General features: G+C 49.6%; 36 protein-coding genes. 17 read left to right on the top strand and 19 right to left on the bottom strand.

The window, feature by feature from the left end; genetic code table 11:
* Nucleotides 1-269: 269 nt before the first annotated feature.
* The 4 genes from F7D20_RS10660 to holA all read right to left on the bottom strand — a co-directional run bounded on the left by F7D20_RS10660 (nucleotide 270) and on the right by holA (nucleotide 5,074).
* Nucleotides 270-1,178: a dihydroorotate dehydrogenase gene (locus tag F7D20_RS10660; RefSeq protein ID WP_022251686.1), complete on the bottom strand. Its 909-nt coding sequence runs from the start codon at nucleotides 1,176-1,178 to the stop codon at nucleotides 270-272.
* Nucleotides 1,179-1,272: 94 nt separating this feature from the next.
* Nucleotides 1,273-2,046 (bottom strand): dihydroorotate dehydrogenase electron transfer subunit, encoded by a 774-nt coding sequence (locus F7D20_RS10655; protein ID WP_158464021.1) that lies wholly within the window; start codon nucleotides 2,044-2,046, stop codon nucleotides 1,273-1,275.
* Between the two features lie 381 nt (nucleotides 2,047-2,427).
* Entirely contained in the window at nucleotides 2,428-2,988 is a 561-nt protein-coding gene (locus F7D20_RS10645) for a helix-turn-helix domain-containing protein (RefSeq protein ID WP_158464019.1), read from the bottom strand.
* A 1,054-nt stretch (nucleotides 2,989-4,042) separates the two neighbouring features.
* Nucleotides 4,043-5,074, bottom strand: a complete 1,032-nt coding sequence (gene holA / locus F7D20_RS10640; protein WP_022251689.1) for a DNA polymerase III subunit delta — start codon at nucleotides 5,072-5,074, stop codon at nucleotides 4,043-4,045.
* Nucleotides 5,075-5,213: 139 nt separating this feature from the next.
* On the opposite strand from holA, the gene F7D20_RS10635 reads away from it, so the two are divergent.
* Both F7D20_RS10635 and F7D20_RS10630 read left to right on the top strand, forming a co-directional pair.
* Nucleotides 5,214-5,672, top strand: coding sequence for a type I restriction enzyme HsdR N-terminal domain-containing protein (locus F7D20_RS10635; RefSeq protein ID WP_158464018.1), 459 nt, complete (start codon nucleotides 5,214-5,216; stop codon nucleotides 5,670-5,672).
* Nucleotides 5,673-6,410: 738 nt separating this feature from the next.
* Nucleotides 6,411-8,657: an inorganic phosphate transporter gene (locus F7D20_RS10630; RefSeq protein WP_158464017.1), complete on the top strand. Its 2,247-nt coding sequence runs from the start codon at nucleotides 6,411-6,413 to the stop codon at nucleotides 8,655-8,657.
* Nucleotides 8,658-8,754: 97 nt separating this feature from the next.
* Here F7D20_RS10630 and F7D20_RS10625 read toward each other — a convergent pair whose 3' ends face one another.
* The 6 genes from F7D20_RS10625 to F7D20_RS10600 all read right to left on the bottom strand — a co-directional run bounded on the left by F7D20_RS10625 (nucleotide 8,755) and on the right by F7D20_RS10600 (nucleotide 18,853).
* Entirely contained in the window at nucleotides 8,755-9,534 is a 780-nt protein-coding gene (locus F7D20_RS10625; protein ID WP_158464016.1) for a TlpA family protein disulfide reductase, read from the bottom strand.
* A 173-nt stretch (nucleotides 9,535-9,707) separates the two neighbouring features.
* Nucleotides 9,708-10,163 carry a preQ(1) synthase gene (gene queF / locus F7D20_RS10620; protein WP_158464015.1) on the bottom strand — a complete coding sequence of 152 codons (456 nt, stop codon included), beginning with the start codon at nucleotides 10,161-10,163 and terminating at the stop codon, nucleotides 9,708-9,710.
* Nucleotides 10,164-10,344: 181 nt separating this feature from the next.
* The gene (locus tag F7D20_RS10615) at nucleotides 10,345-11,037 is read right to left on the bottom strand and encodes a queuosine precursor transporter (protein ID WP_158464014.1); all 693 of its coding nucleotides are present in this window, start codon (nucleotides 11,035-11,037) and stop codon (nucleotides 10,345-10,347) included.
* A 252-nt stretch (nucleotides 11,038-11,289) separates the two neighbouring features.
* Nucleotides 11,290-14,523 carry a pectinesterase family protein gene (locus tag F7D20_RS10610; protein ID WP_158464013.1) on the bottom strand — a complete coding sequence of 1,078 codons (3,234 nt, stop codon included), beginning with the start codon at nucleotides 14,521-14,523 and terminating at the stop codon, nucleotides 11,290-11,292.
* Nucleotides 14,524-14,545: 22 nt separating this feature from the next.
* Entirely contained in the window at nucleotides 14,546-16,429 is a 1,884-nt protein-coding gene (locus F7D20_RS10605) for a GDSL-type esterase/lipase family protein (protein ID WP_158464012.1), read from the bottom strand.
* 132 nt (nucleotides 16,430-16,561) lie between these two features.
* Nucleotides 16,562-18,853, bottom strand: coding sequence for a helix-turn-helix domain-containing protein (locus tag F7D20_RS10600; RefSeq protein ID WP_194253551.1), 2,292 nt, complete (start codon nucleotides 18,851-18,853; stop codon nucleotides 16,562-16,564).
* A 273-nt stretch (nucleotides 18,854-19,126) separates the two neighbouring features.
* On the opposite strand from F7D20_RS10600, the gene F7D20_RS10595 reads away from it, so the two are divergent.
* Nucleotides 19,127-20,212 (top strand): TlpA disulfide reductase family protein, encoded by a 1,086-nt coding sequence (locus tag F7D20_RS10595; RefSeq protein ID WP_158464010.1) that lies wholly within the window; start codon nucleotides 19,127-19,129, stop codon nucleotides 20,210-20,212.
* 104 nt (nucleotides 20,213-20,316) lie between these two features.
* On the opposite strand, the gene F7D20_RS10590 is transcribed toward F7D20_RS10595, so the two are convergent.
* The 5 genes from F7D20_RS10590 to nusB all read right to left on the bottom strand — a co-directional run bounded on the left by F7D20_RS10590 (nucleotide 20,317) and on the right by nusB (nucleotide 24,074).
* Nucleotides 20,317-20,766, bottom strand: a complete 450-nt coding sequence (locus F7D20_RS10590) for a DUF5606 family protein (RefSeq protein ID WP_022252222.1) — start codon at nucleotides 20,764-20,766, stop codon at nucleotides 20,317-20,319.
* A gap of 65 nt (nucleotides 20,767-20,831) precedes the next feature.
* Nucleotides 20,832-21,422, bottom strand: coding sequence for a dephospho-CoA kinase (coaE, locus tag F7D20_RS10585; RefSeq protein ID WP_158464009.1), 591 nt, complete (start codon nucleotides 21,420-21,422; stop codon nucleotides 20,832-20,834).
* Between the two features lie 94 nt (nucleotides 21,423-21,516).
* Nucleotides 21,517-22,506: a CdaR family protein gene (locus F7D20_RS10580; RefSeq protein WP_158464008.1), complete on the bottom strand. Its 990-nt coding sequence runs from the start codon at nucleotides 22,504-22,506 to the stop codon at nucleotides 21,517-21,519.
* Nucleotides 22,499-22,813, bottom strand: coding sequence for a preprotein translocase subunit YajC (gene yajC, locus F7D20_RS10575; protein WP_022252225.1), 315 nt, complete (start codon nucleotides 22,811-22,813; stop codon nucleotides 22,499-22,501). Before yajC ends, F7D20_RS10580 begins: the two co-directional genes overlap by 8 nt.
* 85 nt (nucleotides 22,814-22,898) lie before the next feature.
* Nucleotides 22,899-24,074, bottom strand: a complete 1,176-nt coding sequence (gene nusB, locus F7D20_RS10570) for a transcription antitermination factor NusB (protein WP_158464007.1) — start codon at nucleotides 24,072-24,074, stop codon at nucleotides 22,899-22,901.
* Nucleotides 24,075-24,336: 262 nt separating this feature from the next.
* Between nusB and F7D20_RS10565 the strand changes: the two genes are divergently transcribed.
* From F7D20_RS10565 to rfbB, 7 genes are all read left to right on the top strand, one after another.
* On the top strand, nucleotides 24,337-24,948 hold the full coding sequence (locus F7D20_RS10565) for a 50S ribosomal protein L25/general stress protein Ctc (RefSeq protein WP_158464006.1): 612 nt from the start codon (nucleotides 24,337-24,339) through the stop codon (nucleotides 24,946-24,948).
* Nucleotides 24,949-24,974: 26 nt separating this feature from the next.
* On the top strand, nucleotides 24,975-25,547 hold the full coding sequence (gene pth / locus F7D20_RS10560; protein WP_158464005.1) for an aminoacyl-tRNA hydrolase: 573 nt from the start codon (nucleotides 24,975-24,977) through the stop codon (nucleotides 25,545-25,547).
* 123 nt (nucleotides 25,548-25,670) lie between these two features.
* Complete coding sequence (locus F7D20_RS10555; protein WP_022252230.1) at nucleotides 25,671-26,084, top strand: RNA-binding S4 domain-containing protein; 414 nt, start codon at nucleotides 25,671-25,673, stop codon at nucleotides 26,082-26,084.
* Nucleotides 26,085-26,865: 781 nt separating this feature from the next.
* Nucleotides 26,866-27,414: a porin family protein gene (locus F7D20_RS10550; RefSeq protein WP_158464004.1), complete on the top strand. Its 549-nt coding sequence runs from the start codon at nucleotides 26,866-26,868 to the stop codon at nucleotides 27,412-27,414.
* A gap of 465 nt (nucleotides 27,415-27,879) precedes the next feature.
* The gene (locus tag F7D20_RS10545; RefSeq protein ID WP_158464003.1) at nucleotides 27,880-28,464 is read left to right on the top strand and encodes a porin family protein; all 585 of its coding nucleotides are present in this window, start codon (nucleotides 27,880-27,882) and stop codon (nucleotides 28,462-28,464) included.
* A gap of 223 nt (nucleotides 28,465-28,687) precedes the next feature.
* On the top strand, nucleotides 28,688-29,596 hold the full coding sequence (rfbD, locus tag F7D20_RS10540; protein ID WP_158464002.1) for a dTDP-4-dehydrorhamnose reductase: 909 nt from the start codon (nucleotides 28,688-28,690) through the stop codon (nucleotides 29,594-29,596).
* A 20-nt stretch (nucleotides 29,597-29,616) separates the two neighbouring features.
* Nucleotides 29,617-30,753 carry a dTDP-glucose 4,6-dehydratase gene (gene rfbB, locus F7D20_RS10535; RefSeq protein ID WP_158464001.1) on the top strand — a complete coding sequence of 379 codons (1,137 nt, stop codon included), beginning with the start codon at nucleotides 29,617-29,619 and terminating at the stop codon, nucleotides 30,751-30,753.
* Between the two features lie 174 nt (nucleotides 30,754-30,927).
* On the opposite strand, the gene aroB is transcribed toward rfbB, so the two are convergent.
* The gene (gene aroB / locus F7D20_RS10530) at nucleotides 30,928-31,974 is read right to left on the bottom strand and encodes a 3-dehydroquinate synthase (RefSeq protein ID WP_158464000.1); all 1,047 of its coding nucleotides are present in this window, start codon (nucleotides 31,972-31,974) and stop codon (nucleotides 30,928-30,930) included.
* A gap of 183 nt (nucleotides 31,975-32,157) precedes the next feature.
* Here aroB and F7D20_RS10525 point away from each other — a divergent pair, with 183 nt between their 5' ends.
* The 7 genes from F7D20_RS10525 to F7D20_RS10495 all read left to right on the top strand — a co-directional run bounded on the left by F7D20_RS10525 (nucleotide 32,158) and on the right by F7D20_RS10495 (nucleotide 43,701).
* Nucleotides 32,158-35,157 (top strand): outer membrane beta-barrel protein, encoded by a 3,000-nt coding sequence (locus tag F7D20_RS10525; protein WP_158463999.1) that lies wholly within the window; start codon nucleotides 32,158-32,160, stop codon nucleotides 35,155-35,157.
* A gap of 225 nt (nucleotides 35,158-35,382) precedes the next feature.
* Nucleotides 35,383-36,342 carry a PCMD domain-containing protein gene (locus F7D20_RS10520; RefSeq protein ID WP_158463998.1) on the top strand — a complete coding sequence of 320 codons (960 nt, stop codon included), beginning with the start codon at nucleotides 35,383-35,385 and terminating at the stop codon, nucleotides 36,340-36,342.
* 48 nt (nucleotides 36,343-36,390) lie between these two features.
* Nucleotides 36,391-37,635: a BamA/TamA family outer membrane protein gene (locus F7D20_RS10515; protein ID WP_228114174.1), complete on the top strand. Its 1,245-nt coding sequence runs from the start codon at nucleotides 36,391-36,393 to the stop codon at nucleotides 37,633-37,635.
* 18 nt (nucleotides 37,636-37,653) lie between these two features.
* Nucleotides 37,654-39,360, top strand: a complete 1,707-nt coding sequence (locus tag F7D20_RS10510) for a phosphoethanolamine transferase (RefSeq protein WP_158463997.1) — start codon at nucleotides 37,654-37,656, stop codon at nucleotides 39,358-39,360.
* 248 nt (nucleotides 39,361-39,608) lie between these two features.
* On the top strand, nucleotides 39,609-41,138 hold the full coding sequence (locus F7D20_RS10505; protein ID WP_158463996.1) for a carbon-nitrogen hydrolase family protein: 1,530 nt from the start codon (nucleotides 39,609-39,611) through the stop codon (nucleotides 41,136-41,138).
* Nucleotides 41,139-41,140: 2 nt separating this feature from the next.
* Nucleotides 41,141-42,205, top strand: coding sequence for an o-succinylbenzoate synthase (locus tag F7D20_RS10500; protein WP_022253246.1), 1,065 nt, complete (start codon nucleotides 41,141-41,143; stop codon nucleotides 42,203-42,205).
* A gap of 518 nt (nucleotides 42,206-42,723) precedes the next feature.
* Nucleotides 42,724-43,701 (top strand): AMP-binding protein, encoded by a 978-nt coding sequence (locus F7D20_RS10495; protein WP_158463995.1) that lies wholly within the window; start codon nucleotides 42,724-42,726, stop codon nucleotides 43,699-43,701.
* Here the strand turns inward: F7D20_RS10495 and F7D20_RS10490 are convergent.
* Genes F7D20_RS10490 through F7D20_RS10480 form a run of 3 tightly spaced genes read right to left on the bottom strand, consistent with a single transcriptional unit; the run spans nucleotide 43,688 to nucleotide 47,087 of the window.
* Complete coding sequence (locus tag F7D20_RS10490; protein ID WP_158463994.1) at nucleotides 43,688-44,248, bottom strand: DUF5675 family protein; 561 nt, start codon at nucleotides 44,246-44,248, stop codon at nucleotides 43,688-43,690. The genes F7D20_RS10495 and F7D20_RS10490 overlap by 14 nt on opposite strands.
* A 43-nt stretch (nucleotides 44,249-44,291) precedes the next feature.
* Nucleotides 44,292-46,796 carry a VirE protein gene (locus F7D20_RS12950; protein WP_194253550.1) on the bottom strand — a complete coding sequence of 835 codons (2,505 nt, stop codon included), beginning with the start codon at nucleotides 46,794-46,796 and terminating at the stop codon, nucleotides 44,292-44,294.
* Between the two features lie 6 nt (nucleotides 46,797-46,802).
* Nucleotides 46,803-47,087, bottom strand: coding sequence for a DUF3127 domain-containing protein (locus tag F7D20_RS10480; protein WP_158463993.1), 285 nt, complete (start codon nucleotides 47,085-47,087; stop codon nucleotides 46,803-46,805).
* Between the last annotated feature and the right edge of the window lie 365 nt (nucleotides 47,088-47,452).

Here is a 47,452-nt window from a genome sequence, read left to right as displayed (position 1 = left end):
AAGCTCTTAGCCCAGGGCAGCGCCCTGGGTATAATGGCAATCGGCAAGGCGCCCTGTAAGGGCAAAAGCCTTATAAATTATTAGGAGTTTTAAAGCTTTTGCCCTTACAGGGCGATAGGCTATCATCCGTAATAACCCAGGGCGCTGCCCTGGGCTAAGAGCTTCTGCCCCTTCAGGGCGTGTGGGGCAAAACTTGCGAAACTTCAGTTGCAAAGACAAAAAAATACGATTTTCGACTTTTTCAAGTGGACTCAGATAAACTCCTTCACTTATCTGATGGCTCCGATAATCTCATGCACGGATGAGCAGCCATGAGCGTCGAGCCAGTCGTTGATGCCGTCCTTCACCTTCTTGGTCACGGCTGGATCAAGGAAGTTGGCTGTACCAATCTCTATCGCAGTGGCACCACACATCAAGAACTCAATGGCATCCTTGGCTGTAGTAATTCCGCCTAAGCCTACAACTGGAATCTTGACGGCATGAGCCACATCGTACACCATACGGAGGGCCACAGGCTTGACACATGGACCGCTCAGACCGCCTGTACGGATGCTTAGCAGCGGCTGACGCTTCTCGATGTCCACAGCCATACCCATCAGAGTGTTGATGAGCGATACGGCGTCGGCTCCCTCAGCCTCGCAGGCACGGGCTATGTCGGCGATATTGGTCACATTGGGCGACAACTTAACAATCAACGTCTTGTTATATGCCTGACGCACGGCTCTTACCACCTGGGCTGCACCCTCACAGGTCACACCGAATGCCATTCCGCCGTCCTTCACGTTAGGGCAAGAGATGTTGAGCTCAATGGCAGGTATCTTGTCCAGCTCGCCTATACGGGCCGCACAAGCTGCATAATTCTCTGGCGAATGACCCGATACGTTGACAATCATATTGGTGTCGATATCCTTGATTTGAGGATAGATATGCTCGCAGAAATAATTTACGCCCTTGTTCTGCAAGCCCACACAGTTGAGCATTCCCTGTGGTGTCTCTGCCATTCGGGGATAGTCATTGCCCTCGCGAGGCTCCAGCGTGGTGCCCTTTACAATAATGCCGCCTATCTCGTCAAGAGGTACAAAATCGGCAAACTCCAGTCCGTAACCAAAAGTTCCCGAGGCTGTCATCACGGGATTCTTGAGCTTCAGATGATGTATATTTACGCTTAATGATGCCATAATATTCTGTTGTTTTTAATTCATTTTCCTTTACAAATAAAGGATTAATGCGAAACTATAATGAGTATAAGATATTGACAAATCAAGAGGGATATCAATCCCAGAGCAGATTCTTCACATTGATGACCGGACCATCCTTGCACACACACTGGTTGCCTTTCACAGTCTTCTCCACGCAGCACAGGCAGGCGCCCACACCACAGGCCATCTTGTTCTCCAACGAGACCTCGCACTCCACATCAGCCTTCTTGGCATAACGCGCCACACTCATCATCATGGGCTTAGGACCACAGGTGCTGATCATGTCGAAATGCTCGTGCTGAAGGATGGAATGGTTGGTAACAAAACCTTGCTCGCCAGCACTGCCGTCCTCGGTGGTGATGCACACTCTGCCATACTTGGCAAACTCGTCCAGCTCGAGCAGGTCGGTTGCAGTACGGGCTCCCAAAAGGAACACGGGGTCGGCACCCTGATCCTTCAGCAGCTTGCCGAAGTAGAGCAACGGAGCTACACCTACGCCACCGCCCACCAGCAGATAGCGCTGGCCTGGAGCCGTTGGCATGGTGAAACCATTGCCAAGAGGCAACATACAGTTGAGCACATCGCCCTGCTGGAGCTTGGACAACTGACGGGTTCCGTCACCGACAACAGCCACAAGAAGCCACAGCTGATTCTGCTCACGGTCTACAAAGTTGATGGAGATAGGACGGCGAAGCATCGTGGCAGGCGAATGGTCTACACGTACTTCCACAAACTGTCCTGGCAGGATTTCGGGGAGCGCCTTGTCGTCGGTCAACTTAATCAACACGTGCTTGTCGCTCAATGGTTCTACCGAAACCACCTTGAGGTCTAAAATGTATTTTTTCATCTTCAGGATTTGAGTTTTGTTCGTCTTGTTTGTATTCTGTTCTTGTTAACTACGGCTCTTATTGTTCTTAATGATTGCGCGCATACGCACGTACACTCATCATAATGGCTTGTTTTATCATGATGGCTTGCTTTCAAATTGCCGAGTGCCGCTTTAACTTTTGCAAAGGTACGAAAAAAATAGGGAACACAAAACAAAAAACAGACAAATGGAGAAAAAGTATAAAAAAAGAAGCTATTAAAACAAGAAATGAAGAAGCCAGGACAAGAGCCATTCAGCTAAAAAATGACTTAAAACACTTGTCTCGACTCATTCATTTCTTACTGACAGGAGAGCGAATCTGAAAGCTCCGAAAGATGCCACTTTCGAGGAATAGAATGACTATTTCTTGGGTACGAAAGTCTCCCAGGTCTGATCATCATAGAAGATACGAATCTCGGTGATTTTACGTTGCGGTTTGTCAATATATTTAACTTCTGTTTGGGCTATATTTTTGCGTGTAGGATTTACACTATGACTTACAGGTTGATCAAAAAGCGAACCTGAAGGATAAGCCGAAGATGGCTGCGAGGAAGAATGTGCCGACAAAGAGGCAGCAGAAGCCGACTGAGGGGAAGACGCAACCTCAGCAGAATCGTCGTCCGAAAAATCGAGTGCCATATCCGTGGGCTCATGACGCGCAGCCGAACCGCTACCAGAAGTTGCATCCGATGGGGTGGGCGCAGCACCGTCATGAATATACATCGGACCGACTCCGTAGAGCAACCAGTCGAGACTGATGAGTGGAAACTTGCGTTTGATTAACTCAACCGTATTGAGTGTTGCACGACTCTTACCGGTGAGGATGTTGCTCAGGGTAGGAGTGGAGATCTGAGTCATCTGAGCGAAGCTTTGCTGGGTGAGATGCTGGCCCTCCATAATCTGTCTTATTCTATCTTTCATACCGAATAGGTGTTATTTTTGTACTTTTTCTAAGATTTTACAAAGGTAAATCTTTTTTTTGAAACAACCAAGAAATATAAAGAGAATTTTGATTTGTAAAGTTTATATTTATCTATTTTAATTTATAAATTATCATCTATTAAACGCAAGTTTTCGGGTTTAGATTTATAAACCTATATTTAGTGTTTCAAAGTATTTACAAAGAAATTATTTATAATAAAAGGCTAATAAACTGGGATTTAGCATAGTATTTCACGTAAATAGGCGCATAAAGGGTGCTTTATGCAGGTTTTTGATGTATAGTGATTGTTTTTTATGCTTTCTAAATCGATAAATTTACATAAATCATTGGTTTTCTGTGTTTTAGATGAATAAAAAACGGTATGTATATTTATTCGTTTATGTTTTATAAGAAGATAGTTTAGTTTATATTATTAAATAATTACCAACTATAAATATATTTAGTTTTAGTTTTGTAACTGAAATTTGCCACATCTCTCATTTAAAATTTTAAAATATAAATTTCTAAATTTCACGATTATAAATCTTAATAAATATAAACGATAAATATTTGAAGCAATAAAACTGCTCAAATTTTCATTTTTTCTGTTTTGCTTATCACAGGCTAACCCACATCCAAATTCGCGAGTTTTGAGGAGGATAAACAACGATTCAGAAACGTAAAATACTATTTATCAACACTTTACACAAAAACAAGACTGTTTTCAAGCAATCTCCTTTTAAATCAGAAATAGGTCAAACAGAGGAGAAAAAGGGACAATTTTGGCTATTTTTCTTGATTTTCACCCTATTTTTACCCCTATTTTCATTCAACAGAGCCCCTATATTTACTTTTTCTGGCATTATTTCCGGCTCATTTTCCTACAAGAGGAGTCCTGCTCCATGCCGCAACACTCCCCAATGGGCAACATCAGAAACATGAAAAAGGGCAACCCCGGAAAGGATTGCCCATTGTATTTTTAGAAAACTCAATTACAAAACTGGAGACAAGACAGCCGCCCCAAAAGCAGAAAAACCAGACTGCCCGATCAGCTTAATGGAGGATGAAAAAGATGAGTTCCTGCATCAGTTCGCCAGCCGAAGTATTGGGGTTGTTGAAGCCCTTCATCTTGGCATCCACCTCCTTCATCTTGGCAATAATCTGCATCACCTTCATTCCATTATAGTTTCTCATTCCTGTCGTATAATCGCGCACACCCCAGGTTGATTTCAAATCCAGGAATTTTGCGAGCTCTGTTTCGTTCTGTTTATTGGGTGCATAATACGCCAACATCAAATTTTGGAAATAAGAAAAGAGCAACGGGAGAAGTGAGAAGGCTCCACCCGACTTTGGATTATTGTCAAAATATTGTACTATCTGATTTGCCTTGAAAACATCCTTGTTGATGATCGCATTTCTCAGCTCGAAGACATTGAAATCCTTGCTCACTCCGATTTCGCGTTCCACGATTTCGGGCGTCACTCTCCTGTCGTTTTCCGACAGCGAAATGAGCACCTTGTCCAGTTCGGAAGTAAGACGGTGCAAGTCGGGGCCGATGTGATCGGCAATCATCTGTGTGGCCTTCGGCTCGATGGTGGTGTTGCGCACTTTCAGATATTTCTCTATGAAACCCGCCAGTTGGTAATCTTTCATTTTTTTGCTCTCCAAGAGCACACCCGTCTGTGCCACCTTGGTGAGGAGCGTCTTCGGACTCTTCAAAGTTCCGTTTTTATAGCACACACATAAGATGGTCGATTTTACGGGATTTTCGAGATACTTGTCGAGTGCCTCGAAATTTTTCAAATTTTGAGCCTCTTTCAGAATCACCACCCGATGCTCTGCCATCATAGGATAACCCTTGCACTGGTCTACCACCTGGACTGCCGTCACAGAGGGAGACCCGAAAAGCACCACCTGGTTGAAATCTCGTTCTTCCGGCTGGAGCGCATGTTCCATCAGGTAATCACAAATTTTGTCGATATAGTACGACTCGTCACCCATCAGCAAGTAGACGGGTGAGAAGTTGCGAGCCTTCAGATCTTTCATGACCGACTCATAACTTACGCCTTGTTTTTTTTCTGCCATTACGATATTTTTTGTATCTTTGCATCAGCTTCGCCGATGTCGGGAATTTATTTCAGCCACAAAGATACGAAATATTTTTCTAACAATCTGCCAGAAAGGAAAGAAATCGGCGACTATATATATAAAAGGTAAAACAAACATGACAAGTCTCAACTTACCGCCCTTCGACGTACGCCTGAAAGGCACGAAGCAGGCGCCTCTGATTTTCGATTTTCTGAGAAGACGCTACGTCCGGCTCACTCCCGAAGAGTGGGTGCGACAGCACTTCGTCCACTTCATGGTGGAGCACCGCCACTACCCTGCCTCACTGCTTGCCAACGAGGTTTCGCTGCATGTGGGCGACAAGGTTCTCAGGGCCGACACCATCCTTTACAACAAGCAGCTGCAGCCGGTCATGATCGTTGAATACAAGGCTCCTCACATACCTATCACGCAGACTGTTTTCGACCAGATTGTCACCTACAATATGCTGCTGCATGTAGACTACTTGGTGGTGAGCAACGGGCTGCAGCACTATGTCTGCAAGATGGATTATGATGGTAAAAAATATTTATATTTGGAAGAGTTACCAGACTACTCAAATATTCTTACAGAATAAAGACTGCTATATTCAGGTAATAACAGTCAATCATCTACCGAACCAGGAATAGTGTCCATTCACACTAATGACACAAATGACACAGCAAGAAGTGTAAAAGAGACACACTCCCCAAAATAGTCATTAGTCATTAGTCATTAAGGAACTTTGGAAAATACAATTTTTGTTCAATAAAGTATATATATAATCCTGAAGGTGCTGTTGCTCTGTCGCTGCAGACAACAAAAGAGCTCAAGCAGCGCTCAACAGTGGTCGTCTATTATGACCACGGGAGGTCACAATAGACGATCGGCGCCGGTCATCTATTAAGCCCCAAAAGTAGCGCTATAAAAGCAGGGAGGAAGAAAGCAAAGATGCTGAGAAGCACAAGATGATGATGCTGAGAAGCACACGGAACAATGCTGAGAAGCACAAGATGATGAAGCTGAGAAGCACAAAAAAACGTAGCTGAAAAGCACAAAAACAATCCGGATTCATATACATGAAACTTCATGTTTACCCATTTCTTAACAGAATTGTAACATCTGTTTAAATAGCCTGTAACATGGCATGAGTACCTTTGCACCCGAAAAGGAAGGCGACGGCTGAAAAAATGCTTAGGAATAGCAGACGAAAAGCTTAGGAAAAGTCAAAAGAAAGCTTAGGAAAAGCAGACGGAAAGCTTAGGAAAAGCAGACGGAAAGCTTAGGAAAAGCCTCGTTTTCATTTCATCGGGAAACAATAATTTATCAAAAATAAATGGGTACAATTTATCTATGCATTGTGATCTTCCTGCTCTGTTTGGCAGTGTTCGATCTCTTCGTGGGAGTCAGCAACGATGCTGTCAACTTCCTGCAGTCAGCCATCGGAGCTAAGGTGGCAAAGTTTCGCACGGTTCTTATCATCGCCTCCTGTGGTGTAGTGCTCGGAGCCATTATGTCGTCGGGAATGATGGACATCGCCCGCCACGGCATCATGAGTCCAGACCGCTTCACCTTTGAGGAAGTAATGACGCTCTTCCTCGCGGTCATGGTAACCGACGTCATCGTGCTGGACGTGTTCAACACGTTAGGTATGCCTACCTCTACCACCGTTTCGCTGGTGTTCGAGTTGTTGGGAGGTGCCTTCATCCTCGCCACCCTGAAGATGATAGGCGACGACAGCCTCAACTACGGTATGCTGCTCAACAGCAACAAGGCCTTGGAGGTGATTATGGGTATTTTCTCATCAGTCATCATCGCCTTTGTCTTCGGTGCTTTCGTGATGTGGCTCTCGCGTGTGGTTTTCACCTTCAACTATCGCAAGCACTCCCGCTATTCGATTGCCATTTTCGGCGGTATCGCTTTCACAGCCCTCTCCTACTTCATCTTCATGAAGGGCTTGGGCAAGAGCCCTTACCTGCCAGCAGAATGGCGCGATTTCATTGACCAGAACATCGGTTCGCTGCTCTGTGCCACCTTCGTGGTTTCAGCCATCGTGATGGAGTTCCTGCACCTCTGCCGTGTCAACATCTTCAAGTTCACTGTGCTGATGGGCACCTTTGCTCTGGCGATGGCCTTTGCCGGCAACGACCTGGTGAACTTCATCGGTGTGCCTCTCGCCGGACTTTCTTCTTACAACGACTATATGGCCAATGCCAACGGCGTGGGTCCCGACAGCTTCATGATGACATCGCTGATGGAGAGTGCCAAGACCACTCCCGTCTATCTGCTCGCTGCAGGCTTCGTGATGATTGTCGCCATGGCCACCTCAAAGAAGGCACAGAACGTGATCAAGACCTCTGTAGACCTGAGCCGCCAGGACGAGGGAGACGAGATGTTTGGTAGCTCATCTGCAGCACGCGTCATCGTACGCAACTGCCAGAGTGCCGACTCATGGCTCAACCGCTTCATGCCCAAGTCGTTGAAGCAGTGGATCAACAGCCGCTTCGACAAGAACGATGTAGAGTTGGAGGAAAGCGCTGCCTTCGACGTGGTTCGCGCAGCCGTCAACCTGGTATTGGCTTCCATGCTCATCACCATCGGTACCAACCTCAAGTTGCCTCTCTCTACCACCTACGTAACCTTCATGGTAGCCATGGGTTCTTCGCTTGCCGACAAGGCTTGGAGCCGTGAGAGTGCCGTATTCCGCGTAACAGGTGTGCTGAGTGTCATCGGTGGATGGTTTATCACAGCCGGTGTGGCTTTCGCAGCCTGCGCCCTCGTCTGCCTCGCCATGCATTTTGGCGGCATCCTCGTGCAGACAGCCTTCATTGTTCTCGTTATCTTCATGCTCATACGCAGCAACATCCAGTACAACAAGAAGTCGAAGGAGGAGAGCAAGGGAAGCACCTTCCAGCTGATGATGCGCTCGCACGATCCAGAAATCGTATGGGATCTGCTTCGCCGTCATGTGTCACGCACACAGAGCTTCGTATGCCGCTTCGCCCTGAGTGAGTTCAACCTCATCATGGACGGTCTTGCCAACGAGAACACCCGCGAGCTGCGCCATGCCAACAAGGAGCTGAAGAAGGAGCAGGACATGCAGAAAAAGTTCCGCCGCCAGGAGATGTTAGGCTTGAAACGCTCGCCTTTGGAGATTGCCATCGAGCGCAACACATGGTTCCATCTGGGTGCCAACAGCAACCAGCAGTTCATCTACTCACTACGCCGTATGCTCGACCCTATCAAGGAGCACGTAGACAACAATTTTAACCCGCTGCCCACTGAATACATCAACGAGTTTATGCCTATACGCCAAAAGATCAACGACTTGATGAAGATGAGCTGCGAACAGATAGAGACAAGTCGCTATGAGAACTATCGTGAGATTCTCGCCGAGGCTGATGCCTGCAAGGACGAGCTCTCAGTGATCCGCAAGAAGCACATCGATCGTCTGCAGAACATGAAAGACAACACGCTGATGCAGATCTCGCTCGTCTATCTGAACGTACTGCAGGAGAGCCAGGAGTTCCTCAGTGTGATGAGACACCAGCTCAGAGCAGCCAAGAAGTTCATGGAGAACTAATCCTCTCCTTTGCTTATTCGATAAAAAAAAGAGCATCGCCTGCTGGTGATGCTCTTTTTTTTGATTTTTCGCTGGGTTCAGGAGTTATAGCGACTTCCTACAAGCTCTTGATGAGTTTCAGTATCTCAGCCCGCTTGCCATCATTGGTGCCATTGCCTACATAGCGTACAATGCCTTTCTCGTCGAGCACGAGGAAGAGCGGAAAGCCGCCTGTGCCCACAAAGCGCACGAAATACTTGTCGTCGTAGATGTGGTTCCAGTTGAACCCACGCTGCTGGGTGATACGACGCACCTTGTCGGCCTTCTCGAAGTTGACCGAGAGAAACAGCACGTCGGGCAACTGCTCCTTCCATTCAGAGAGAATCGGCATCTCGCGCAGACAGGGTCCGCAGCCCGAGAACCAGGCATTGACAACCACCTTTCGGCCCTTGATGAGTTCGTCGGTCCATGGATTGCCATCGATGTCATACTCGGCAAAATGCCCTGGCAAAGGTTTACCAACCTCAAGTTCTAAATATTTATAGCCTCCCTCTGGAAACATGCGCTTGTTCATCAGCTCACGGTTTTTTATCTCTTCGTCTATCTCGGCGATTCCTTTCACACGGTTGCGGGGTATCTCATACTTGGCCCACGACTGGGGCACAGTAGCTCCCTTGCGAAGGGTGATGTTTACAATCATATAATCCTTGCTCAAGCTCACGAATCCCATCGACTGGGCAGCAGCTGCATCAGTAGGGAGCTCCTTTGAATAATACTTACCGTCGATAAAGTAGGCGGCCTTTACCAAACTGTCTGTTGTTTGGGTTTCAGACTGCTGTGCAGATGCCGTGAGCGAGGCAAATGACAGCAGAGCCAGGAAAAAGCTTTTTGTTCTCATTGTTTTATATGTTGATATTTTCTGTTTTCAATGCCACAAAAGTACATAAAAAAGGCAGAACTCCATCATCGAAGTCCTGCCTTTTTTATTTGTTCAATAAGTTTAACGGCGCTTAAACGTTTCTTGAATGTCTCAATTTTCGCAAGTAAGCTCCACACGCCCTGAACCAATACTTATTCGTGCGTGGCAAAACGCTGTTCGGCCAGTTGCTCGTACTTGGTGCCGGGCTTGCCATAGTTGGCATAAGGCCAGATGCTGATGCCGCCACGGGGTGTGAAGATGCCCGTCACCTCGATGTACTTAGGATCCATCAAGGCGATGAGATCCTTCATGATGATGTTGACACAGTCCTCATGAAAGTCGCCGTGGTTGCGGAAGCTGAAGAGATAGAGCTTCAGACTCTTGCTCTCCACCATCTTGACATCAGGAATGTAGCTGATGCGAATCTCGGCAAAGTCGGGCTGTCCTGTGATAGGACACAGCGATGTGAACTCGGGGCAGTTGAAACGCACCCAGTAGTCATTGCCCTGATGCTTATTGACGAAAGTCTCGAGCACCTCGGGCGCATAATCCATTCTGTATTGGGTCTTGGCACCTAATGCCTTCAGACCGTCTTCTTTTCTATCCATATCTTTGTTTATTGTTTCTTTTGTGAAGGAGTTTTTTTCAGGAGTTAAGGAGTTAAGGAGTTAAGACAACAGTCTTATTGCTTGAATTCAAACCCACAAAGGCATTTGTCTTAACTCCTCAGCGACCGAAGGGAGCGATAACTCCTTAACTCCTTTAACTCCTGAGTATATCTCCTTAGAATCAATTCAGGCTGAAAATCTTAAACACGTTGTAAGAGATGTTTTTATCGTACACATCCTCGCCCTCATGACGCTTCAGGAACCTGACCACGCGGATGGTGACAGGCAGCACGATGATTTCGTACACCGTCTTGAGCACCACCTGCCAAATCATCAACTTAGGCAACTCGGCAGCAGGCACCACTCCACCCAATGCCAAGGGGAAGAAGATGAGACTGTCGCAACTCTCGCCAGCCACCGTACTCCAGATGGCACGAGCCGAGAAACGCTTTCCGCCATCACGAATCTTCATCACACTCATCACGTAGGCATTAGCAAAAGAACCTACGATGAAAGCCACAAACGAGGCAGCGGCAATGCGGGGAGCCAAGCCAAAGATGGCATGAAAGCCCTCCTGATTGTGCCAGTAGGGAGCTGCGGGAATCATGTCGCAGATGGCTCCTAATGCCACGAAGAAGAAGTTCATGGCAAAACCCGTCCATATCAGCAGACGAGCCTTCTGATAGCCCCACACCTCGCACACACAGTCGTTGATGATGTAGCTCACGGGGAAAACGATGAGACCTCCGGTAAGAGAAACCGAACCTACTGCAATTTGCTTTGTTTCGAGCACGTTTGCCGCTATAAGGCAAACGCAAAAGAGGATGCTGAAAAGCATGAACAGCACGCTCACTTGAGTTTTTTCTTTCTTCATTTTTCTTGTTTTTTACGAGGTTTACCAAGCACTCGAGTTCATAAATATAAAGGAGGAACTACCCATCCTTTGCAAAATCGGCTGCAAAATTACGATTATTATCTGAAACTGCCAAATTTCGAGGCTGTTATCTGCCTTTTTCTTCATAGGTGAATAAATAAAAAGACTCCAGACTATGTTTCACACACCATCTGGAGTCCTGTCTATAAGCAAGCATACAGCTTGCCTCATCTACTACATAATACTAAAAACCTACTTGCGAATTATTTTCTTATGCTGATGGATAAGGATGCCATTGCTTTCGGCATTTACCTTCATACCCATCATGTTGTACCAAGCCTTGTCGTCGCTTCTCTCCTGAGTGGCAATCTCGTCGATGCCTGTCGACAACGAGGCCTTGCCGTAAGCGCTCAGACCACCATTCTCATTGACAGCCTGCACACGAAGCACAGCATCCTGATAAGCAGCAGGAACCTCAAAAGAAGTCTTTTCGGTGAAGCCAATCACCTCGTCGCCTGCCGTCACCACATAACTGATGGCATAAGGCACTTTCTTCCACTCCAACGTAGCGTTCACCTTCTTCACCTCAGGCGCATCACAAGCCTCGCAAAGGAGAGTGGGCTGCCATCCGTCGCTACCCGATAGCACATTCTTCACCGTGTAGCGCGCTGCTTCCTCAGCAGAGAGCACTGCCTTCTCGCTATGTCCAGTCACCTTCTGCGTCTTGTCAGCATCAGCATAGTAATAATATTCGGTGATGCGATGACTCAAATCTACAGGATTTCCATCACCATCCATGGTGTTGTATTCTGCCCAGAGTTTGGGCAGTCCGCCCATAGTAGGATACCAGCCTGCTGCAGGAATCTTGACGTAAGAACGAGTGTTGATAAACAGTGTGATAGGAGTATCATGCCAGGGACGTCCCAACCACACATCGGTTTCGTCAGGATTGCCTGGAGCTGTGATGACATTGTTCATGAACACATATCCCCAAGTTGTCTCTTTTGGATGATTAGGAGCTACGATGTAGCCACCGCTCTTGCGCACGATATTGATGGTGTCCTGGTCCAGATAAACATTTCCCTGACCATAAATAAAGTCTACAGCACCTTCTATCCAACTGTCCTTTATGTAATGACGATTATTGAGCTTGGTGGTGGTGAGCCATGTGTCCTGATAAGAGAGCAAGCCCACCTTGTTGAGTGCCACACGGTCGCCCAAGGTATAGAGAGCCAAGGCCTGTGGACCGTCGTTTTTCTTCACGCCATAAGAGTTGACAAAGTTGATACCCTCAAAGTAGAGATTGTCCGAATTGGCTGTCAGCGTGGCACCATCGTTCACCTTATAGGCATTGTCGCCTCCACTCAGACGATTGTCTGAAATGCTCACCTTGTTGCGGTCTTGTCCGATAAAATAAAGGTAGGGCTTGTTGGCAGGTATGTCGTGATGGCCTTTGTATACACCCTTCTTGATGAAGATGAGCCAAGGCTGAGTACGACCTGCAGGAGCAGCATCGATGGCAGCCTGCACAGTGGTATAGTCACCTGTTCCGTCTTGAGCCACCACAGCATCGTAAAGGCGTGCAGCAGGCTGCTTGCGAGCCATGGTTGTGAAACGAATAGTCACTCCCTCAAAAGCATTGCCACTACGGTCGGCAATGGCGCCAGCAGGCAGTGTGAACTCATAAGACTGGGCATATTTAAGTCCGTTGTAAGGATAAACCACGGTCTTGCCACTCACGGTAGGCTGCAGTGTCTCACCATCGAGCATGGCATTGCCTTCACCCAGCACCACTTTCTCATTGAAGGTCAGAATAACAGAACCTGTTGCCGAAACTCCCTCCTCATTCTGAGCAGGAATACTGGTCACCAACAGCGGAGCCTCATGGTCGGCGGCCTGATTGGAGTCAGCAAGAACAAATATCTCGGCTACTGCCGTTCCGTCATTAACACTTTCCACTCCGATAAGAGGCGAAGTGTAATCGGGCATGAAGCGCACCCATATCTTAGCTTGCTCCTCACACGATGCAGGCAGGACAAACTCCTTAGAATCCCAACCACGGTTGGGCAGATTGTAGGTTCCTACGGTTGTAAAGTCTGTACCATTGGTACTTACCTGCATATAGTTGACCGAATAAGCATTATAGTCATCGCCCATGGCCGCTGCCACCTTGATGTTCTTATAGCCCTTGGTAGAGAAGGAAATCTCAAAATAGTCTTTCTCGGTCAATGGGCGCCATACTCTTGCGCTGTACTTGTCGCGCATCACCGAACCCAGCCACGATTTCGAGTTGCCTTCAGCATCACGCAACTGTAGCAAACCTGCATTTTCAGTCTCCGAAGCATAGTCGGCAGCACGGTCTTGACGAAGTGCAGTGTTATAAAGATCCCAGCCTACGATGTAGTCGCAAGCCGAATAATCTGCCACGACATTTTTCTCGCCATCCATCTGCACCATGCGCTCTGCCTGGGTGGAGTTGTCCTCCCAATGGGTAAAGGTGAGAATCTTGTTGTTGGAAGCCACGAGTTTCACATCGGTTCCTTCCTCGTAATAATGTATTCCGTCTACAACATTTCCCTCAGGAACGACAGTCACAAGATGTTCCAGCGCTCCGTTTGTGGTAGAAAGATGAAGCGCATACACCTGCTTGGCTGTATAAACAGCTTGCAATGTAGTGTTGGTATGGATGGTGAAAGTATAAGGATTGCTTGTACTAACGAGCTTGCCTTCACCGTCTACCCATTTTTCGAAGTGATAGCCGAAATTCTCGGTTGCCGTCAGCGTAACGCTGGTTCCCTCGTCAAAGATATCGCCTGTTGGCGAAACCTTGATGCTGCCAGCCTTGGCATCTGCCGATGTGGCAGAAAGGCTATAGCTGTTGACCTGCTCCACCTTGCCTTCGGTGGTGGCAGCGATGGCAAAATTAGCAAAACCATACTGCTTGTTGGTTGCCACATTCTTGACAAACACCTTGATTACCCATTCGCCTTCTGTGGCAGGAATCTGAGACAGGTCGGCGGTATAATGCGTGAAATATGGATCGGTCTTGGCGTTTTGCGGACTCAGCGCCTTCAGCAGTTCGTAACTCTTACCACTAACTTCTGCCACGACGTCCAGATTACCACCATTGGTTCCCAACTTACAGGCATCGAAGCTGAAGGATTTACCCGACAACGAGAGACCTTTCTTGGTTTTCAACGAGAAACTGATGGCATTGGCATCGCCATTGCTTGATGCCTTCACCTTAGGTTGTATCTTGGTTACGATAAGGCTACCAGCCTTGTTGGTTCCTAAGAATTCCAGATCGCTGCCCAACGATGCTGTGGCATACGAAAACAGACCTTCTTCCGAAACTGTGCCTTGAAGGGCTTTGGCATCGCCCTGATTGAAACTCCACGCCAGCTCTATATTGGTGGCACACAGCGGAAGCTGCGCCATGACCAACAAGAGTGCTAAGAATAGATGTTTAAACTTGTTCATCATCATATTAGGGTGTTTTTTTAGGGTTTTATTTGAAAACGACTTTCTTGTTATTGCAAATATAAATTCCCTTGCCAGGCTTGTCGACCTTAACACCCAAGAGCGTGTAATACTGGCAGTCTGACTTCTGCGTCTCTGACTGCAGATTGCTGATACCTGTTGTTTCCTTGTCCAGCGCCATTCCGCTGATAGTCACGTCGCTCAGACAGATGGTCTTTCTTGTAGCCTTGCCGTCGTACCAGGGATAGACGCGCACAAGCAGTGTCTCGCCTTCATCGAGAGAGATGACTGGCGTGTCCTTCACTTCGAGCATATTGTTGGCAGGCATGCTGGTGGGCGAGAAAATGGTGTGCTGATTGGCAAAATTAGGTTCCTTGGAATAGTTGATGTGACAACGCATTCCATTTCCTCCACATCCACATACAAACATGCTGATGTTGTCAATCTTGAGCGTTGTTCCTTTGGCTGCAGTGATACCAAACTGAATGTATCGGGTGGAAACCTCGTCTATCTCGCCCTCAGGCCAGTTGTCACCTACTATCAGACAACGCTGTGTCTTGCGAGTGGCATCATAGCCAGTCCATTCTGGCCACACGGTATTGGCATTAGGACTGGAATACTTCTGCACATACATGCCCTCAAACGACTGGGGCACTACAGTGACAGGCCCCGTAAGCTGACATTCGTCGTTCTTCTCCAGTCGCCAATAGGCCTTGACAGCTGTTCCGCCTTCAAGACTAATGGCAGTGGCCTTGACTGGTATTTTTATGGTCTTAGAGCCTTGTATTAAGGTTACTATTCCCTCGTTACAGCCTGTAGCAGTAAGCTCTATTTGGACATAAAAGTTTTTTACGAGCATACCTTCAGAATAAGGTATAGAGATTTGGTCGGCCCACGTTGTCTTGTCGAGCGAAACTTTCAGTCCTGCTGTTGCCGATATTTTCACAGAACCGTCAGCAGGTGTAAGTCCGAAACCATTGACAGATATTTCCTTTGTCATGGTCTGTCCTTTATATCCTTCACCTAAATCGGCTTCTGCGGGCGAAACACTCAGGTCGGAAGGAATGACAATATTGTCGACAAGGATTCCTGCTGCCTTCAGAAGCGTAGCCGCCTGACGGGCTATCAGTGTGGCACCTATAGTGCTGAGATGAGTACTACCATTATTGTCACTCAACAAGTCATGACATTTTGCATCTCCATAACTCAGATAAAGATTCTTGGTAGCTGTTGTCAAATCAATGAAAGGCACATTCAGTTCCTCAGCCACCGACTTCATCTGATAGACATAGTCCATACTATGGTCTGTGACAGGAACACTCTGACCTTCAAGTACACCAGTATCGGTCAACTTACTGAACTTGTCGCCCAAATCATGCTGTCCGGCGCGGCGGATTGTGTTGCCGGAGAAATACATGCGACAGATAGGGGCCACAAGTACAGGATGGCACCCAGCTGCTCGTGTCTCCTCCACATATTTGCGCAGATAATTCTTGTAGGTTCCCGAAGGCGTGGTGCCACGATAATCTGTAGCGGCAGCCTTATCGGTTTCTCCCACCTTATTATAATAGGCTTTCAGCTCATCGCCATCCATACCATTGTTCTTCTCATCATTGTGAGAAAACTGGATGAGCACGTAGTCGCCAGGCTGCATCTGCTGCTTCACGCTCTGCCAGTATGCGGGTTCCTGATAGAAACTCTTGCTGCTGGCTCCTGCCTTACCACGATTATTGATGGTGACGTTTTGGAAAAACTGCTGGAAATACTGCGCCCATCCACGAGTAACCGTACTACTTTCATCATAGGTTTGCATCGTTGAGTCACCAATGGTGTGTACCGTGATGGCTTGCACCTGGAGTATGCCGCACAGCGACAACACCAAAAAGAAAAGACATGTTAGTTTTTTGTTCATTGTTTAGTATTTTAAGTTTTGTATGATATGCAAGTCAGAACGTTCGTTCTTCGGTTGCAAAAGTAGTCTTAAAATACTAAACTGGATGGTGATTATTTTCTCAAATAATGGGTATTTTTGTCGCAAAAGCCTTTATTTATCGGCTTTCCTGCCATTTTGGCGAAATTCTGTGGGCGATACGCCTGTCATCGACCTGAATATCTTGCCAAAATACTTGGGATCGGCAAAACCACAAATATAAGCTATCTCCGACACACCCTTTGACGTACCAAGCAAGAACTGCTGGGCACGCTTGATGCGAGTTTCACGCAGAAACTCTGCTGGCGTCAAACCTACTATTTTCTTCATCTTACGATTCAGTCCAGAGCGGGAGATAGCCGCAGCCTCTGCCATCTCTACAATACCGATTTCTGCATCAGAAAGATGCTCATCGACAAACTGCATGATGCGCTTCATCATCTGGTCGTCTTCTTCGGTAGAAACAATCTGTTCTGATTCCTCTCTCTCCTTTGTCACTTCTTGCCCAACTCCATTTTTATCTTCGAGCAACGCTAAATATGCTTCGAGCACCTCATGCTGCTTGCGCTTGATGCGACGAATGTAGAGGTATATATATAATAAGGTGAAAATAGTAGCCAAGGATAAGAATATATACAGAATGACCGCCCATATCGTTTCCGAGAACTTGGGCGTGACATGTATGCGAAGCGTGGCGATTCCTGGTGTCCACACACCTGCCGAGTTGGCGCTCCTCACTTGCAGCTCATAGTCGCCAGGCTGCATATCGGGCAAGGTGACAGTATGTTCTTTGCCGATGAAAATCCACTTGTCGCCTTCGTGCAGACGAAACGCATAACAGGGGGCTTCGATGTCAGAAAAGTCGAGTGTGGAGAAACTTATTCTCAGATTGCGCTCTTCCTTGCTGAGAGTAAGCGAGTGGATATGGGCTACAGCATACTGCATCGGAGCATGCTCCACACTGATACCTGTAAAGACAACACGCTGTTCTGTACCTGGCTTCGACAGTTCGCTCTCCGAAAGACAGAAAGCACCATTCTGCAAGCCAAACAGCCATCGCCCATCAGGCAGACACACAGGACGGGCATCGCTATACCGATATGCATCGTGAAAGAATCCTGTGCCATAATTTCTCACTTCGCCCGTCTTGGTGTTAAGCATCATGAGGGTGTAACCACCAACGACCCATATCCAATCCTTACGGTAAGGAGCCATAGCTGTAATCGTCTCGCATTGCAGCCCCATCGTCTTGTCGAAATGTTTGAACTCCAGCTGGTCTGCCAGCAGGTCGTGGCTCATAATCTTGTCTACACCAGCACTCTCGGTACTCACATAGATTTGATGGTCAGCGGTTTCCAGTATATCCATCGTTGCACTATTACCCAAACTTTCCACACGTTTAGGCTCACGACAATGCAAATGAAACTTCATGTCACCAATCGTTTTATTCGACAATCTTCCGACAGCAAGTCCTGTCGTTGTGGCTGCCATAAGAATATCGCGCTGGGTGAAATGAAGACATCTCACCTTCCATCCCTTCGTTTGTCTTACATGCTCTACCCTTCCCTGATGCAGACAATAGATGCCATCAAAGGTAGCAAACCATAGTCGGCCTACACGATCGGCCTTGATGTCATAGATGGAATTGGCTTTATCATTGCCTAAGCTGATATGCTGCACCTCAAAGTCTTCCTTACGACTTTTCAGCTTGTAGAGCCCGCCAGGCTTGGTCCCCAAATAGATGCAGCCATCGTTATGCTGATAAATAGCATACACAGCCGATGAAAAAGGCACATACTTTTTAGAGATTTCGCCAGTAGGAGTGAGATAACCCAGCAACTTATTGCCACGATTGTAAATGCTCACATACTTGTCTTTCTGTGTTGAAACCCAGTAGTTTCCACTCCTATCAACGAAAAAACAACGAGCCTGGTCACTGCTTCTCAAAACAAACGGAACTGCAGGCTTACGATAATTTATGGTCTTAACGATACTGTCGGGAGTACTGAGCCATACGTTGCCCTGCCTGTCGGTCATCTTACGACTGGTCTTCCGAACTTTCTTCTGCTTGGTATGGCGGAGCCTGTTTTTCGTCTTTACCTTATTCAACTTTTCGTTCTCAGCATCAGAAATATTAATAAAGGTTCCTTTAGACTGCGAAAACAGAAACCATCGATCGTCTACCAAGCAATAAATATCGCCATTGGCTGCCAACTGTATATCTCTCACCCGATTGTTCTCCAAGGGCGAGTCGTCGCCAGGACGCGACTTAAAAGTTACAAATTCGTAACCGTCAAATCGGGTAAGTCCATCCCAGGAAGAAATCCATATAAATCCCATTCTATCCTGTAACATCTTGGTAATGTGCCATTGATTCATGCCTTGTTTCTCGTCATATACAACCATCTTTTTCGCATCCTGTGCACACAAGATACCATTGCAATAAAGGCATAAATAGATAAGGATAAAGATTTTTTTCATATGAATCAAACTAATAGCTTTAAAACTTCTCTCTCAACTTCCGTACATACGAAAGTTGAGTTGTTTTATGCAAAATTACGATTATTTCTTCTATTTACAAAATATTAAGGGCAATATCTCACCATATTTGAGGGAAAATATGTACTTTTGCATGGAATTTGACAGAATAAAAAACAGATAAATAAAGAAAGAAAAAACATGAAGAAAATCTTATCTATGGCCCTGACTGCCATGATGGCTGTCAGCTGTGCCGAAGCGCAAGACGTCGCCTTCACCGTAGAAGGCACTGCACCACAGGGTGTTGACACACTCTACGTGTTCTACAACGGACAGATGAACGAGGCTCAGCCCATTGCTGCCAAGGAGGGCAAGTTCGAGGTGAAAGGCAATCAGCCTGCCGAAACCTTCATCACCGTGGCTGCAAGCAACCAGCTGATGGTGGCTGCCGTTATCGACGGTACAAAAACCATCAACATCGACCTGGTAAACAAGAAGGTTGGCGGTTCGGAACTCAACGAGAAGCTGAACACATATTACGCCAAGATGAGCGTAATAGAAAAGAAGATGAACGATCTGGCTCCTGAATGGCAGAAGCTCCGCGGCGACAAGACCGAGGAGGGCAAGACCAAGATGAAGGCCCTGGAACAGAAGATAGACGCAGTGGAGGCAGAGCAGAACGCCGTGATTGCCGCTTTCTGCAAGGAGAACAAGGACAATGTGCTGCCTGCCTACATCCTGTCGGACAGCTTCTATGGTTTCGAGTTTGCCAAGCTGAAGGAACTTTGCAATCCCAGCACCGCTTACTACAACCACCCCATGATGCGCCGCCCAAAGATGCAGATAGAATCGCTTGCCAAGCGTCAGCCAGGCATCAAGTACACCGACCTGAACATGCAGGACATGAACGGCGCCAAGGTGAAGTTGAGCCAGTTTGTTGGCAACGGAAAGTATGTATTGGTGGATTTCTGGGCTTCTTGGTGCGGACCTTGCCGCATGGAAATGCCTAACGTGAAGAAGGCCTACGAAATGTATCACGGCAAAGGCTTCGAGGTGGTAGGCGTGAGCTTCGACAACAAGTTGGAAGCCTGGAAGAAGGGTGTCAACGACTTAGGTCTGGCATGGCCTCAGATGAGCGACCTGAAGGGCTGGCAGTGCGCTGCACATGATGCCTATGGCGTAAACAGCATCCCAAGCAACGTGCTCCTCGACCCTAATGGCGTTATCGTAGCCTGCGACCTGCGTGCCGAGGATCTGCTCGAGAAGTTGGCCGAAATCTACAAGTAATTCTGCATCAAGCAAGTACAGAGGCTCATACAGCCTACGTCATAAAAAAATGAGAAGCTATTTTCACAGCTTCTCATTTTTTTATTGTCTATATTGAACTTTCGTTATTCTGCGCTTTCCTCCTGACGGTCGTCTACGTTATCGCCCTCAGTAGGAGCCAAGATGGCCTTGAAGTCGGTGTAGCCGTTCTTAACGAGGATATTGTACCACTGCAACAGCTTCTTGATATCGCTGTCGTGAACACGGTCGCGGTCGTAGTTGGGCAACACCTCAGCAAAGTAGTCGTGCAACTCCTGTGCAGAAGCCTTCTTATAGTTCAGGCTGCTCTCCTTGCTGTCCTCTTTCTTGCCTACGTTTTCGAACACCTTCCAGAGTGCTATCTCGTCAGCATCAGTATACATAGCGATATCGCCAAGACTTGTCACACGATCGGTGGCAAAGGCAGGAATACGCTTGTGTGTCTCGTCGATAGTCTCGACGATAAGATTGCGGTTACCACGTGAAACCAGTTTGTAAAGGCCTGGCTTGCCTGCAATAGATAAAATTGTTTCCATTTGGTTATATTTTCTTTAATTTTTCACTGATTATTTTTCTCTTTTTGGTGCAGTCTTACTCTGCTTCAGTCTTTCTCTGCTGCTTTTCGCCACTCTTCCACCCTTTCGAGCAAAAGATTCACTTGCCGCGCCACATCAGCCTTTCCGTCGTTGACGATTTCGAAGTCGCAGCGGGCTGCAACCTCTGCCTGTGACATCTGGGCATGAATCCACTCCAAGGTTCTGCTGCGGTCTATATGGTCGCGCGCCATTACTCGCTGAATGCGAACCTCCTCTGGAGCCGTGACACAGACCACAAAGTCGAAATGAGTGCGATGGATAAATCCACTTTCGAAGAGGATGGCACTCTCGAGCCACTCGAAGTCGCTCTGCTCGAAATCTCGCGCCACGGCAGGATGAACCACATCGTTGACAGCCAACTTGTTGGCCTCGCTTGCCAACAGAAAACGCGCCAAGACGGGTTTCTGCAGCACGCCCTCAGCATCGTACACACCCTCGCCTACCAGCGAGCAAAGACTCTGCTGCAACGGCTTGTCGCTTCGCATGAGCCGCTTGGCTGCCGCATCGCTGTCGTAGACACGAATGCCATGTCTTTCCAGTTCGCGACAAACAAAACTCTTGCCGCTGCCAATGCCTCCTGTTATCGCTATTTTCATCTCTTCTTCCCGATTGTCCAAGATTTCTTCACTTTTTGCTCTTCCAAGAGTTCCGCTTATTACTCAAGTTTCGCGAGTAAGTTCCTCACTCTCCTTACTCCACTTGCTGTTCGAGCAGATAATCCACTCGTTGGAAGTCGAGTCTGGCCTTGCTCACACTATGCGGAACGCCGATGAGCTGCAGCGTACACTTGTCGGAAGGATTCTGAGAGAGTTCATTATAGTCGACCACTACCTTGAACATATCCGGACGGATGGTGCGGAACAGGCTTGCGCCAATCGTAAACCGCACAGTCACCTTCGACGGGAATGTACGAAGCACAAATCCCTCGGGCATGTTGATGGCTGTGATGGGCACATCGATGGTTTCCTCTGTGAGCACATCGGGATAGACAGACAGGCGAACCGTGCCTGGAACCATCTTCAGTCCGCGAATCTTGCGAAGGCGAACCGTCGTATGGATCGTGTCCTGCAGGTTGCGCATGTTGAAAGGTTCTATCTCCACATAATTCACCTTGTCGAGCTGATCCTTGTTGGCATAGACCGTCACCTCGGCTGGCAGGAAGTCGGTATGGGCAAGATAGTAGCTCTTGCTGGCTGTCACCTTTCCCTTGAAGACTACAGGCACCTGCTTGGAGGCGCCATAGGTGAAGTAGAAATCATACTCGCCGGGCTTTACGGAGAGCAACTTGCTGGAGCCATAAAGCTGTGCCTGCAACTGTCGCTGCACATCGGTCAATGGCACTACGCCCTTGCCCTTGTCCTCGTCGGCATAAGCCGAGAACTTGAAGGAGAGCGGACGCAGCACGTGTCCATACTCGTAGGTTACGAGCGTGAATCCCTTGTCGCGCACGGTAATCCGCACCGTATCGGGAAGATCGCCCGTCACCACGACATTGCGAGGCACGTCTGTCAGGCGCACAGGCACACAAAGTTCCTTCTCGTAGGTCTCGTTGAGCGTCATCATCAACCAGAAGATGCCGCTGAGAGCGAGAAAGAACAAGAATATCAGCAACTCCTTGTTGACGGTGCCAAAAAGGAGTTTGCTGAGTGTACTGAATAAGCTATACCGGGGCCTATGCATTAGGAGTCTGCGATGTGGCATCGGCAAACACATAGCCCTTGGCTACAGTGATAACCACGCCACGTGCCACCTCGATATCGATAGTGTTCTCCTGGGCATTGACACGCTTTACTGTGCCATATACACCGCCACCAGTCACTACCTTGTCGCCTTCTTTCAGCGCATTCTGAAACTCGCGAATCTTCTTCTGTTTCTTCTGCTGTGGACGAATCATAAACAACCACATGATAGCGAAGATAGCTACCATCATAATGAGCATAGGCAAGCCACTCTGGCCGCTACCGCTCTGCAAAAACAAATTTGTCATATTTCTAAAGTTTTATTTTTTCTGTTAATATCATCAAGATATGAACCTATATATATAATAAGGTGTAAATCTCACTTTTCCGGTCTTACTTCTCCTCCTCGGCAGCATTGTCCTGAGCTGTTGGCTCTGCAGGCTGGTCGTAAGAAGGCTGATCGTAAGAAGGCTGATCATACTGATAGCCGTTATTGTCATTCCAGTCATTACCATTGTTGTTGCGATAACGTGGCTGACCAATGCGCTGACGGCGCTGCTGTCCTTCGCGGGCACCACTATGAACTCCGAATCCTCCACGGCCTGCACGGCGCTGAACGTTCTGCTCACGATGAGGACGCTCGGGCAATTCTTTCATGATGACACCGGTCTCGATCAGCGAACGGGCGATGGCGTCGAGCATTCCGTTCACATAGCCGCCACTGCGTGGTGTGCTGTAGATCTTGCTCAGTTCCACATACTCGTTGATGGTTACTGTGGCAGGAATGCCAGGGAAGTTGACCAACTCGGCGATAGCAATCTGCATGATGACCATATCCATATATGCCAGACGCGAGAAATCCCAGTTGCGTGAAATCCGTCCCATATATTTCTGATACTCGTCGGCGTTGAGAATCGTGGCACGGAACAGCTTGCGGGCAAACTCACGGTCTTCCATGTCCTTGTATTCGGGCAGAAGCTCCTGGTTGGCCTTGTTGGCAGGGTCGAATCGCTTGATGGTTTTCAGCACGAAAGTATCAATGATGTCCTTGTCGTCGTTCCAATAGAGGCTCTTCTCCTCGAGCATGGCTTCGATGTCCTCGCTGTTCATCACGATGTTCTTGTACAACTTGCGCCACACCTCACGGTCGGCATCATAACTGTCTTCCTCGGCATTCATATACTCCTGATAAATGTCGCTCTCCACAACAGCAGTGTACACACGGCGCACCACCTCAATATCGTCATCCCATGAAGAGTTCTTGGCTTCTATCCATTCGCCAAGCATCTTGTTCTCCTCGAGCTGCACGGCAAAGCGGTTGAAAGCAAACTTCTGCGATGGAGCATCGCCTCCCTCACGCTGCACACGTGACACCTCCAAGTCGTAACGCTTGCGCGCTTCCTTGGTGATTTCTACAATAAGTTGTAATTGATAATTGTATAAATCGTAAGCCTTGGACAGGCTGAAGAACAACTCCTTCTCGGCGTTGTCCATGTTACGATTGCCGTTTTGATAGTACGCATAGGTTAACTGCACAATCTTTCTGCGAATCAAGTCCCTGTTAATCATTCTCTAATAATTTACGGATTAAATGTATTTTGCTGCAAAAGTAAGTATTTATCTCCTAATAAACAAGAAAAAACAGAGTTATTTCTCATTTTTTAATGATAAAATCTCTTTTTTTCAAATTTCTGACCACTAAATTTGGAAATTCCAAAGAAAAGTAGTAATTTTGCATCCGTTTTGTAAAAAACCGCTTTTTCAAAGCTAATCCGTGTGATGGCGAGTTAAGGCACATTTTATTAATTAATACTTAATTTAGAGTAACACAATGAAAGAGATTAATGTAACAGGTCAGAAGCGCACAGACCTTGGCAAGAAAGCTTCTAAAACATTGCGCAAAGAGGGTTTGATCCCATGTAACTTGTATGGCGAGAAGAAGGACGCTAACGGCGCTCCTGAGGCTTTGTCTTTCGCAGTTCCATTCGCTGAGCTCCGCAAGATCATCTACACTCCTCACGTATATGTTATCAACCTCATCATCGATGGTGAGAGCCACACAGCTATCATGAAGGAGATTCAGTTCCACCCAACAACAGACGCTCCTCTGCACGTAGACTTCTACGAGGTGAACGACCAGAAGCCTATCACTATCGGCATCCCAGTGAAGTTGGTAGGTTTGGCACAGGGTGTTCGCGATGGTGGTCGTATGAACCTCTCTATCCGCAAGATCGACGTTACTGCTCCTTACCAGGTTATTCCTGAGCACCTCGATATCGACGTTACTGCGTTGAAGATCGGTAAGAGCATCAAGGTAGGCGACCTCTCATTCGAGGGTCTCGAGCTCGCTACAAGCAAGGCTGTAGTAGTTTGCTCTATCAAGATGACACGTAATGCTGCTGCCGCTGCCGCTGCTGCCGCCGCTGAAGAGGAGGAGGCATAATTATCAATTAGAAGTACATTCGGAAATTGGATAAATTTTTGATTTGTGGTCTCGGGAATCCTGGCGACGAATACGCCGGAACCCGACACAACACAGGATTCATGGTATTGGACGCTTTTGCTAAGGCGTCCAATATTCATTTTGAGGATAAGCGTTACGGCTTTGTTGCCGAGACAAGCATCAAGGGACGAAAGGTGTTCCTGCTCAAACCCACCACGTTTATGAACCTCAGCGGAAACGCTGTGCGCTACTGGCTGCAGCAGGAGAAAATAGACCAGAAGCGACTGCTCGTCATCAGCGATGAACTTGCCCTGCCATTGGGCGCGTTCCGACTGAAAGCTGGCGGAAGCAACGGCGGACACAACGGACTGGGACACATCCAGCAACTCATCGGACAAGACTATGCCCGTCTGCGTATGGGCATCGGAAACGATTATCCCCGTGGAGGACAGGTGGACTGGGTACTGGGACACTACACTGTGGAGGACATGCGCCAACTGCAGCCTGCACTCGACCTGGGCGTGGAAATCATCAAGAGTTTCGTGTTGCAAGGCATCGACGCCACGATGAACCAATACAATAAATTGGGGAAAAAGTAAGAACGAGTTTAACATTCCCTCCAAGGCTGTTGGCTATAACTTCTCACGACCAAAGGGAGTGACAACTTCTTTAACTTCTATAACTTCTGAACTTGTAAAAGTTCAATAAACACTAATACAGCTATGAAGGAAAGTGCCAGAATAGACAAGTGGCTCTGGGCTGCCCGCATATACAAGACACGCAGCATCGCAGCAGATGCCTGCAAGAACGGGCGTGTCACCGTGGGAGGCATCTCGCGCAAGCCTTCGTTCATCATCAAGCGAGGCGATGTGGTGAGCGTGAAGAAAGCGCCCATCACCTATTCCTTCGAAGTGCTCGACTGCATCGAACAGCGCGTGGGAGCCAAGATGCTCTTTGCCGTTTACAAGAACGTCACCGATCCTCGACAGTACGAACTGCTGGAAATGAGCCGTATCAGCGGATTCGTTGACCGTGCCCGCGGAACAGGACGTCCTACCAAGAAAGAGCGCCGTGCCCTCGATGCTTTCATCGATCCTGCCCTCTTTGGCTTCGACGATGATGACGACATAGAATAAATGTTCTTTTTAACCTATAAAATCTATGTTCTAAAGTATCGAACTTATGTTCTAAAGTTTCGAACTTGTATCCGAAAGTACCGAACTTATGTTCTAAAGTTTAGAACATAGATTTATTCATAAGAAACAAAACAAATTCATTATAAACAGAAAACATTTTTAAATGTTTCGACCTGTACGGTTGAAATTACCCAATACGCCCTGAAAGGGCAGAAGCTCTTAGCCCAGGGCAGCGCCCTGGGTTGTTTTGGACGCAAATCTGTCGCCCTGTAAGGGCAAAAGCTTTAAAAATCAAGGCAATACATAAAGCTTTTGCCCTTACAGGGCGCCTTGCCAATTGCTATAATACCCAGGGCGCTGCCCTGGGCTAAGAGCTTCTGCCCCTTCAGGGCGTGTGGAGCTAACATTCGAACTTCTGTTAAATAAGTGTGAAGAAAAACCGTATCATGTCGGCCGTTTAACGGCTTTTCGCACGATTTTGAATTGTTTTCGGTCGATTTTGAATTGTTTTCGGTCGATTTTAAGACGTTTTCAGCACTTGCAACCATCACTTTTTACTCTTAAGCACGTTTTTTGACTATTTATACATGGAATATAGCATTTTAGTCACAATTTTACCCATTTCATGAAAATAATTTAAAAAATACTTGCATTTTAATAAAATTAATTATATCTTTGCCCCGTCTAAGAAGAAGTTTAAAACCTATCCTATTGGACGGCAGATTATCCATTAAGGAGATTTGCATAACATACTATTATTAACTTTATAAATTCAGAGAGTATGAAAAAATTATTGGTTATGGCAGCCATGGTGCTGTCTTCAGTAGGTGCTTTTGCACAGTATTCAGCAGGCGACATCACTATTCAGCCTAAGATTGGTTTGAGCATTGCTTCTGTTGGTGGCGACGTTGACGGCGACTACAAGGCAGGCTTGGTTGTTGGTGCCGAGGCAGAATATCACGTTTCTCCATTGATTGGTGTCAGCGCTGGTCTTCTTTATTCTCAGCAGGGATGCAAGTGGTCAGTAGAAGATGAAGATGTTGATGTCAAGTGGAAGCCAGCTTACCTCAACATCCCTATCCTTGCCAACTTCTATGTTGCCAACGGTTTGGCATTGAAGGCTGGTGTTCAGCCAGCTTTCATGGTTGCAAAAGACGATGCAAAAGAAGTTAATACATTCGACTTCTCTGTACCTGTAGGTATTTCTTACGAGTACATGAACATCAGTCTCGATGCTCGTTACAACATCGGTTGCACCAAGGTTTGGAAAGATGTTAAGGGCTGCAACTCTGTATTCCAGGTAACACTGGGTTACAAGTTCAAGCTCTAAGCTCAGAACAACAGGCTTTTCATAAGCCCATCCACCCTCTCGCTCCTTGCTGTGAGATGAAAACATAGCAAGGAGACAAAAGAAGGGCTGGATACTCGATAAAGTATCTTAGGATAGTTGCAAACTATTTTAAGATACTTTTTTATGCCCTTTATCGTGCTTTCATTTATGAGTAACAATTTTTATTTCATGACACTTTTCTCGCCATGGCTATTCCAAAGCAAGTTTAGTTCTGTTCATTTAGCTTAATGTAATTTCTCCACCGATTATATATTTCTATATTACTGACCTTATTTTTCCATAGAATAAAAAATATTATAAAATTTGTTTGCATCTAAAAAAAAATAATTATACCTTTGCCCCGTCTAAGAATAAGAAGTTTAAAACACATCCTATTGGACAGCAGTACATTCTTGTTAGTAAGTTTGTGCAACACATTATTATTAATTTATAAATTCAGAGAGTATGAAAAAATTATTGGTTATGGCAGCTATGGTGCTGTCTTCAGTAGGTGCATTCGCACAGTATTCAGCAGGCGATATTACGATTCAGCCTAAAGTTGGTTTGAACGTATCTTCCGTTACAGAAGACGAAGCAGGATACATAGCAGGTTTTGTTGGTGGCGTAGAAGGAGAATACCACGTTTCACCCATGGTAGGAATCAGCGCCGGTCTTCTCTATTCTATGCAAGGAGCCTCGGTTAAAGACGCAGAAGGAGATCCTAAATTGCAAATGAATTATGTGAATATTCCTATTTTGGTAAACGCCTATGTTGCAAAAGGCCTGGCACTGAAAGCTGGTATTCAGCCAGCATTCAACGTAAGTAATAAAGTAAAAATTGACGGCATCAGTATCGACTACGACAAATATGCACCAGATGGAGCAGAGATAAAGACATTCGATTTCTCTATTCCTGTGGGTATTTCTTACGAGTACATGAACGTTTGCCTCGATGCTCGTTACAATATCGGTGTATCAAAAATTGCAGATGGCGATGCAGGCCAAAACTCAGTATTCCAGATCACTTTGGGTTACAAGTTCAAGCTCTAAGCTTTAGCGATGGCCCATGACAGGCATTTCTCAGTAGAGCCTGTCGCTTATTCATAGAGATGCCCCCGCAGACTCTTCCCCACATCAAGGAAAGTCTGCGGGGGCTCTGTTTTTATAGCTCATTAAGAGAGCATTAGTAAACTTTAGCAATGAAGTCTTGGCTGTATCAACAGAAAGTAGTATTTTTGCAGAGCAAAAAACAACAACAAAACAAAAAAAGGAAATGAATATCTTAGTAACAGGAGCCAACGGACAGCTCGGCAACGAGATGAGAATCGTGAGCAAGAACACCGCAGACCACTACCTCTTCACCGACGTGAACCAAGTGGAAGGCGTGGAAACCACTTACCTCGACATTACAGACATGGACGCCATACGCAAGATGGTGAGCGAGAACCACATAGACGCCATCATCAACTGTGCGGCATGGACCAATGTGGATGCCTGCGAAAATGACGAGAAGTTGGCAGCACTTGCAGAGAAGCTGAATGCCGACGCTCCTGAGAACCTTGCCTTGGCAATGAAGGAGACAGGCGGACTGCTCGTGCAGATTTCCACCGACTACGTCTTTGGCAAGGAACCATACAATGTGCCTTGCGGACCCCAGCAGAAGGGAACTCCTACAGGCGTATATGGTACAACCAAGCTTCACGGCGAACAGAAAATCATGGCAAGCGGTTGCCAGTATGTCATCATCCGCACCGCATGGCTCTACTCTGAGTTTGGCAAGAACTTCTGTAAGACAATGCTCAACCTCACTGCCACGAAGCCACAGTTGAAGGTAGTGTTCGACCAGTGCGGAACTCCTACCTATGCTCTCGACCTGGCCAACGCCATCCTCACTGTCATAGACAAGATAAAGTCGGCCGACGACAAGAGCAAATACACCGGCATCTATCATTTCTCTAACGAGGGAGTGTGCTCCTGGTACGACTTCACACAGATGATAGCCCGCATAGCCGGACACACACAGTGCGACATACAGCCCTGCTACAGCTCGGAATATCCTTCGCCAGTGGCCCGTCCTGCCTACTCCGTGCTCGACAAGCGAACCATCAAGGAAACCTTCGGCGTGAAAGTGCCCTACTGGATTGACTCGTTACAGCAGTGCATTGCAAACCTCCTTAAGTAACATTTTAAATAATAAATATAATGAAGCGAACCATCATCATCACAGGCGGCGCCGGATTTATCGGCTCACACGTTGTCCGTCTGTTCGTGAACAAATATCCCGAGTATCACATCATCAACCTCGACAAGCTGACTTATGCAGGCAATCTGGCCAACCTTAAGGACATCGAGGATAAGCCCAACTACACCTTTGTGAAGGGCGACATCTGCGACTTCGAACTGATGCTCAAGTTGATGAACGACTATCAGGTAGACGGCATTATCCATCTGGCTGCAGAAAGCCATGTAGACCGCTCTATCAAGGATCCATTCACCTTTGCACAGACCAACGTGATGGGAACACTCTCGCTCCTGCAGGCAGCAAAGACCTACTGGGAGAGTCTGCCCGAAGGCTATGAGGGCAAGCGCTTCTACCACATTTCTACCGACGAGGTGTATGGCGCCTTGCAGATGACACATCCCGAGGGCGTGGCAGCACCATTCTCTACCAAGGCATCAAGTGGCAAGAACCACGAGGCTTATGGCGAGGAGTTCTTCGTAGAAACCACCAAGTACAATCCCCATTCTCCCTACTCGGCTTCCAAGGCCAGCAGCGACCACTTTGTACGTGCTTTCCACGATACTTACGGCATGCCTACCATCGTGACCAACTGCTCCAACAACTATGGTCCTTACCAGTTCCCAGAGAAACTCATCCCTCTTTTCATCAACAACATACGCCATCGCAAGCCTCTGCCCGTCTATGGCAAGGGTGAGAACGTGCGCGACTGGCTCTACGTGGTAGACCATGCCCGTGCCATCGATGTCATCTTCCACGAAGGAAAGGTGGCTGAGACCTATAATATCGGAGGTTTCAACGAGTGGAAAAACATTGACATCATCAAGGTGGTTATCAAGACCGTAGACCGTCTTCTCGGTCGCAAGGAGGGCGAAGACCTCGACCTCATCACTTACGTCACCGACCGAAAAGGCCACGACATGCGTTACGCCATTGATTCACGCAAATTGCAGCGCGAATTGGGTTGGGAACCAAGTCTGCAGTTCGAAGAGGGCATCGAGAAAACCGTGAAATGGTATCTCGACAACCAGGAATGGATGGACAATGTAACCTCTGGCGACTATCAGAAATATTACGAGAACATGTACGGCAACAAATAAATTTGTCAAGCCAAGGCGTGAAAAATTTTGATTTTTTACGCATTAAGACATGAGCTTGAGCATTACGCATAAAAATTGAGCTTTGAACATTGAATCATTATGAGAAAACAAATAACTCTCATAATACTCAATATTCAAAGCTCAAAACTTATTGTGCTTTATAACGCTTTGGCTTTATCCTTCACGGAAGAAGTCGAAAGCCTCTTTGATTTCGTCGATGGTGGCACTTTGGTTGATGCGAATATCACCGATTCCACCCAACAAGGTAAAGTTGATGATGCCATCCTGATTTTTCTTGTCATGGCGCATCAGTTCTATCAGTTCGTCGTAGTCATCGCAGGTGATAGGAAGCGAGCCATAGTACTCCTTGATGAAGTTCACCGTCTGTCGCATCTTCTCCGTTGGGAATCCCGTCTTCATCACACTCAGATAGAGTTCCGGAATCAGACCGAACGCCACAGCATAGCCGTGCAGAACAGGCTTGCGTTTCAGTGCCCAGCTTTCAAAGGCATGACCGAAAGTATGTCCCAAGTTGAGCGCCTTGCGGATGCCGTGCTCATGAGGATCCTGCTCTACGATGCGCTCCTTTACCGCCACGCTATCGCCCACCATGCGTTGCAACTGCTGCAAGTCGGGATGAGCCAGGTCGAAGCCAACCAACTCCGCCCACATCTTTTCGTCCGAAATCAAACCATGCTTCAGCATCTCGGCATAGCCCGAACAGATGTTCTCGGCATCGAGCGTGCGCAGGAACTCAGTATCGAGAATGACAAACTTGGAGTCGCAGAACACGCCTATCTCGTTCTTCAGTCCACCGAAGTTGATGCCCGTCTTTCCTCCCACCGAAGCATCCACCATCGAGAGGAGCGTAGTGGGGATGTTGATGAAGTTGATGCCACGCTTGAAAGTTGCTGCGGCAAAGCCACCCAAGTCGGTAACCATTCCACCACCCAGGTTTATCATGCACGAATGGCGCGATGCACCGCCCTCGCCCAACGACTTCCATACGTGTACCATCGTGTCGAGGTCTTTGTGCGTATCGGTAGCACCAATGGTAATGACCTTCGCATCCTTGAGCGAGAAATAATTTTTCACAACAGGCCAGCACTTGACAACTGTGGTTTCGTCGGTAAGCACAAAAATCTTGTCGTGCTCGCACTCTGCCAAGGCTTCGGCTATCTCACTTTCGAGATTGGTAGAAATGATGACTCTCTGACTCATAAAATAAATTTATCAATATATTATAAATAATGTAATTCTTGCGTGCAAAGGTACGTATTTTTCTGCATTTTGATGCAAAAGAACACACTTTTAGCATTCTTTTCACACATTTTAGACTAAACCTTATCACAAAGGATGCGTCTAAGCTATCAAGTGAACAAAAAAAACCTATAAAATAAAGAAATGAGAAAATCAGTACTCACCCTGCTCCTGCTATTCAGCGCCATGATGATGCAGGCACAGCAACACCTCATCACGGGTGCCATTATCGACAAGGGAACCAACGACCCTGTCGAGGCATCGACCGTACAACTGCTACGCGCGGACAGCACCTATATCTCAGGCGCCATCAGCGACGAGAATGGACTCTTCAGCCTTCAGGCTCCCGAAGACGGCAGTTATCTGCTCAAGATAACCAGCGTAGGATACAAGCCCACCGTAAGGCGCATCATGATGACCCAGGGCAAAGACCTCGCCATGGGCAAGATAAACATCAACGCAGAGGCCATCATGCTCAAGGCCGCCACCGTCACCGCCATGGCAAAGAAAGTGGTGCTCAAGGAAGACACCTTCGTGTACAACTCTGCGGCTTATCGCACACCCGAAGGCTCCACCATCGAAGAGCTCGTGAAGCGCCTGCCTGGTGCTGAGGTGAGCGACGACGGAAGCATCAAAATCAACGGAAAGGAAGTAAAGAAGATCCTCGTAGACGGCAAGGAGTTCATGACCGGCGACACCAAGACGGCCCTGAAGAACCTGCCCACCAGCATCATCGACAAGATCAAGGCCTACGACGAGAAGAGCGACCTGGCTAAGGTGACGGGCATCGACGACGGAGAAGAGGAAACCGTGCTCGATTTCGGCGTCAAGAGAGGCATGAACAAGGGACTCATCGCCAACATGGACCTCAGCATGGGCACCAAGCAACGATACAGCGAAAGAGGCATGGCGGCTTATTTCAACGACCGCAACCGACTCATGATGTTCGCATCAGCCAACAACACCAACGACATGGGATTCCCCGGAGGTGGAGGCCCTGGCGGATGGGGATTCAACAAGCAGGGACTCAACGCCTCGAAGATGCTGGGTCTGAACTACAACTACGAGAACAAGGATAAGCTCAAGATGGACGCCTCGCTGAGATGGAACCACAGCGATGGAGACATCAGCAGCACGGTGGCTTCCGAGAACTTCGTGAGCCAAAACTCGTCTTTCTCGAACAGCCGTGCCAAGAACTTCTCGCGCAGCAACAGCTGGGACGGACGTTTCCGTCTGGAATGGACCCCCGACACGATGACCAATATCATGTTCCGTCCATCGTTCACCATCAAGAGCAGCGATGCACTGGCACGAAGCTTGTCGGCACAGTTTAATGCCGATCCTTACCAGATCACCAACGACCCGCTCGAGGACGCAGCACGTGCCGAGCTGGGACTTGAGGACGTAAGCACAAGCAAGAGTCTGTTGCAGCAGGCTGGAGCTCTCGTCAACCTGCAGTCGTCGAGCAGCATCAGCTATAGCGAGTCTGAAAATCTGAGAGGCATGTTGCAGTACAATCGCCGACTCAGTGCGATGGGACGCAACATCACCGTGCGCACCGATGCCAGCTACGGCAAGACCGATGCCAACAGCCTCTCACTCACCAATGCCTACATGTACCTTGTAGATGTGGCCAACGGCAACGAGACCGACCACTACAACACTTATCGTTACAACGTGACGCCTACCCGCAACTACAGCTACTCTCTGCAGGCCACCTACAGTGAGCCGCTCTGGCGTGCCACCTTCCTGCAACTGAGCTATAAGTTCACCTACAAGTATTCGAAGACCGACCGTTCCACCTACAACTTCTCCGACTTCAGCGATGAGGAGGCAAACCAGTGGGCTTCCATCACTCCCGAGTATCGTGGATGGGGCAACTACTTAGGCACTCTGCGCTCGCCTCTCGACGAGTACTTCGACAGCGACCAGAGCCGATTCTCCGAATACAAGAACTACATTCACGAGATGCAGCTCATGATGCGATTCGTCCGACCAAAGTACAACCTCAGCTTCGGAGCTATGCTCCAGCCACAGAGGTCGAACTTCATCTACGACTATATGGGGCAGCACATCGAAACGACACGCAACGTCACCAACTTCTCACCAGCCCTCGACTTCCGTTATCGTTTCAGCATGGTGAGCAACCTGCGCATCAACTATCGCGGAACCACCTCGCAACCCTCCATGACCGACCTGCTCGACATCACCGACGACAGCAATCCGCTCAACATCAAGAAGGGAAATCCAGGACTGAAGCCATCGTTCACCCACAACTTCCGACTCTTCTACAACGACTATATAGAGAAGCACCAGCGAGCCCTGATGACCTTCGTCAACTTCTCGATGACACGCAACAGCATCAGCGACATGGTGACCTACGACGACAAGACCGGTGGACGAACCACACAGCCCGAAAACATCAACGGCAACTGGAACGCACGAGGCGCCTTCATGTTCAATACAGCCATCGACAGCGCTGGCGTATGGAACATCAACACCTTCACCACCCTCGCCTATACCAATGCCGTGGGCTATCTGAGCCTCGACGGGAAGACCTCGCAGAAGAACACCACCAAGCAGACTCAGGTGGGCGAGCGAATCGCCATGGGCTATCGCAACAACTGGCTTGAGGTCAACCTCAACGGAACCCTCAACTACAACCATGCCCGCAACAAGCTTCAGGCATCGAGCAACATGAACACCTGGCAGTTCTCTTACGGACCGAGCATCACAGCCACCATGCCCTGGGGCATGAGCCTGAGCACAGACCTGAGCCAGAGCAGCCGACGAGGATACAGCGACAAGTCGATGAACACCAACGAACTGGTTTGGAACGCCCAACTCTCACAAGGCTTCCTCAAGGGCAAACCCCTCACCGTGATGATCCAGTTCTACGACCTGCTGCACCAGCAGAGCACCTTGAGCCGTGCCCTTACTGCCATGGCCCGTACCGATACCGAGTACAACAGCATCAACTCTTATGCCATGCTCCACGTCATCTACCGACTGAATATCATCGGAGGCAAGCAGGCACGCGAGACGATGAGGTATGGCGGACGCCCCGACTTCGGCGGACGCCCCTTCAATGGCGGACGACCTCCCATGGGACCACCTCCAGGAGGCGGACATCGCCGCTTCTAAGTTTAGAGAAGTTGAAACCCATATACATGATGCCCAGAACCATTCGTCATCGTTGGTTCTGGGCATATTTTTTGTCTCATTGGCTCTAACATCTCAACACCTTTCCACATCCGTCAGTTTTAATTTTTATAAAATAATCTTTAAATAACTATAATTATACAGTAAGAAAACTATAACGATACAAATATTTTCCTAACTTTGCAACCACTTTTTATTATAACAGAAATGAAACATCGTATTTTAAGCATGACAATGTCACTTTGCCTCGCCTGCACGATGGGAGCGCAAAGTGCCGAAAAGATTGTACCCATCAAGTATGGAAACATGGATAATTGGGTTATCAGAAACATCAAGGAATCAGGTATCATAGGCGGAAACAAGAAGGTGGTTTATGCCGTAGGTCCGTCGATGACCATCAATGGCAATATCCCCTACACCAACAAGGGCGGCTCGCCCTGGGGAACCTCCAATGTGCTTGCCCACGTTTCAGGCATCTATAAGACCAACAACTCAGTATATCGCGACAAGCACGAGAACGGCCATTGCGCCAAGCTCGTCACCCATATCGAGAAGGTGAAGGTATTGGGACTCATCAATATCAAGGTGCTTGCAGCAGGCTCGCTCTTCCTGGGCGACGTGCGCGAACCCATCACCGGAACCAAGGACGGTCCTAAGGCCATCAACTGGGGTATTCCTTTCACCCATCGTCCCAAGGCGGTGCGTTTCGACTATAAGACCCTGTTGCCCAACTCAGCCACCCGCATCAAGCAGAACGGCTTCAGCAGTGCGTCGAAAGTGGCAGGACGCGACTATGCCGTCGCCATCCTCTATCTGCAGAAGCGTCACGAGGATGCCCACGGCAACATCACGGCCAAGCGTGTGGGCACCATGGTGGTGAAGTACAGCAAGAGCACCAATGGATGGGTGAACGACGCCACCTACACCATCCACTATGGCGACATCCGACACATGGCAGGCTATAACGCCTCGCTCATGGGACTTCGTAATTGTGACTATGCTCGTAATAGCAAAGGCAAGAGCGTCATCATCAAGGAGACAGGATGGGCTTCGGCCAACGAGACCCCTACACACCTCATCCTGCAGTTCTCTTCCAGTCATGGCGGAGCCTATATCGGAACGCCCGGCAACACGCTCTGGATAGACAACGTGGCACTCGTATACTAACTGTTTATCACATATTAACACCCCTACACATTATTATATATATAACACATGAAGCAGCTTCTACTCTCATGCCTTACATGCCTTCTCTTGCCTACTCTTGGTATGGCAGGGGAGGCTGACTCTACCTTCACGCCACATACCGGGATGGAAAAAGAGGAAGTAAAAATAGGAAAAAAGGTGGACGAAAATGTGGACGAGAAGGCGGACGAAAAGGCGGAAGTGAAGAAGGCGGACGAGAAGAAGAAATCGCTCATCACCCGTTTTCTCGACTACTTCAACGATGCCAACAAGAAGAACGACAAGCGGTTCGACTTCAGCATTATCGGAGGCCCACACTATGCCACCGACACCAAGTTGGGCTTAGGCTTAGTGGCAGCAGGCATCTATCGCTCCGACCCAGCCGACACGCTCCTCCTCCCCTCCAATGTGTCGCTCTTTGGCGATGTCAGCACGGTGGGCTTCTATCTGCTCGGTGTGCGCGGAACCCACATCTTCCCCCACGACCGTTACCGTGCCGTCTACACGCTCTACTTCTATTCCTTCCCCAGCAAGTTCTGGGGAATGGGATACGACATGGGCGACAACGACGACAACGAGAGCGACATGAAGCGATGGCAGGTGCACGTGAAGGGAAGCTTCCTGTGGAACCTTGGCAGCAACCTCTTCCTCGGTCCTTCCGTGGCCTACGACTACATCATCGGCAAGGACATCGAGCGCCCAGAGCTCTTGGCGGGAATGGACCGACATACCGACAACTATGGCGTGGGATTCACCTTCATGTTCGACAACCGTGACAACCTCACCTATCCCCACCGGGGTTATTACGTGAACCTCACCCAGATGTTCCGTCCGCGCTTCATGGGCAACGACTATGCCTTCAGCACCACCGAACTGCAGCTCAACACCTACCAGCAACCCTGGCGAGGAGCCGTACTGGCCGAGGACCTTCGTTCCACATTCAACTTTGGCAATCCCTCGTGGGGCATGATGGCACAGACAGGAGGCAGCAATGCCCTGCGCGGATATTACGAGGGAAGATATCGCGACAAGCACATGATAGAAGCCACTGTCGAACTTCGCCAGCACGTGTGGAAACGCAACTCGCTCACGGCCTGGATAGGCGCAGGAACCGTCTTCCCCAAGTTCAGCCAGATGAGAAGCCGTCACATCCTGCCCAACTGCGGTGTGGGCTATCGATGGGAATTCAAGAAGAACGTCAACGTGCGTCTCGACTATGGTTTCGGCAAGGGCGGACAGAGAGGATTCCTCTTCAATATCAACGAGGCGTTCTAAAAGAAAACAACACACAACATGAAATCATTCAACAAAATCATATACTGGTATGCCGTCATCGCGCTTACCGTGCCCAATGTGGCCCTTTGTTTCACCGAGCACCTCAGCACATGGGCAGCCCTTGCCAACACCGTGCTGCCCTTTGGTGTCTACATGGCTCTGATGAGCATCTGTCGCAAGCCGGGCAAGATGGTGTGGTGGCTCTTCCCCATCATCTTCTTTGCGGCTTTCCAGATCGTGTTGCTCTATCTCTTCGGCAAGGGCGTCATAGCCGTGGATATGTTCCTCAACCTCGTAACCACCAATCCTGGTGAGGCCATGGAGTTGCTCGACAACCTCATTCCTGGCGTGGCGAGTGTCTTCATCCTCTATCTACCCCTGCTCATCCTGGGCGTGGTGTCCATACGGAGCAAGAAGGCACCCGTGCTGTCCTCTGCCCTCAGAAAGCGATATGCCCTGTGGGCTGGTGGCATCGCCATAGCAGGATGCATCCTTGTTGCCACGGCCTGTCTCTCCCGTCCTTCCGACAACACACAGCTCGACGACCATCACGCCCCACAATATAGCGTGCTCAACGACCTCTACCCCGTCAACGTGTTCTATAACCTCTACCTTGCCATGAAGCGCAACAACGCCTCCATCCACTACAAGGAGGCATCTGCCCGTTTCCGCTTCGATGCCAGGCCGTCCCATCCCGAGGACTCCTGCGAGGTCTACGTCATGGTGATAGGCGAGACGGCACGAGCCATGAACTTCAGTCTCTATGGTTATCAGCGCGACACCAATCCACGGCTCAGCAAGACCCCAGGACTGGTGACGTTCAGCGATGTCACCACCCAGTCGAACACCACCCACAAGAGTGTGCCCATGCTCCTCTCGCAGGCTTCGGCCTCCGACTTCGAGCGTCTCTTCCACGAGAAAGGCATCCTGCAGGCCTTCCGTGAGGCAGGCTTCCACACCGTGTTTCTGAGCAATCAGCGCCCCAACCACTCGTTCATCGACTTCCTGGGCGAACAGGCCGACCAGTGGCTCTTCCTCAAGACGGGCGATGCCAACCCAGCTGGACGTGAGCTGGCCGAAGCCCCGGGCAAGGACGGCAACTACTATGACGCCGACCTGTTGCCCATCCTCGACAGGATACTGGCCCGGAAGCGCAAGAAGGAGTTCATCGTGCTCCACACCTATGGCTCTCACTTCAACTACATGGACCGCTATCCCCGACAGATGGCGCATTTCCAGCCCGACACGCATTGCGAGGCCAAGAAGGAGAACCGTCCCGACCTCATCAACGCCTACGACAACACCATCCGCTACACCGACCTTGTGCTCAGTGGGGTGATAGAGCGCCTGAGAGCACACGGAGGCATGAGCGCCATGCTCTATACGAGCGACCATGGCGAGAACATCTTCGACGACAGTCACAAGCTCTTCCTTCATGCTTCGCCCCGAGCTTCGGAGTACGAGTTGCATGTGCCCTTCCTGGTATGGACATCGCAGAGCTTCCAGCATCAGGAGCCAGCCGTGGCACAGGCTCTCTCCGCCAACCGCCACAAGCAGGCACAGAGCAGCCGTTCCGCCTTCCACACCATGCTCAATATCGGGGGCATCAATACGCGCTTCCGCCAAGAGCACGAGTCGTTGGCGAGCCCTGCCTATCGTCCCGCCCCTCTGCTCTACCTCAACGACCACAACGAGGCTATCCCACAGGCAGAATGTGGATTTTAGCATATAAAGGAGTTGTTTTTAAGGAGTTAAAGGAGTTAAAGGAGTTAAAGGAGTTAAAGGAGTTAAGACAACAGCCTCTAAGGAATGTTTAATTTTAAGTCCACTAAAGCATTTGTCTTAACTCCTTTAACTCCTTAACTCCTTTAACTCCTTAAAAATAACTCCTCAAAAAACTTTCTCTTTTCTTTCTCTATATCAGTTTTTTGCTGTAATTTTGCACCCGAATAAGTCAATAACAGTAGAAAACAATGGACTCAACACGCAAAATCGAAAAAGTAAGTTTGCGCAACCTCCACATGGAGGATTACGACCAACTGGCGAAATCGTTCAAGCGCATTTATGCCGACTCGGACGTTTTCTGGACACGTTCTCAAATCAAAAAGCTCATTACCATCTTTCCCGAAGGTCAGGTAGTCATCATCGTCGACGACAAGATCGTGGGCTGCGCCCTCTCTATCATCGTCAACTACAACATGGTGAAGGGCGACCACACCTATGCCCAGGTGACAGGCAATGAAACCTTCAACACCCACGATGCCAACGGCAACATCCTCTATGGCATCGAGGTCTTCATCCACCCCGACTATCGTGGCCTCCGACTGGCCCGACGCATGTACGAATACCGCAAGGAGCTGTGCGAGAAGCTCAACCTCAAGGCCATCATGTTTGGCGGACGCATACCCAACTATCACAAGTATGCCGACCAGATGCGCCCCAAGGAGTACATCGAGAAAGTGCGCAGTCGTGAGATCTACGACCCCGTGCTCACCTTCCAGCTGTCCAATGACTTCCACGTGCGCCGTGTGATACGCAACTATCTGCCCAGCGACGAGGAGAGCGAACACTGCGCCACCCTGTTGCAGTGGGACAACATCTACTATCAGCCACCTACGGACTCCTATGTAGACCGCAAGCCCACCGTGCGCATCGGTCTCGTGCAGTGGCAGATGCGCCCCTATGCCTCCGTCGACGACCTCTTCGAGCAGGTGGAGTTCTTCGTCGATTCGGTGAGCGACTATAAGAGCGACTTCATCCTCTTCCCCGAATACTTCAACGCTCCTCTGATGGCTAAGTTCAACGACATGGGCGAGGCACAGAGCATCCGACAGATGGCACAGTACACCGAGCAGATACGCGACCGGTTCCGTGAGCTTGCCATCAGCTACAACATCAACATCATCACGGGCAGCATGCCTTACGTCAAGGACGACGGCGCCCTCTACAACGTGGGCTTCCTGTGCCGACGCGACGGAAGTGTGGACATGTACGAGAAGATTCATGTCACCCCCGACGAGCAGAAGTGCTGGGGTCTTACCGGTGGAAGCCGCATCCAGACCTTCGACACCGACTGTGGCAAGATAGGCATCGTGATCTGTTACGACGTGGAGTTCCCCGAACTCTCACGCCTCATGGCTCAAGACGGCATGCAGATACTCTTCGTGCCCTTCATGACCGATACCCAGAACGCTTACTCCCGTGTGCGTGTATGCGCTCAGGCCCGTGCCATCGAGAACGAGTGCTATGTGGCCATTGCGGGCAGTGTGGGCAACCTGCCCCGTGTGCACAACATGGACATACAGTATGCTCAGAGTGCCGTGTTCACGCCTTGCGACTTCGCCTTCCCCAACGACGGCAAGCGATCGGAGGCTACGCCCAACACCGAGATGATTCTCGTATCCGACGTTGACCTCAACCTGCTCAACGAGCTCCACACCTATGGTGCCGTGCGCAACCTGCGCGACCGCCGCAAGGACCTCTATGAGCTGAAGAAAAAATAAAGATGTACAAGATCGACATATCGGAGCGCACGCTCCACTTCAAGCAGCCTGCCGGAACCTCACGGGGTGTCTACACCACCCGGCACAGTTATTACCTCACCCTCACCTCGGCAGAACATCCGGGCATCAGGGGCGTGGGCGAATGTGCCACCCTGCCCGACCTGAGCTGCGATGCCAAGCCCGAATACGAGCTCACGCTCCGACAGGTGTGCCAGATGGTGGAACAGATGGGGCGCATACCCTACGACATGATACGTGCCTACCCCAGCATCACCTTCGGACTGGAGACCGCCTTTGCCGACTTCTTCCGTCAGTGCCCCGCTATCGACGTGCCGGCATGGGCGACGTATCTGGCAAGCCTCTACGACACGCCCTTCGCACGGGGCGAGGAGGGCATCACCATCAACGGACTGGTATGGATGGGCACCTACGACGAGATGCTCGCCCGACTGGAGGAGAAGCTGAAGAGCGGATTCCACTGCGTGAAACTGAAGATTGGTGCCATCGACTTCTTCAAGGAGCTCGACCTCATCAAGCGCATACGCCAGGTGTACAGCAAGGAGCAGATAGAGTTGCGCGTGGATGCCAACGGTGGCTTCACGCCCGAAAATGCCATGAGCCGACTGGAAGCCCTGGCACAGTACGACATCCACTCCATAGAGCAGCCCATACGCCAGCACCAGTGGCCCAAGATGGCAGCCCTGTGCCGTGAGTCACCCCTGCCCATCGCCCTCGACGAGGAGCTCATCGGCGTGAACGTGCGATCGATGAAGCAGGCATTGCTCGACACCATACACCCTCAGTACATCGTGCTGAAGCCCTCGCTCCACGGAGGCATCTACGGATGCCGCGAATGGATACAGATGGCAAGCGAACGGGGCATCGGAAGCTGGATCACATCGGCCTTGGAGAGCAACGTGGGGCTCAGTGCCATCGCCCATTTCTGCGCCAAGACTTATGGTCCCGGGGTCTCCATGCCTCAAGGCCTTGGCACCGGACAACTCTTCACCGACAACATCCCCATGCCTTTGGAAATCAAGGGAGAGAAGATCTTTGTTCGTGTCTAATTTCGGAAGTTCAGAAGTTAAGGAGTTAAGGAGTTAAGACAACAGTCATTATGGGTGTATTCATTAAGCAGCACGCCCTGAAAGGGCAGAAGCTCCTAGCCCAGGGTTGTTATGGACACAAGCAGCACGCCCTGAAAGGGCAGAAGCTCCTAGCCCAGGGCAGCGCCCTGGGTATAAAGGCAATCAGCAAGGCGCCCTGTAAGGGCAAAAGCTTTACAAATTGCCCCCTAGAGTTTTAAAGCTTTTGCCCTTACAGGGCGACAAGTTTGCGAACATGATAACCCAGGGCGTTGCCCTGGGCTAAGAGCTTCTGCCCCTTCAGGGCGTGCTGCTTTGTGCCTTTTAGGGCGTGCTGCTTTGTGCCTTTAGGGCGTGCTGCTTTGTACCTTCAGGGCATGCTGCTCAATGAATACACCCACAAAAGCTGTTGTCTTAACTCCTTTAACTCCTTTAACTCCTTAACTCCTGAAAAAATGACTCCTGAAAAAATTACTCCTGAAAAATTAAAATTCCCCTTTATGGAACTGAACGAATTTCTTGCCGAATGGCACAATGACAACCCCCGCATTCTGGTACACACCAGCGGATCTACGGGTAAACCCAAGCCCCTGATGGTGGAGAAGAGGCGGATGCTCAACTCAGCCCGCATCACCTGCGACTTCTTAGGACTGAAGCCGGGCGACACCGCCCTGCTCTGCATGCCCCTCGACTATATCGCAGGCAAGATGATGGTGGTGCGAAGCCTCCAGCGGGACCTTCGGCTCACCACCGTGCGCCCGAGCAGCCATCCCCTGGCCGACGATGCCTTGCCCAGCTTCACCTTTGCCGCCATGGTGCCCATGCAGGTGTACAACAGCCTGAAAGTGCCCTGCGAGCGCGAACGGCTCATGCACATCCGTCACCTCATCATAGGCGGAGGAGCCATCAGCGACGAGTTGGCACAGATGATCAAGCCCCTACCCAATGCCGTATGGAGCACCTATGGCATGACCGAGACCCTGTCGCACATCGCCCTGCGCCGCCTCAACGGTCCTGATGCCAGCCTCTGGTATACCCCCTTCGACGGCGTAGGCATAAGCCTCAATGCCGACGGATGCCTTGTCATCGACGCCCCCGAGGTATGTGCCGAACCCCTTGTCACCAACGACATCGCCCAGCTACGCACCGACGACCGCACGGGCAAGACGCTCTTCCGCATCAAGGGCCGCAAGGACAACGTGGTGTGCAGTGGAGGCATCAAGATTCAGATAGAGGAGGTGGAGGAAACCTTGCGCCCTCATCTGTCTTCCCCCTTCATGATCGTCAAGAAACAAGATGAGATGCTGGGCGAAAAGGCCATCCTCCTCACCGAGTCGGCCGACCTGACCCACATTGAAGAAATATGCAGAAACACCCTGCCCAAATACTGGGTGCCACGGGAGTTTCTGCACATCGACCACCTGCCCCTCACCGAGACAGGCAAGCCTAAACGCACCCTCCCTCTCACACCACGGTGATCCAGATGCTCTCTTCGTTCTGCTGAGCCTGGGTGATGAGGTCGATGAGTTGGCGCAACCACTGTTGCGAGTTCACCACCATGCCCACCATTTTGTTTTCGCCCACGAGGATGCAGCCCTGCGTGTCGTCAGGATAGTTGCCAGCATGGATGCGTATGCCCTCAAAGAGGGGCACGCCCACGAGTAGGGGCAACCATCTCTTGAATCGTGGCGACTTGCTCACCACCACGGTGTAAGAGCCTTCGGGGATAGCCGTCTTGCCCTGCACCTTGCGGGCCATCTTGCCCGACACCCTGCCGTGGCGAGCATCCACCTCCCTCGGGGCAAGCGGAATGCCCAGCAGGTTGCGCCATGTAGGCTCCAGGGTGTCGCAGAAGTAATGCTCTGTGGTGAGCAGGCTCTCGTCCACACGACAGCGCACAGTGCGCTTGTCGTCCCTCCTCCTGCCGGGTATCAACTCTCGTTCCACACTTCCATCGGGCAGGATATACAGTCGGCCGATGGTGTAAGTAGCTCTCTTGGCTATGCGTTTCAATATGATTTCCATCTCTAAGATAACGTTTAATGTTTAGTATTTTTATGAAAAACTCTCATCCTTTCAAGAACTTCACCTTGCGGAAAATCGGACTGTCAGTGTCAGTGTCAGCACCTTCCACCTTAGCCACATATCCACGGTGCACCCATTGGTGTATGGCATCCCTGATGCGCCTGGCGTTGTCGTTGTCGAAGCCTTGAGCACGACGCACCTTCACGTAGTCGTCCATGGTGAACTCGTCGGGCAAGAGCGACAGCAGGTTCTTAGGACCGTTGGGTGCTGTGCGGCTCACCTTGTCTTGCTCGCCATCGGCATCGTAGATCATTTGTCCGAAGAGCTTCAGCTTGCACCACAGGTCGTAACGCTCGCTCCAGCGCACGAAGTCCTCTATCGACTTCTCCCACTTCATGCCGTTGGCGACATACAGCACACAGGCCTTGAGATAGGCGATGACGTTGGCACGGAAGGAAAGGTTCTCGAACACATAGTTCTGCGACAGACGGGCAAACTCAGCGTTCTCCTCCATCAGCTTGCGGGCGAGCCGGAGAGCCTGGGGGCAGTCCACCAGTCCGCGGGCCTTCAACAGGTTGTCGATGTAGGGTTTCAGTTCCTCGTCGAAGGCGGCGTCGTAGGAGCCATAGACGGGAATCTCCGATCCGCACGGGCGTCGCTCGATGGTGGCAAACGAGATGCGGCTCACGGGTCCGTCGGTCACCACCCTTCGAAAGTAGTCACGACACTTCTTCGGTGTGCAACAGGCATTCCAGTTGAAGCGCACCTTCACGGTCTCGGTCACCGACTGCACGCCCACTCGGTCTTGTCCATAGTTGCCCAGGTCGAATGCCAGCTCCATGATGCGGAAGTGCTGGTTGGTCTTGCCCTTGAGGGCATCGAAGAGGTTCAGCTCATTCACTTTGGCATAGAGGAAGTGCCGTTCAGCCTCCTTCATTCGCAGCACGAAGGCAGGGTTGGTCATGTCGATGTTCACCTCCTGGATGACGAGTCCTTCGGGTCGTTCACGCTTGTCCTTGTTGGAGCCTTTGCGGTTACATTCGTCCTTCCATGCCCTCTCTCGCTCACGTTGCTGGGCATCGCGTGCCCTGATGTCCGCCATGATGCGGTTGATGGGCTGTGTGATGCTCTCCTTGCCGCTTCCTGTGGGCGCGCAGAGGATGTTCATCAGCGTGGCCTCATGCTCCACGTTGTCGATGTAGCGGAAGCGGGTGTCGCACAGATGGCTTGCCAGTGCTGGGAAGACGGCTTGCGACACGGCAGGCTGATAGATGGCAGGCGTCTTGCTCACGAGCAGACGGATGAGGCGGGGCAGTTTCTGTGGCATCTCGTGTATGCGATAGAAGTAGGAGTCGGGGTTCAGGATGTCGCCAAACTCGTCGGCATCATAGTCGTCGGCTTTCCCCCTTGCCCTCTCCTCCTGGCACAGGCTGACGGCCTTGCGCACGATCATCGGCATGCGGTGCGACTGCTTCCTCTGACAAGCGCTGTCGACGGTGGTGAAGGCCCGCTTCTTCTCCTCGCCGAAGGTGGGAATCACCTGCTTGATCCACGTGGCGTTGTCGTCGCACAGATAGCGCAGATAGCAGCTCAGCGTGAAGATAAACGAGTTGCGCGAACCGTGCTGTGGCTCCCCTCCGAGCAGTTCTACGAGCTTGCTTGTTATCGCCTCGTAGGGGATTCCGTCGTATTCTTGGGCGAAGTCTTGTCGCCTCTCCTCTCCGCCATGATCTTGATCCACTCCATGATTGCCGATATGATGATCATCAGCACAATCATGATTAGCAGACTGGGCATACTCAACAGCAGTGCCAGCAGGAAGAGCAGCAGAGCTATTATCGCTCTCAGGTCGATGTTCTTTTTCGGTCTTGTTTTCATTTTCATTTGGGTTTTCATTTGTGTTGTGGTTAGTGTTTTCGTGGGTATTCGCATGAGGGGCAGCATCGTCAGCATCCGAAGGAGTTTCCACCTCTGCGAAGAGCCGTGCCTCGTCGATGAAGAGGATGTAGTCTTCGGGCACGATGAACGACGGGCGTGCCAGGTCTTTCACACACACGTCGTACTCCTCATCGCCGAGCTGCTGCGACATCCACTTCTGAGCCTCTGCCAGGTTCATGCCCTCTGGCATGACGAAGACGAGCCTGAGGCCCTCCAACGACGGTGTGACGTGCACGAGCAGTATTCTCGCCAGCACCTGAGGATTCTTCACTCTCAGTTCTTCGCTCTTTGCTTTCCACCATCCCGTAGGGTCGGCGATGTGGTCTTTGTCGTAGATGCTGAGTCCGCTGGGTATGGCGTCGGCATTGAGTCGTCGGCCATTGCGAAAGGTGGCGTGGGGCGTGAGTATGGGCAATTGGCTCTTGAGCCGTGTCTTCATCGTGTCGTAGTCTTCCTGCCCTATCTCTCCCCGGCGTTTGCGCTCCAGTGCATCCTCTATCTGTGCGCATACGTCCTTCACCCTGCTGCTCTTAGTAGCCTGGTGGAAGAGCTCGGGGGTGCATACTTGCACCTCCCTGCTCCTTACGCTTTGTGATATTCCAAAAGCCATATTAGTTTAATGTTTAATTATTTTTTCGATGTCCTGCACCAGGATGTCCTGATACACCTGTCCCTGATACTCATGGGTCTGAAAGCGCAGTTTCACCACGACCACCTCTCCGGCATAGAACCTAAGTTGTGCGTCCTTGCCAAGCATTACCGCGGCAAACTGGTTTTCAAACTTTCCGCCAAACTCCTGCAACACGATGTTGCACTTGGCGAGTTTCCCGTTCTCACTCTTCACTGAATCGACGAGGGAAGTCTCTCCCTGCGCCACTACTTTCATAATCATTGTTTCCATGTTTTTTTAAATGTTTAGTTTGTAATTAAAGTTTCGTATGTAAACTCCACACGCCCTGAAGCAGTACGCCCTGAGCCAACGGTCACCGGCCGAAGGGAATTGGAAATCGCTGGCCGAAGGGTAAAGCAAAGGTAAAGGGCAGAAGCTCATAGCCCAGGGTTGTTATGGACACAAGCAGCACGCCCTGAAAGGGCAGAAGCTCATAGCCCAGGGGTGTTATGGACACAAGCAGCACGCCCTGAAAGGGCAGAAGCTCCTAGCCCAGGGCAACGCCCTGGGGTTATCATGTTCGCAAACTTGTCGCCCTGTAAGGTAGGGTGTTCAAAATCCGTTTAAAATTTGGCACGTTTTTTAGTCGAATAATC

It is taken from the genome of Segatella copri (assembly GCF_009495355.1).
Lineage (GTDB): Bacteria > Bacteroidota > Bacteroidia > Bacteroidales > Bacteroidaceae > Prevotella.
This window is presented reverse-complemented; position numbering and strand designations above follow the sequence as displayed.

Excerpts from the sequence above, each read along its gene's own strand:
- F7D20_RS10660 (WP_022251686.1), bottom strand. The coding sequence starts at position 1,178 with ATGGCATCATTAAGCGTAAATATACATCATCTGAAGCTCAAGAATCCC.
- F7D20_RS10655 (WP_158464021.1), bottom strand. The coding sequence starts at position 2,046 with ATGAAAAAATACATTTTAGACCTCAAGGTGGTTTCGGTAGAACCATTG.
- F7D20_RS10645 (WP_158464019.1), bottom strand. The coding sequence starts at position 2,988 with ATGAAAGATAGAATAAGACAGATTATGGAGGGCCAGCATCTCACCCAG.
- holA (WP_022251689.1), bottom strand. The coding sequence starts at position 5,074 with ATGGCAGAAAAAAAACAAGGCGTAAGTTATGAGTCGGTCATGAAAGAT.
- F7D20_RS10635 (WP_158464018.1), top strand. The coding sequence starts at position 5,214 with ATGACAAGTCTCAACTTACCGCCCTTCGACGTACGCCTGAAAGGCACG.
- F7D20_RS10630 (WP_158464017.1), top strand. The coding sequence starts at position 6,411 with ATGGGTACAATTTATCTATGCATTGTGATCTTCCTGCTCTGTTTGGCA.
- F7D20_RS10625 (WP_158464016.1), bottom strand. The coding sequence starts at position 9,534 with ATGAGAACAAAAAGCTTTTTCCTGGCTCTGCTGTCATTTGCCTCGCTC.
- queF (WP_158464015.1), bottom strand. The coding sequence starts at position 10,163 with ATGGATAGAAAAGAAGACGGTCTGAAGGCATTAGGTGCCAAGACCCAA.
- F7D20_RS10615 (WP_158464014.1), bottom strand. The coding sequence starts at position 11,037 with ATGAAGAAAGAAAAAACTCAAGTGAGCGTGCTGTTCATGCTTTTCAGC.
- F7D20_RS10610 (WP_158464013.1), bottom strand. The coding sequence starts at position 14,523 with ATGATGATGAACAAGTTTAAACATCTATTCTTAGCACTCTTGTTGGTC.
- F7D20_RS10605 (WP_158464012.1), bottom strand. The coding sequence starts at position 16,429 with ATGAACAAAAAACTAACATGTCTTTTCTTTTTGGTGTTGTCGCTGTGC.
- F7D20_RS10600 (WP_194253551.1), bottom strand. The coding sequence starts at position 18,853 with ATGGTTGTATATGACGAGAAACAAGGCATGAATCAATGGCACATTACC.
- F7D20_RS10595 (WP_158464010.1), top strand. The coding sequence starts at position 19,127 with ATGAAGAAAATCTTATCTATGGCCCTGACTGCCATGATGGCTGTCAGC.
- F7D20_RS10590 (WP_022252222.1), bottom strand. The coding sequence starts at position 20,766 with ATGGAAACAATTTTATCTATTGCAGGCAAGCCAGGCCTTTACAAACTG.
- coaE (WP_158464009.1), bottom strand. The coding sequence starts at position 21,422 with ATGAAAATAGCGATAACAGGAGGCATTGGCAGCGGCAAGAGTTTTGTT.
- F7D20_RS10580 (WP_158464008.1), bottom strand. The coding sequence starts at position 22,506 with ATGCATAGGCCCCGGTATAGCTTATTCAGTACACTCAGCAAACTCCTT.
- yajC (WP_022252225.1), bottom strand. The coding sequence starts at position 22,813 with ATGACAAATTTGTTTTTGCAGAGCGGTAGCGGCCAGAGTGGCTTGCCT.
- nusB (WP_158464007.1), bottom strand. The coding sequence starts at position 24,074 with ATGATTAACAGGGACTTGATTCGCAGAAAGATTGTGCAGTTAACCTAT.
- F7D20_RS10565 (WP_158464006.1), top strand. The coding sequence starts at position 24,337 with ATGAAAGAGATTAATGTAACAGGTCAGAAGCGCACAGACCTTGGCAAG.
- F7D20_RS10555 (WP_022252230.1), top strand. The coding sequence starts at position 25,671 with ATGAAGGAAAGTGCCAGAATAGACAAGTGGCTCTGGGCTGCCCGCATA.
- F7D20_RS10550 (WP_158464004.1), top strand. The coding sequence starts at position 26,866 with ATGAAAAAATTATTGGTTATGGCAGCCATGGTGCTGTCTTCAGTAGGT.
- F7D20_RS10545 (WP_158464003.1), top strand. The coding sequence starts at position 27,880 with ATGAAAAAATTATTGGTTATGGCAGCTATGGTGCTGTCTTCAGTAGGT.
- rfbD (WP_158464002.1), top strand. The coding sequence starts at position 28,688 with ATGAATATCTTAGTAACAGGAGCCAACGGACAGCTCGGCAACGAGATG.
- rfbB (WP_158464001.1), top strand. The coding sequence starts at position 29,617 with ATGAAGCGAACCATCATCATCACAGGCGGCGCCGGATTTATCGGCTCA.
- aroB (WP_158464000.1), bottom strand. The coding sequence starts at position 31,974 with ATGAGTCAGAGAGTCATCATTTCTACCAATCTCGAAAGTGAGATAGCC.
- F7D20_RS10525 (WP_158463999.1), top strand. The coding sequence starts at position 32,158 with ATGAGAAAATCAGTACTCACCCTGCTCCTGCTATTCAGCGCCATGATG.
- F7D20_RS10520 (WP_158463998.1), top strand. The coding sequence starts at position 35,383 with ATGAAACATCGTATTTTAAGCATGACAATGTCACTTTGCCTCGCCTGC.
- F7D20_RS10515 (WP_228114174.1), top strand. The coding sequence starts at position 36,391 with ATGAAGCAGCTTCTACTCTCATGCCTTACATGCCTTCTCTTGCCTACT.
- F7D20_RS10510 (WP_158463997.1), top strand. The coding sequence starts at position 37,654 with ATGAAATCATTCAACAAAATCATATACTGGTATGCCGTCATCGCGCTT.
- F7D20_RS10505 (WP_158463996.1), top strand. The coding sequence starts at position 39,609 with ATGGACTCAACACGCAAAATCGAAAAAGTAAGTTTGCGCAACCTCCAC.
- F7D20_RS10500 (WP_022253246.1), top strand. The coding sequence starts at position 41,141 with ATGTACAAGATCGACATATCGGAGCGCACGCTCCACTTCAAGCAGCCT.
- F7D20_RS10495 (WP_158463995.1), top strand. The coding sequence starts at position 42,724 with ATGGAACTGAACGAATTTCTTGCCGAATGGCACAATGACAACCCCCGC.
- F7D20_RS10490 (WP_158463994.1), bottom strand. The coding sequence starts at position 44,248 with ATGGAAATCATATTGAAACGCATAGCCAAGAGAGCTACTTACACCATC.
- F7D20_RS12950 (WP_194253550.1), bottom strand. The coding sequence starts at position 46,796 with ATGGCTTTTGGAATATCACAAAGCGTAAGGAGCAGGGAGGTGCAAGTA.
- F7D20_RS10480 (WP_158463993.1), bottom strand. The coding sequence starts at position 47,087 with ATGGAAACAATGATTATGAAAGTAGTGGCGCAGGGAGAGACTTCCCTC.